At 59.8% G+C, this 57,671-nt stretch carries 50 protein-coding genes and 3 pseudogenes (1 of these 53 running past the window's edge); 25 read left to right on the forward strand and 28 right to left on the reverse strand.

The features are described from left to right. Positions 1–680 precede the first annotated feature (680 nt). From AC3WWR_RS05300 to AC3WWR_RS05330, 7 genes are all read left to right on the forward strand, one after another. A complete protein-coding gene (locus AC3WWR_RS05300) occupies positions 681–2,384 on the forward strand; it encodes an AMP-binding protein (protein ID WP_033044907.1) in 1,704 nt (567 codons plus the stop codon). 102 nt (positions 2,385–2,486) lie between these two features. After that, entirely contained in the window at positions 2,487–3,995 is a 1,509-nt protein-coding gene (locus tag AC3WWR_RS05305) for a CoA-acylating methylmalonate-semialdehyde dehydrogenase (protein ID WP_033044906.1), read from the forward strand. Positions 3,996–4,155: 160 nt separating this feature from the next. Then, positions 4,156–5,052, forward strand: coding sequence for a 3-hydroxyisobutyrate dehydrogenase (gene mmsB / locus AC3WWR_RS05310; RefSeq protein ID WP_020800498.1), 897 nt, complete (start codon positions 4,156–4,158; stop codon positions 5,050–5,052). Next, positions 5,049–6,137, forward strand: a complete 1,089-nt coding sequence (locus AC3WWR_RS05315) for an enoyl-CoA hydratase/isomerase family protein (RefSeq protein WP_033044905.1) — start codon at positions 5,049–5,051, stop codon at positions 6,135–6,137. The genes mmsB and AC3WWR_RS05315 overlap by 4 nt, the downstream gene beginning before the upstream one ends. 17 nt (positions 6,138–6,154) lie before the next feature. Continuing rightward, a complete protein-coding gene (locus AC3WWR_RS05320; RefSeq protein WP_033044904.1) occupies positions 6,155–7,306 on the forward strand; it encodes an acyl-CoA dehydrogenase family protein in 1,152 nt (383 codons plus the stop codon). A 63-nt stretch (positions 7,307–7,369) separates the two neighbouring features. Then, positions 7,370–8,998, forward strand: coding sequence for a methyl-accepting chemotaxis protein (locus AC3WWR_RS05325; protein WP_033044903.1), 1,629 nt, complete (start codon positions 7,370–7,372; stop codon positions 8,996–8,998). A 32-nt stretch (positions 8,999–9,030) separates the two neighbouring features. Beyond that, on the forward strand, positions 9,031–9,684 hold the full coding sequence (locus tag AC3WWR_RS05330; RefSeq protein ID WP_050511649.1) for a TetR/AcrR family transcriptional regulator: 654 nt from the start codon (positions 9,031–9,033) through the stop codon (positions 9,682–9,684). Positions 9,685–9,800: 116 nt separating this feature from the next. Here AC3WWR_RS05330 and AC3WWR_RS05335 read toward each other — a convergent pair whose 3' ends face one another. From AC3WWR_RS05335 to AC3WWR_RS05365, 7 genes are all read right to left on the reverse strand, one after another. Beyond that, positions 9,801–10,808 carry an Ldh family oxidoreductase gene (locus tag AC3WWR_RS05335; RefSeq protein ID WP_033044901.1) on the reverse strand — a complete coding sequence of 336 codons (1,008 nt, stop codon included), beginning with the start codon at positions 10,806–10,808 and terminating at the stop codon, positions 9,801–9,803. Positions 10,809–10,901: 93 nt separating this feature from the next. Beyond that, positions 10,902–11,735 carry a substrate-binding periplasmic protein gene (locus AC3WWR_RS05340; protein WP_020800492.1) on the reverse strand — a complete coding sequence of 278 codons (834 nt, stop codon included), beginning with the start codon at positions 11,733–11,735 and terminating at the stop codon, positions 10,902–10,904. A gap of 58 nt (positions 11,736–11,793) precedes the next feature. After that, the gene (locus AC3WWR_RS05345) at positions 11,794–12,453 is read right to left on the reverse strand and encodes an amino acid ABC transporter permease (protein WP_008059832.1); all 660 of its coding nucleotides are present in this window, start codon (positions 12,451–12,453) and stop codon (positions 11,794–11,796) included. Further along, positions 12,450–13,091, reverse strand: a complete 642-nt coding sequence (locus AC3WWR_RS05350; RefSeq protein WP_020800490.1) for an amino acid ABC transporter permease — start codon at positions 13,089–13,091, stop codon at positions 12,450–12,452. The genes AC3WWR_RS05345 and AC3WWR_RS05350 overlap by 4 nt, the downstream gene beginning before the upstream one ends. Next, positions 13,091–13,900, reverse strand: a complete 810-nt coding sequence (locus AC3WWR_RS05355; protein ID WP_020800489.1) for an amino acid ABC transporter ATP-binding protein — start codon at positions 13,898–13,900, stop codon at positions 13,091–13,093. Before AC3WWR_RS05355 ends, AC3WWR_RS05350 begins: the two co-directional genes overlap by 1 nt. Positions 13,901–13,913: 13 nt before the next feature. Beyond that, complete coding sequence (locus tag AC3WWR_RS05360; protein WP_033044900.1) at positions 13,914–15,221, reverse strand: M24 family metallopeptidase; 1,308 nt, start codon at positions 15,219–15,221, stop codon at positions 13,914–13,916. Between the two features lie 126 nt (positions 15,222–15,347). Then, positions 15,348–17,384: an oxidoreductase gene (locus AC3WWR_RS05365; RefSeq protein ID WP_492598542.1), complete on the reverse strand. Its 2,037-nt coding sequence runs from the start codon at positions 17,382–17,384 to the stop codon at positions 15,348–15,350. Between the two features lie 125 nt (positions 17,385–17,509). Here AC3WWR_RS05365 and AC3WWR_RS05370 point away from each other — a divergent pair, with 125 nt between their 5' ends. Both AC3WWR_RS05370 and AC3WWR_RS05375 read left to right on the forward strand, forming a co-directional pair. Beyond that, positions 17,510–18,157: a TetR/AcrR family transcriptional regulator gene (locus AC3WWR_RS05370; RefSeq protein ID WP_033044897.1), complete on the forward strand. Its 648-nt coding sequence runs from the start codon at positions 17,510–17,512 to the stop codon at positions 18,155–18,157. Positions 18,158–18,578: 421 nt separating this feature from the next. Continuing rightward, complete coding sequence (locus AC3WWR_RS05375) at positions 18,579–19,592, forward strand: cation:proton antiporter (RefSeq protein WP_020800485.1); 1,014 nt, start codon at positions 18,579–18,581, stop codon at positions 19,590–19,592. 284 nt (positions 19,593–19,876) lie between these two features. Here the strand turns inward: AC3WWR_RS05375 and AC3WWR_RS05380 are convergent, their stop codons facing one another. After that, positions 19,877–20,758 (reverse strand): LysR family transcriptional regulator, encoded by an 882-nt coding sequence (locus tag AC3WWR_RS05380; protein WP_033044895.1) that lies wholly within the window; start codon positions 20,756–20,758, stop codon positions 19,877–19,879. A 109-nt stretch (positions 20,759–20,867) separates the two neighbouring features. On the opposite strand from AC3WWR_RS05380, the gene AC3WWR_RS05385 reads away from it, so the two are divergent. Both AC3WWR_RS05385 and AC3WWR_RS05390 read left to right on the forward strand, forming a co-directional pair. After that, positions 20,868–21,869, forward strand: coding sequence for a zinc-dependent alcohol dehydrogenase family protein (locus AC3WWR_RS05385; protein WP_033044893.1), 1,002 nt, complete (start codon positions 20,868–20,870; stop codon positions 21,867–21,869). Between the two features lie 112 nt (positions 21,870–21,981). Then, positions 21,982–22,437 (forward strand): GNAT family N-acetyltransferase, encoded by a 456-nt coding sequence (locus tag AC3WWR_RS05390; protein ID WP_033044892.1) that lies wholly within the window; start codon positions 21,982–21,984, stop codon positions 22,435–22,437. A 195-nt stretch (positions 22,438–22,632) separates the two neighbouring features. Here AC3WWR_RS05390 and AC3WWR_RS05395 read toward each other — a convergent pair whose 3' ends face one another. Next, positions 22,633–23,943, reverse strand: coding sequence for a DUF1214 domain-containing protein (locus AC3WWR_RS05395; protein WP_225441895.1), 1,311 nt, complete (start codon positions 23,941–23,943; stop codon positions 22,633–22,635). Between the two features lie 231 nt (positions 23,944–24,174). Further along, entirely contained in the window at positions 24,175–24,948 is a 774-nt protein-coding gene (locus AC3WWR_RS05400) for an IclR family transcriptional regulator domain-containing protein (RefSeq protein WP_020800480.1), read from the reverse strand. Between the two features lie 145 nt (positions 24,949–25,093). Between AC3WWR_RS05400 and AC3WWR_RS05405 the strand changes: the two genes are divergently transcribed. Genes AC3WWR_RS05405 through AC3WWR_RS05420 form a run of 4 tightly spaced genes read left to right on the forward strand, consistent with a single transcriptional unit; the run spans position 25,094 to position 29,793 of the window. Continuing rightward, positions 25,094–25,912: a shikimate dehydrogenase family protein gene (locus tag AC3WWR_RS05405; RefSeq protein ID WP_020800479.1), complete on the forward strand. Its 819-nt coding sequence runs from the start codon at positions 25,094–25,096 to the stop codon at positions 25,910–25,912. Positions 25,913–25,944: 32 nt separating this feature from the next. Beyond that, positions 25,945–27,723 carry an FAD-dependent oxidoreductase gene (locus AC3WWR_RS05410; RefSeq protein ID WP_454866532.1) on the forward strand — a complete coding sequence of 593 codons (1,779 nt, stop codon included), beginning with the start codon at positions 25,945–25,947 and terminating at the stop codon, positions 27,721–27,723. Next, on the forward strand, positions 27,692–28,012 hold the full coding sequence (locus AC3WWR_RS05415; protein ID WP_033044888.1) for an NIPSNAP family protein: 321 nt from the start codon (positions 27,692–27,694) through the stop codon (positions 28,010–28,012). The genes AC3WWR_RS05410 and AC3WWR_RS05415 overlap by 32 nt, the downstream gene beginning before the upstream one ends. Before the next feature lie 59 nt (positions 28,013–28,071). Beyond that, entirely contained in the window at positions 28,072–29,793 is a 1,722-nt protein-coding gene (locus tag AC3WWR_RS05420; RefSeq protein WP_225441894.1) for an FAD-dependent oxidoreductase, read from the forward strand. Between the two features lie 36 nt (positions 29,794–29,829). On the opposite strand, the gene AC3WWR_RS05425 is transcribed toward AC3WWR_RS05420, so the two are convergent. Together AC3WWR_RS05425 and AC3WWR_RS05430 are read right to left on the reverse strand one after the other, a co-directional pair. Further along, positions 29,830–30,465: a response regulator transcription factor gene (locus tag AC3WWR_RS05425; RefSeq protein ID WP_020800475.1), complete on the reverse strand. Its 636-nt coding sequence runs from the start codon at positions 30,463–30,465 to the stop codon at positions 29,830–29,832. 10 nt (positions 30,466–30,475) lie between these two features. Continuing rightward, positions 30,476–32,746, reverse strand: coding sequence for a PAS domain-containing sensor histidine kinase (locus AC3WWR_RS05430; RefSeq protein WP_492598543.1), 2,271 nt, complete (start codon positions 32,744–32,746; stop codon positions 30,476–30,478). 229 nt (positions 32,747–32,975) lie between these two features. Here AC3WWR_RS05430 and AC3WWR_RS05435 point away from each other — a divergent pair, with 229 nt between their 5' ends. The 4 genes from AC3WWR_RS05435 (at position 32,976) to AC3WWR_RS05450 (ending at position 37,536) form a co-directional block, all read left to right on the forward strand. Next, positions 32,976–34,598, forward strand: a complete 1,623-nt coding sequence (locus AC3WWR_RS05435; RefSeq protein WP_168757648.1) for an acyl-CoA synthetase — start codon at positions 32,976–32,978, stop codon at positions 34,596–34,598. 111 nt (positions 34,599–34,709) lie between these two features. Further along, positions 34,710–36,482: an acyl-CoA dehydrogenase C-terminal domain-containing protein gene (locus AC3WWR_RS05440; RefSeq protein ID WP_489327961.1), complete on the forward strand. Its 1,773-nt coding sequence runs from the start codon at positions 34,710–34,712 to the stop codon at positions 36,480–36,482. A 177-nt stretch (positions 36,483–36,659) separates the two neighbouring features. Then, positions 36,660–37,058, forward strand: a complete 399-nt coding sequence (locus tag AC3WWR_RS05445; protein ID WP_080725400.1) for a hypothetical protein — start codon at positions 36,660–36,662, stop codon at positions 37,056–37,058. A 43-nt stretch (positions 37,059–37,101) separates the two neighbouring features. Next, positions 37,102–37,536: a VOC family protein gene (locus AC3WWR_RS05450; protein WP_492598544.1), complete on the forward strand. Its 435-nt coding sequence runs from the start codon at positions 37,102–37,104 to the stop codon at positions 37,534–37,536. A 335-nt stretch (positions 37,537–37,871) separates the two neighbouring features. Here AC3WWR_RS05450 and AC3WWR_RS05455 read toward each other — a convergent pair whose 3' ends face one another. The 6 genes from AC3WWR_RS05455 to AC3WWR_RS05480 all read right to left on the reverse strand — a co-directional run bounded on the left by AC3WWR_RS05455 (position 37,872) and on the right by AC3WWR_RS05480 (position 43,803). After that, positions 37,872–39,203: an LLM class flavin-dependent oxidoreductase gene (locus tag AC3WWR_RS05455; RefSeq protein ID WP_151141458.1), complete on the reverse strand. Its 1,332-nt coding sequence runs from the start codon at positions 39,201–39,203 to the stop codon at positions 37,872–37,874. Between the two features lie 63 nt (positions 39,204–39,266). Further along, complete coding sequence (locus AC3WWR_RS05460) at positions 39,267–40,028, reverse strand: ABC transporter ATP-binding protein (protein ID WP_492598545.1); 762 nt, start codon at positions 40,026–40,028, stop codon at positions 39,267–39,269. Between the two features lie 25 nt (positions 40,029–40,053). Beyond that, the gene (locus tag AC3WWR_RS05465; RefSeq protein ID WP_020799240.1) at positions 40,054–40,839 is read right to left on the reverse strand and encodes an ABC transporter permease; all 786 of its coding nucleotides are present in this window, start codon (positions 40,837–40,839) and stop codon (positions 40,054–40,056) included. Further along, on the reverse strand, positions 40,836–41,741 hold the full coding sequence (locus tag AC3WWR_RS05470) for an ABC transporter permease (protein WP_454866527.1): 906 nt from the start codon (positions 41,739–41,741) through the stop codon (positions 40,836–40,838). The genes AC3WWR_RS05465 and AC3WWR_RS05470 overlap by 4 nt, the downstream gene beginning before the upstream one ends. A gap of 4 nt (positions 41,742–41,745) precedes the next feature. Continuing rightward, complete coding sequence (locus AC3WWR_RS05475) at positions 41,746–42,858, reverse strand: ABC transporter substrate-binding protein (protein WP_492598546.1); 1,113 nt, start codon at positions 42,856–42,858, stop codon at positions 41,746–41,748. Positions 42,859–42,891: 33 nt separating this feature from the next. Next, positions 42,892–43,803 carry a TauD/TfdA dioxygenase family protein gene (locus AC3WWR_RS05480; protein WP_492598547.1) on the reverse strand — a complete coding sequence of 304 codons (912 nt, stop codon included), beginning with the start codon at positions 43,801–43,803 and terminating at the stop codon, positions 42,892–42,894. A 386-nt stretch (positions 43,804–44,189) separates the two neighbouring features. Between AC3WWR_RS05480 and AC3WWR_RS05485 the strand changes: the two genes are divergently transcribed. Together AC3WWR_RS05485 and AC3WWR_RS05490 are read left to right on the forward strand one after the other, a co-directional pair. Further along, positions 44,190–44,996: a lytic transglycosylase domain-containing protein gene (locus AC3WWR_RS05485; protein WP_151141450.1), complete on the forward strand. Its 807-nt coding sequence runs from the start codon at positions 44,190–44,192 to the stop codon at positions 44,994–44,996. 75 nt (positions 44,997–45,071) lie between these two features. Continuing rightward, the gene (locus AC3WWR_RS05490; RefSeq protein WP_231989906.1) at positions 45,072–45,932 is read left to right on the forward strand and encodes a low temperature requirement protein A; all 861 of its coding nucleotides are present in this window, start codon (positions 45,072–45,074) and stop codon (positions 45,930–45,932) included. A 580-nt stretch (positions 45,933–46,512) separates the two neighbouring features. Here AC3WWR_RS05490 and AC3WWR_RS05495 read toward each other — a convergent pair. Then, positions 46,513–47,970, reverse strand: coding sequence for a TrkH family potassium uptake protein (locus AC3WWR_RS05495; protein WP_492598548.1), 1,458 nt, complete (start codon positions 47,968–47,970; stop codon positions 46,513–46,515). Positions 47,971–48,162: 192 nt separating this feature from the next. Here AC3WWR_RS05495 and AC3WWR_RS05500 point away from each other — a divergent pair. Then, a pseudogene (locus tag AC3WWR_RS05500) lies at positions 48,163–48,315 on the forward strand (N-acetyltransferase); the annotation flags it as partial. Between the two features lie 132 nt (positions 48,316–48,447). Then, the gene (locus AC3WWR_RS05505) at positions 48,448–48,756 is read left to right on the forward strand and encodes an NMCC_0638 family (lipo)protein (RefSeq protein WP_492598549.1); all 309 of its coding nucleotides are present in this window, start codon (positions 48,448–48,450) and stop codon (positions 48,754–48,756) included. Positions 48,757–48,910: 154 nt separating this feature from the next. Here AC3WWR_RS05505 and AC3WWR_RS05510 read toward each other — a convergent pair whose 3' ends face one another. Then, positions 48,911–49,459 (reverse strand): cytochrome b, encoded by a 549-nt coding sequence (locus AC3WWR_RS05510; RefSeq protein WP_020799263.1) that lies wholly within the window; start codon positions 49,457–49,459, stop codon positions 48,911–48,913. 490 nt (positions 49,460–49,949) lie between these two features. On the opposite strand from AC3WWR_RS05510, the pseudogene AC3WWR_RS05515 reads away from it, so the two are divergent. After that, positions 49,950–50,297 (forward strand): annotated as a pseudogene (locus AC3WWR_RS05515) (FAD-dependent oxidoreductase); the annotation flags it as partial. 332 nt (positions 50,298–50,629) lie between these two features. On the opposite strand, the gene arsJ reads toward AC3WWR_RS05515, so the two are convergent. From arsJ to AC3WWR_RS05555, 8 genes are all read right to left on the reverse strand, one after another. After that, a complete protein-coding gene (gene arsJ, locus AC3WWR_RS05520; protein ID WP_454866525.1) occupies positions 50,630–51,850 on the reverse strand; it encodes an organoarsenical effux MFS transporter ArsJ in 1,221 nt (406 codons plus the stop codon). A gap of 9 nt (positions 51,851–51,859) precedes the next feature. Beyond that, complete coding sequence (locus tag AC3WWR_RS05525) at positions 51,860–52,864, reverse strand: ArsJ-associated glyceraldehyde-3-phosphate dehydrogenase (protein WP_454866524.1); 1,005 nt, start codon at positions 52,862–52,864, stop codon at positions 51,860–51,862. Positions 52,865–52,887: 23 nt separating this feature from the next. Next, complete coding sequence (locus tag AC3WWR_RS05530; RefSeq protein ID WP_020799267.1) at positions 52,888–53,400, reverse strand: phosphatase domain-containing putative toxin; 513 nt, start codon at positions 53,398–53,400, stop codon at positions 52,888–52,890. A 12-nt stretch (positions 53,401–53,412) separates the two neighbouring features. Next, positions 53,413–54,129, reverse strand: a complete 717-nt coding sequence (gene arsH / locus AC3WWR_RS05535) for an arsenical resistance protein ArsH (RefSeq protein ID WP_020799268.1) — start codon at positions 54,127–54,129, stop codon at positions 53,413–53,415. Then, the gene (gene arsB / locus AC3WWR_RS05540; protein WP_432669314.1) at positions 54,122–55,195 is read right to left on the reverse strand and encodes an ACR3 family arsenite efflux transporter; all 1,074 of its coding nucleotides are present in this window, start codon (positions 55,193–55,195) and stop codon (positions 54,122–54,124) included. The genes arsH and arsB overlap by 8 nt, the downstream gene beginning before the upstream one ends. 172 nt (positions 55,196–55,367) lie before the next feature. Next, positions 55,368–55,739: a metalloregulator ArsR/SmtB family transcription factor gene (locus AC3WWR_RS05545; RefSeq protein WP_010455862.1), complete on the reverse strand. Its 372-nt coding sequence runs from the start codon at positions 55,737–55,739 to the stop codon at positions 55,368–55,370. An 8-nt stretch (positions 55,740–55,747) separates the two neighbouring features. Continuing rightward, positions 55,748–56,161: an arsenate reductase ArsC gene (locus AC3WWR_RS05550; RefSeq protein ID WP_168757616.1), complete on the reverse strand. Its 414-nt coding sequence runs from the start codon at positions 56,159–56,161 to the stop codon at positions 55,748–55,750. 321 nt (positions 56,162–56,482) lie between these two features. After that, positions 56,483–57,094, reverse strand: a complete 612-nt coding sequence (locus AC3WWR_RS05555) for an NAD(P)/FAD-dependent oxidoreductase (RefSeq protein ID WP_432669313.1) — start codon at positions 57,092–57,094, stop codon at positions 56,483–56,485. 241 nt (positions 57,095–57,335) lie between these two features. On the opposite strand from AC3WWR_RS05555, the pseudogene AC3WWR_RS05560 reads away from it, so the two are divergent. Next, positions 57,336–57,671 (forward strand): annotated as a pseudogene (locus tag AC3WWR_RS05560) (oxidoreductase) (its annotated part continues 36 nt past the right edge of the window); the annotation flags it as partial.

A 57,671-nucleotide genomic window follows, 5' to 3' on the forward strand; every position in this document is an offset into this window, starting at 1 on the left:
CGCGGCGACCCACGGAGCAGGACCGGAGCGAGGGCATGCCGAGCCTTAGCGAGGCACCGAACGCCAGGGGCAAGAGCGTTTGGTTACTTTGCGCCGGGCGGCGTTCCGCTTCTCAAAGTGACTCGCTGTAAAAGCGAAACCATAAGTGGCCGTTACCGCAGCAACGGATATGTACGCCTGAAAGACAACTATCGTCTGCCAGGACGCCTTCGCCGGCAAGCCTGGCTCCTACAGTAAAAGCGAAACCCTAAGTGGCCGTTACCGCAGCAATGGATATGTACTCAGTCACAAAATCTCCATTGGCCGCCTGGACGCCTTCGCCGGCAAGCCTGACTCCTACAGTAAGGGCGACCCGCATTACCTGACAGTGCGATTGGCCTGCCATCCAACGCACCACAGCTATGACTTTTCTGCACAACGCACCGGCTTTTATGAGCATTTTTAATTCATTTTTGCATGCATATACTGGACTCAAGCACCGGTCATGATCCGGGCCAGACCCAACAAAAACAAACAAGGGCATACACCGTGAAGACATCCATGCTTGCCATCGTCTCCCCGCTCTCAGGTACCCGCACGCGTCACGTACGCATCGCCGCCCGCAGCGAAGCGCCCCTCGCCGCCTGACCATCCCGTACCCGTTACCGCGCCGATCGCCCCCGCGATCGATGGAGACTCCAATGAACAGCAACTGCCAACCCTTCATCAAAGCTCGTGATTTCCTGCTGGCCCACCGTACCGACTACGCCACTGCCACACGGGACTTCCAGTGGCCGCAACTGAGTGAATTCAACTGGGCGCTGGATTACTTCGATGCCATGGCCGAAGGTAACCAGGCCAACGCCCTGTGGATCGTCGAAGAAGACGGCAGCGAGCAGCGCTACAGCTTCCAGCAACTGGCCGCGCGCTCCAACCAGGTGGCCAACCACCTGCGTGCCCTTGGCGTGCGCCGTGGCGAGCGCATCCTGCTGATGCTCGGCAACGACGTAGCCCTGTGGGAAACCATGTTGGCCGCCTTCAAGCTGGGCGCCGTGGTCATCCCTGCCACCGCACTGCTGACTTGCGATGACCTGGCCGATCGTATCGAACGTGGCCAGGTTCGCCATCTGGTGGTCGGTGCCGCCCATGTCGACAAGTTCGACGGCCTGGGTGAAGGCTGCAGCCGCGTCTGCGTCGGCCCGGCCCCCGCCGGCTGGACACCCCACAGCGCCGCCAGCGAATACTCCGAGCAGTTCGACAGCGAGGGTCGCACCCTGGCCACCGACCCGATGCTGCTGTACTTCACCTCCGGCACCACCTCCAAGCCAAAGATGGTGTTGCACAGCCACCAGAGCTATCCGGTCGGCCACTTGTCGACCATGTACTGGATCGGCCTGCAGCCGGGCGACCTGCACTTGAACATCTCGTCACCGGGCTGGGCCAAGCACGCCTGGAGTTGCCTCTTTGCCCCCTGGAACGCCGGCGCCTGCATCTTCATCCATAACGTGGCGCGCTTCAGCGCCCCTGCCCTGCTGGGTGCCCTGGAGCGCTATGGCGTCACCAGCCTGTGCGCCCCGCCCACGGTCTGGCGCATGATGATCCAGGAGGACCTGGCCAGTTACAAGGAGCGCCTGTGCCTGCGCGAACTGGTGGGCGCCGGTGAGCCGCTCAACCCGGAAATCATCGAGCAGATCCTGCATGCCTGGGACTTGCCATTGCGCGACGGTTTCGGCCAGTCGGAAACCACCGCCCTGGTCGGCAATACGCCCGGCCAATTGCTCAAGCCCGGTTCCATGGGTCGTCCGCTGCCGGGCTACCGAGTGACCATGCTCGACCCCGACGGGGCACCTGGCAATGAGGGCGAAGTCGCCTTGCCGCTGGACGTGCGCCCACTTGGCCTGATGCTGTGCTATGAGGACAGTCCGGAAAAAACCGCCGAGGTGATGCGCGACGGTTACTACCGCACCGGCGACACCGCGCAGATTGACGATGATGGCTACGTCACCTTTGTCGGTCGCGCCGACGACGTGTTCAAGGCCTCCGACTACCGCATCAGCCCCTTTGAACTGGAGAGCGCTCTGATCGAGCACCCGGCGGTGATGGAATGCGCCGTGGTCCCCAGCCCCGACCCGCTGCGCCTGGCCGTGCCCAAGGCGTTCCTGATCCTGGCCCATGACGAACCCGGCAGCGCCGAGCTCGCCGGCAATATCCTCGCCTTTGCCCGCGAGCACCTGGCGCCGTACAAGCGAGTGCGACGCATCGAGTTCGTCACCGAGCTGCCCAAGACCATCTCCGGGAAAATCCGTCGGGTGGAGCTGCGCCAGATGGAAGTGCAGCGTCGGCAGAGTGACGCGCGCGGCGCACAAGAGTACTTCGAAGAAGACTTCCCTCAGCTCAAGGGCTGAATCCGGGCCGGTGCGCCGGCCCTCCTGAACTCACCTCCGACCACTCGGCCAACCAGGCCGAGGGGCCACTCTCGACTCAAAGAAAGCAGACAGGACCCGAAAATGACCTCATCCAGCGTTCCAAGCGTCAAGCTCCTCATCAACGGCGAGTTCGTCGAATCGCGCAGTACCGAGTGGCGTAACGTGGTCAACCCGGCCACCCAGGAAGTCCTCGCTCGTGTGCCATTCGCCACCGCCGAGGAAATGGATGCCGCCGTGGCCAGCGCCAAGGAAGCCTTCAAGACCTGGCGCAAGACCCCGATCGGCGCCCGCTCGCGGATCTTCTTCAAATACCAGCAGCTGATCCGCGAGAACATCAAGGAACTCGCCGCCCTGCTCACCGCCGAACAGGGCAAGACCCTGCCGGATGCCGAAGGTGATGTGTTCCGCGGCCTGGAAGTGGTCGAGCACGCCACCTCCATAGGTAACCTGCAGATGGGCGAGTTGGCCAACAACGTCGCCAACGGCGTCGACACCTACACCTTGATGCAGCCGCTGGGCGTGTGCGCCGGCATCACCCCGTTCAACTTCCCGGCGATGATCCCATTGTGGATGTTCCCGATGGCCATCGCCACCGGCAACACCTTCGTCCTCAAGCCGTCCGAGCAAGACCCACTGGTGACCATGCGCCTCGTCGAACTGGCGCTGGAGGCCGGTGTACCCAAGGGCGTACTCAACGTCATCCACGGCGGCGTCGATGCGGTGAACCTGATTTGTGATCATCCGGACATCAAGGCCGTGTCTTTCGTGGGTTCGACCAAGGTCGGCACTCACGTCTACAACCGCGCCACGCAAAACGGCAAACGCGCACAGTGCATGATGGGCGCGAAGAACCACGCCATCGTCCTGCCCGATGCCAACAAGCAGCAGACCTTGAACAACCTGCTGGGCGCTTCCTTCGGCGCCGCTGGCCAGCGCTGCATGGCCCTGCCGGTAGTGATTCTGGTAGGTGAAGCGCAGACCTGGTTGCCGGACCTGATCGAGCGGACCAAAACCCTCAAGATCAATGGCGGCACCGAACCTGGCACCGACATCGGCCCGGTCATTTCCTGCGCTGCCCTGGATCGCGTCAACAGCCTGATCGCCAGTGGCATCGAAGAAGGCGCCAAACTCGAACTGGATGGCCGCAACCCGAGCGTGCCTGGCTACCAGGACGGCAACTTCGTCGGCCCGACCATCTTCTCCAACGTCACTGCGCAAATGTCCGTGTACCGCGAAGAAATCTTCGGCCCGGTGCTGTGCGTCATGCAGGCCGCCAGCCTGAGCGAGGCGATCGAGATCATCAACGCCAACCCGAATGGCAACGGTACCGCCCTGTTCACCCGCTCCGGCGCGGCGGCCCGTCACTTCCAGGAGGAAATCGACGTTGGCCAGGTGGGCATCAACGTGCCGATCCCGGTACCGGTCCCGCTGTTCTCCTTCTCCGGTTCGCGCGCCTCCAAGCTCGGCGACCTGGGCCCTTACGGCAAGCAAGTGGTGACCTTCTACACCCAGACCAAGACGATCACCCAACGCTGGTTCGACGAGGACGACGACGTTGGCGCGGTGAACACCACTATCACCCTCAAATGATCTGTGGCGAGGGGATTCATCCCCGCTGGGGCTGCGAAGCAGCCCCAGCGACCGTTCAAACAGACCGAGTTGTCTGGATTGGGGCCGCTTCGCGACCCAACGGGGCGGTGCAACGTTTCGGTAGATCCCCTCGCCACCACACACGCAAAAGGTAGCCATCATGCATATCGGATTTCTCGGCCTCGGCAACATGGGCGGCCCAATGGCCCGCAACCTGCTCAAGGCGGGCCACAGCCTGACCGTCTTCGATCCCTTCGCGCAGGCAGTCGCCGCGTTGGTGGAGGCCGGCGCCAGCGCCGCCGACTCACCCGCAGGCGTGGCCAAGGCCGGGGTGGAAGTGATCATCACCATGCTGCCAACCGCACACCACGTGAAACAGGTCTATTGCGCCAAGGACGGCCTGTTGGCCAACATCGGCCCAGGTGTGCTGTTGATAGACAGTTCGACCATCGACCCGCTGAGTGCGCGCGAAGTTTCCAGACTCGCCCTCGCCCAAGGCAACTCGATGCTCGACGCGCCGGTCTCCGGCGGCACCGGCGGTGCGACGGCAGGCACCCTGACGTTCATGGTCGGCGGCCCCGTCAGCGTATTCGACCAGGCCTTGCCGATCCTCTCGGCCATGGGCAGGAACATCGTGCGCTGCGGCGAAGCCGGTAACGGCCAAGTGGCCAAGATCGCCAACAACATGCTGCTCGGCATCTCCATGGTCGGCGTCGCCGAGGCCATGGCCCTGGGTGTGGCCCTGGGCATGGACGCCAAGGTGCTGGCCGGTGTCATCGGCACCTCCACCGGTCGCTGCTGGAGTTCGGAGATCAATAATCCGTTCCCGGGCGTGCTGGAAAATGCTCCGGCCTCCCGTGGCTACAGTGGCGGCTTCGGCACCGACCTGATGCTCAAGGATCTCAGCCTCGCTACCGAAGCAGCCAAACACGCGCGTCAGCCGGTGGTGCTCGGTGCTGCCGCCCAGCAGCTGTACCAGACCTTCAGCCTGCAAGGTCATGGCGGCCTGGACTTCTCCGCCATCATCAAACTGTTCCAAGGGGAAGCCCAGGCATGAGCGAGCAGCAAGCCCCGGTGCTGGCCTGTGTGCGCAACCGCATCGGCCACCTGACACTGAACCGGCCCAGCGCGCTGAACACCCTCGACCTGCCGACGGTGAAGCTGCTTTGCCAGTACCTGTGGATCTGGGAACAAGACCCGGACATCGTCGCCGTCACCCTGCGTGGTGCCGGGGAAAAAGCCTTCTGCGCCGGTGGCGACATCCGCATGCTGTACGACAGTCACAAGGCCGGTAGCAACCTGCACGAGCTGTTTCTCGAAGAGGAATACGCCCTGGACGAATACCTGCACGGCTACGCCAAACCGGTGCTGGCGCTGCTGGACGGTTTCGTCCTGGGCGGCGGCATGGGCCTGGCGCAGGCGGCTTCGCTGCGGGTGATCACCGAGCGCACGCGCATGGGCATGCCGGAAGTCGGCATCGGCTTTTTCCCCGATGTCGGTGGCAGCTATTTCCTGCCGCGGCTTCCCGGCGAGTTGGGTATCTACCTGGGCGTCACCGGCTGCCAGGTACGGGCTGCCGATGCGCTCTATGCCGACCTCGCCGACTACTACCTGCCCAGCGAGCGCCTGGTCGAACTGGATGCCGCCCTGGATCACTTGAACTGGACCCGTGCGCCCGCAGAAGACTTGCAAGACCTGCTGGCGGGGCTGGCCGCCGAGCGTATTGCCGGATCGGAACTCAAGGCTTACCGCCAGGTGATCGATGACTATTTCTCCCTGCCTGATGTGTCGGCGATTCGCAATGCGCTGCAGCGCGAGCAACGTCCCGAGCTGCGCGACTGGGCCGAACAGACGGTTGCGCTGCTCGACAGCCGCTCGCCACTGGCAATGGCTACGACCCTGGAACTGTTGCGCCGCGGTCGATACTTGAGCCTGGCCGACTGCTTTGCCCTGGAGCTGCACCTGGACTACCAGTGGTTCGACAAAGGCGACCTGATGGAGGGTGTGCGCGCACTGATCATCGACAAGGACAAGACCCCACGCTGGAACCCGCCAACCCTGACGGAACTGGTGCCAGCGCGGGTGCAGGCTTTCTTCAGCGACTTTCGCCCGGCCTCTGGCAAACCCCTTCGTACCGCCTGAACGGCAGGAGACTCGCAATGCACGATATCGAATTGACCGAAGAACAACGCATGATCCGCGACATGGCACGCGACTTCGCCCGCAGCGAAGTCGGCCCGCAGGCACAGGCCTGGGAAAAGGCCGGCTGGATCGATGATGCCGTGGTGGCGCAGATGGGTGAACTGGGCCTGCTGGGCATGGTGGTGCCGGACACCTGGGGTGGCAGTTACACCGACTATGTGGCCTACGCCCTGGCCGTGGAGGAAATCTCGGCCGGCGACGGCGCCCTCGGCGCCTTGATGAGCATCCACAACTCAGTGGGCTGCGGCCCGCTGCTCAAATATGGCAGCCCTTCCCAGCAAGACACCTGGCTGCCACTCCTGGCCAGCGGCCAGGCCATTGGCTGCTTCTGCCTGACCGAGCCACAGGCGGGCACCGAAGCGCACAACTTGCGCACGCGCGCCGAACTGCGCGACGGTCAGTGGGTACTCAATGGTGCCAAGCAATTCGTCAGCAACGGCAAGCGTGCCAAGCTGGCCATTGTCTTTGCCGTCACCGATCCGGAACTGGGCAAGAAGGGCCTGTCGGCGTTCCTGGTGTCCACCGACAATCCCGGCTTCGTGGTCGATCGCAGCGAACACAAGATGGGGATCAAGGCCTCCGATACCTGCGCGGTGACGTTGGATAACTGCACGATCCCCCAGGACCATTTGCTCGGCGAGCGCGGCAAGGGCCTGGCCATTGCCCTGTCGAACCTTGAAGGCGGTCGCATCGGCATCGCCGCCCAGTCCCTGGGCATCGCCCGCGCCGCCTTCGAGGCTGCGCTGGGGTATGCCCGCGAACGCATCCAGTTCGCCAAGCCGATCATCGAACACCAGAGCGTGTCCAACCTGCTCGCCGATATGCACACCCGGCTCAATGCTGCCCGCCTGCTGGTGCTGCATGCCGCGCGCCTGAAAAGCGCCGGGCAACCGTGCTTGTCAGAAGCGTCCCAGGCCAAGCTGTTCGCCTCGGAAATGGCTGAGCGCGTGTGCTCCAGCGCCCTGCAGATCCATGGTGGTTATGGCTACCTGGAGGATTACCCCGTGGAGCGCTACTACCGCGATGCGCGCATCACCCAGATCTACGAAGGCACCAGCGAGGTGCAGCGCCTGCTGATCGCACGCGAGCTGGCCCACTACGCGCTCTGAGCCCTTGGCCGGCCGCGCCCTGCGCGCCGGCTGCCCCCTTGCCTGCCCCTTCTGGAGTTGCCCATGCTCGGCCTGCGTAATTTTTCCATCAGCCGCCGCCTGTGGTTGATCTTGCTGACGTCCATCCTGATGCTGCTGATTCTCGCCGGCCTGATGCTCAAGCAGAACCATGACGATCTCTATGCGGCCAAGGCCCTGAAAACCCGTCACGTGGTCGAGACCGTCAGCGGCATCCTGCGTCATTTCCAGGCCCTGGAAGGCCAGGGTCTCGAGCGTGGGCAAGCGCAACAACAGGCCAGCGCGGTCATACGCAACCTGCGCTACGGCCACGACGACTACTTCTGGATCGAAGATCTCGACACTCGCATGGTCATGCACCCCAATGCCAAGCTCGAGGGCAAGCGCATGGCGGGCACCCGCGACCCTGACGGCAAGGCACTGTTCGACGAAATGGTCGCCGTGGCAAACCGCGATGGCTCCGGCCTGGTGCACTACCGATGGCCAAAGCCGGGCTCCGACGCGCCGGTGGAGAAGGTTTCCTACGTCGAACTGTTCAAGCCCTGGGGCTGGATCGTCGGCTCGGGCATCTACATCGACGACGTACAAGTGGAGTTCCGCCGCCAGCTGATACAGGCTTTCGTCATCGTACTGACCATCGCCCTGCTGCTCAGCGCGCTGATCCTGCTGATTGCCCGCAGCATCGCCTTGCCCCTGGCGCAGGTGGTCAATGCCATGGAGAACATCGCCAGCGGCGAAGCCGACCTGACCCACAACCTGGACAGTCGCTGGCGCGATGAACTGACCGCTCTGAGCAGCCACTTCAACGCGTTCACCCACAAGCTGCGCGCTGTGATCGGCCAGTCCATGCAGACCGCTGGCAACCTGGACCAGGCCTCGCAATCGCTGGGCGAGATTGCCAGCAACAGCCAGCGCCACAGCCAACAGCAATCCCAGCAAATGGAACTGGTGGCCGCCGCCATCCACGAAGTGTCCTATGCCGTGCAGGACGTGGCGAAGAACGCCGAACACGCTGCCAATGAAGTACGCCAGGCCGATGAGCAGGCACGCCAGGGCCAGCACAACATCGACAGCAGCCTGCGCCAGATCGACCAGTTGTCCGAGACCATCGGCCAGGCTGTCGAAGTGATCCAGAGCCTGGCGCAGGAAAGCACGCAGATCGGCAGCGTGCTGGAGGTGATCCGCGCCATCGCCGAACAGACCAACCTGCTCGCGCTGAACGCCGCCATCGAGGCCGCGCGCGCGGGTGAACAGGGTCGTGGCTTCGCCGTGGTGGCAGACGAAGTGCGCCTGCTGGCGCAGCGCACCCAGCAGTCCACCGCGCAGATCCAGGGCATGATCGAACGCCTGCAGGGCAACTCCGAAGCGGCGGTCGATGTCATCAATGCCAGCAGCCAGGCCGCTCGCCAAACCGTGGTACAGGCCCGCGAAACCGGTGAAAGCCTGCACCTGGTCATCACCGCGCTGCGCAATCTCACGGAACTGAACGCCTCGATTGCCAGTGCCACCCTGGAGCAATCCCACGTGGTCGAGGACATCAACCAGAATGTCACCCACGCCGCCTCGCTGGCCCACGAGAATGCCCTGGCGGCGGATCAGTCCAACGAGGCCAGCCAGAACCTGGGGCAGCTGGCGGGCCAGCTCAATCGACTATTGGGGCAGTTCCGCCTTTGAAATGGATCAGCAACGATGGAGGTATCGACTAGATGACAGCCTCGCAACCCATTGCATCCCGCCCCGGCTCTTCGTTTGCGGGGGCCATCGACCAGGTGCACCACTCCCGCTACCTGGAAACCCGGCAAAAAGCCCTCGAGCTGTTTGCCCGATGTGGTTTCAGCCGGGTCAGCATGCGCGACCTGGCCGCTTACCTGGGGATCAAGGTCGGCTCCATCTACAACCACATCGACAGCAAGGAAGCACTGCTATTCGAATTGATCGAGGAGCTCTACGAACAGTTGCTGCAGGGTGCCCGCCTGGTGAACCGGCGCAAATCCAGCCCCGCGGCACGACTGCAGGCTTTGCTTGAGGCGCACCTGCTGCTGCACGAGCACATGGCGGCGCATTTTCGCCTGGCCGAGCATGACCTCCATTGCCTGGACAGCGAACAGCTTGGCTCGATCCTGGCGTTGCGCAGGCGCTACGAGGAACACCTGGTGACCACGATTGAACAGCTCACCGGTGAACCGGCGAGCGTCCCCCTGCGCTCTACCTTGAGCGGCATCGTGTCCCTGCTCAACCAACTGCCGGCCTGGATTGCAGAGTCGCCGGCCGGCAAGGGAACACGGCGCAAGCTGCTGCATGACATGGTCATGGGCGCCCTGCAGGGGGCGTTGCAGGCTCCCGGGCTTAAAGCCTCATGATCGGCCGTGGCAATGCCTGGCCGGTAGCGCAGTGACAGCAGCTGGGCAAGCACGGCCCAGCGTGACCGCTGCGCTTGAAAGTTTTCTGCCGCGGCCGGCGGTGGCGAAGGGTTTGACTATTCCACCTGCGCCTTGAACGCGTCGTACGCCGATAACGGCAGGCTGATGCCCTCGCGGACCGCACGGGCATAGGCTTGCTCTTTGGCCTTGCCCGGCAGGTAAACGCCCAAGGTTTCAAGCCGCGTCATCTGCTCGCCCAGACGTGAGGCAAAGCACTCGTCCAGCAACCTGGGAGCAATGCCAATCACCAGCATGCCAGCCCCTGGGGATTCGCTGCCGGAACGGAAATCGGCTGCATCCAACGACCAATTGGCCCCCGTCAAACCCGCCGCGAGCACCTCGACCATCAACGCGATGTTGGCGCCGCGCCCGCCCCCGAACGCCAGCAACGTCCCGCGCAGTGCCTCCCGCGCGCTGCGCGTTTCATTGCCTTGTGCATCAACCGCCCAGCCTGGCGGTATCGCCTCCCCCGCTTCAGCGGCCCGAAGCAGGTTTACGTAGGCCGTGGCGCTGCTGGCTTGGTCGATCGCCAGTAAACGACCTGCAGCACTGGCGGCGGCAAATGCGATGGGGTTGGTGGAGTACAGCGGCCGGCTCTGGCCCGCCACGGTGAGCAGCGGTGAGCCATTGGTGAACGCCAACGCGACCAGCCCCTCGCGCGCCAGGCGACGGGTGTAATAGCCCAACTCGCCACAGGTGAAAGCGTTGAACTGCGCAAACAGGGCAATACCCAGTTGATGCGCATTGCTACACAGCACTGGGAAAGCGCGATCGAAGCCCAGTTGCGCGATGCCTTGGTCCGCATCGCAGCGGATCATGGCCGGCGCGACCTGGGACACGAAGGGCTCGGCAGCCCTGGCGATTCGGCCGGTGGCAAAGCCGCTGAGGTAGTCAGGCAAATGCCCGAAACCGACCTCGTGTTGGCCATGGGCCTGGGCTGATACCGTGGCGTTGGCAAGCGCCGAGGCCACGGCCTGGCTGGTTCCGTGGGCCAGGCAGAGTTGTTGTGCGAAGGTGGTGGCCTCGGCCAGAGACAGGCGCTTGTGGGGTTTATCGTCGTCCATGGTGGCTTCAATATTCTCGGATTGTAGGTGTGCCGCAGCTTGAGAACCTGCAGGAGCGGCGCTGGCCGCTCCTGCTCGCCCAGTTGATTATCTTTACTGAATCATCCTCGGCTCACCCACCTTCGCAGCCTCGCGGTCCAGGCCAAACGAGGCGAGGATTTCAGCGATTTCGCCCGAGGCATGCAAGGCCTGGATGTTCTTGCCCAGCGCCTCGCCCAAGGCTGCGTTGGACTTGGTGTACGGGAAGGCACTTTGCCCAGGCTCAAGCGTGGCCTTGACCCGTTGATCGGGCTCAGACACCTTGATGCTCTTGCCGGGGTACGCGCCCTTCTGCTGCGAAGAAACCCCCACCGCGAAGCTGTCCGCACCGACCTGGATGCGCTTGGACGCCAGGTCCTGCGCCATGGCCACCGGGTTCGGGTAGAGCACCAGATTGTCGCCAAAGGTCTTCTTCAAATCGTCCACCCACAGGTAGCCCTGCACGGTGCCGATGCGCTTGCCGTCCAGTTCGGAAATCTTCGTGTAGCCCTCATCCGAAATAATGCCCATCACGTCCAGGTACAACGGTGCCGACAACCCCAACGCCTTGCTGCGCTCTGCCGTGCGGTACCAGTCACCGATGCCGACATCGGCGCGCTTTGCCACCACCGCCTGCACCACCGCTGCGGTGTCCACCACCATGGTCTTGACCTTCAGGCATTCGCGCTCGGCGATGCGCTTGATGATCTCGCCATCCACGCCGCTCAACTGGTTGTTCGGTCCCGGTATCGAGTAAGGCGGGAAGACGTACGCCGCCACGGTCAGCACACCCGGCGTAATGGTTTCAAACTGGTTCGCCGGGGTGCATTCGGCCAGGGCGTATGGCGCGCCAGCCAGGGTCGAACACAAGAACATCCAACGGGTAAAATGTTTGAATGAGCGAGTCATGACGTCACCTTTGCAATAAGAGAGCAGCAGCCGAAAACGGCGTGAGTGGCATTTGTTGTTATGGCTGGCTGGGTGCCAGTCTTTTTTCCAGCGCCGCCACGCCCAGGGTTGCCGGAGCACAGACAGCGGCATACATCAAACCGGCCAGGATCAGCACCGGCATGTACTCAAACGTGGAGGAACCTATGGAGGACGCCCGGCTGACAATTTCTGGCAGGGCGATGGTGAAACACAGCGACGAGGCCTGGAACATCATGATCGAGAACCCCAGCAGCGACGGCAGCGCTACCCGCAAGGCCTGAGGCAGGATCACAAAGCGCAGGGCGTCGAACCGGTTGAGGCCGATCACCTCAGCGGCCTCGGTTTGCCCTGGGGCCACGGCCTCGATGCCACCGCGAATGATTTCACTGGTGTAGGCCGCCGTGCAGTACGCCATGGCCAGCGCGGCAGCCCAGAACGAGGTCAAGGTCAGGTTGACGCTGGGCAGGCCAAAGTAAAAATACTGCAGCAGGATCAACGCCGGCGCACCGCGCCCCAACTCCACGATGACCAGAGACGGGTAACGCAACCAGCGGCTCGGGGCCGAGACACCGAGTGCCAGCACCAGCCCCAGTACAATGCCCAGGCCCAGGCTCACCGCCGTGACCTGCATCGACAACACAAAGCCCTTCCACAACTCCGGCAGCCATTGGGCCCACATCGTCAGCAGTTCGCTCATCGGGCAATCCTCTGTTTCAACGTCGCCGAGAGCCAACGGGAGAACAAGGCCACCGGCACGCTGAGCACCAGGTAAACCACCGCCGCCGCGCTGTAGACGCTCAGGCCCTGAAAGGTTTGTTGTGAAACTTGATAGGCCTGGAAGCTGATATCGCCGACGCCAATGGTCGAGGCCACGGCCGAATCCTTGAGCAGGCCAATGGCGTAGGTGGCCGAGGTGGGAATGGCGATGCGCACCAACTGCGGTAACACCACATCGAAAAACCGTTGCGATGCCGACAGGTTAAGCACATAGGCGGCTTCGAATTGCCCGGTGGGAATCGCCGCGAAAGCACCGCGGTATACCTCGGACATGTGCGCCGCCGTAATCAGCCCCAGGCCGACCACTGCCGCGGTAAACGGCGACAGGCTGATATAGCCGCCACCGATGCCAAAGAAGATGAAAAACAGCCAGACAATCGGCGGAATGGAGCGCAGGGTCAGCACCAGCATGGCCGCCAGAAAACGCAGGGGCTTGACCCTGGACAGGCGCAGGGCACAGATCGGAAACCCCAGCACCACGCCGACGCAGAAGGCGAGCACGGTGACAGCAATGGTCCACGGCACACCGTTCAACAGCATCATCAGGATGTCTTGCATCAGCGATTCCTCACGGCCTGGAGGAACTGGATCACCCGTTCATGCTCGGGCTGACGCATCACTTGCTGGCTCGGCCCCTGCTCGATGATTCGCCCCTCGGCCATCACCACCACGCGGTCGGACACGGTTTCGGCGAAGTGCATTTCGTGGGTCACGACGATCATCGACATGCCTTCGCAGGCGAGCTCTTTCATCACCGCCAGCACCTCCAGGCCCAGCTCGGGGTCCAGCGCCGAGGTCGGCTCATCGAACAGCATCAATTCAGGGTCCAGTGCCAGGGCACGGGCGATGGCGATCCGTTGTTGCTGGCCACCGGAGCAGCGCGCCGGATAGTGCTGGGCCTTGTCGGCCAACCCCACGCGTTCGAGCAGTTGCATGGAGCGGGCGTCGGCCTCTTTGGCGCTGCGGCCCAAGGTACGGATTTGCGCCAGGCTGACATTGCGCAGTACCGTCAGGTGCGGAAAAAGATTAAACGACTGGAACACCATGCCAATGCGCCGGCGTAGCTTGAGCAGCTCTGTACGGGGTAGCGCCTTGCCAGCTTCGATGTGCACGCCATCCATACTGACCCGGCCCTGGGTCGGCGGCTCCAACTGATTGATACAGCGCAGCAAGGTACTCTTGCCCGAACCACTGGGCCCGATAATGGCCACCACCTCGCCCTTGCTCATTTCAAAACACACGTCGTGCAGGACGGGATAGGGGCCAAACTGCTTATGAATTCCCTCCAGGCGCAAGAACGGTTCGGCGCTGGCCACTGGGCGCGGTGCCAAGGAGGGCGCGGATTCGATCACGGTCATACTGCTCATGTTTTTGCTCCAGCTATCGATCGCCGTCGACTAAGGGCGTGCGCGAAAGTTTTATCGGCCCGTTGGCGCTGATCAGCACCTGTTCTTCGAGCTTCACCCCTTCCCCACCGCCTTGTTCTCCGATGTAACTTTCCACCGACACCACCATGTTTTCCTCGAACAGGCCGTCGTAACCCCACTCGGCGAAATCCACGGCGTAGGCGACGCTGGGGTACTCGTCCACCAGGCCGACGCCGTGCAGCATCATCATGTAGCGGTTGTGCTCAAAGCGCTTGGGCACAGGCCAACAGTGTTCGGCAAACTCGCGAAAGGACAGGCCCGGGCGCAGCAGTTCGACGTTGTGATTGATCTGCTGCGAGGCGATTTCCAGCAAGTCGCGCTGGGCCGTTGTCGGCGCCTTGCCGGGGCAGACGAAGCTGCGAGAGATGTCCGAAAGGTAACCACCGGGCCCGACCATGTCGGTGTCAAAACAGACCATCTCGCCTGCCTTGATGACCTTGTCGGTGGCGTCCTGGAACCACGGGTTGGTGCGCGGCCCGGAGCTGAGCAAGCGGCTTTCGGCCCATTCCCCGCCGTGCGCGACATTAGTCCCGTGCATGATGCTCCACAGCTGGTTTTCAGTAACCCCCGGCACCAGGCTTGTGCGCATCCGGGCAATGGCCAGGTCGCACACGCCCATGGAGACCCGGTGGCTGGCCACCTCTTCCGCCGATTTGATCAAGCGTGCCTGCTCCATCAACGGCTGCGCATCGAACAGCTCAATGCCCTTATGCGTCAGGCGCTGCGCGCCCCAAGGGTCACAACGGTCCACTGCCAAGCGGCGATTGCCGCCACCGTGGCGGGCCATCAGGTCCGCCACTTCCTGGGCCCAGCGCTCGGCTTTTTCCTGCACACGGGGGCCGGCAAGAAAATACAGCCAGGGAATCGCCGGACGAATTTCATCGATGGTTTCCACGTGCTCGCTGTTGTGCCGGCTGCTGGTGAACTCGAACAGCACCACCGGGCCGTCGGTGGCCACGAACACATAGCGGCTGGGCGAGTGCATCACCCACAAACCGAGGTTATTGGTGTCGGTGGCATAGCGAATATTGATCGGATCGGCCAACAGAATGCCGGCGTAATCCTGGGCACGCAGTTGCTCGCGAATGCGCTCCAGGCGGTAATGACGCAGGGCTTTGCGGTCGATGGCGCAATACGCATCGAGTAACGCCGTGTCGACCGGCGCCAGGGCATGTTCAGTGACCTTGGCATCGCTGCGAAAGCGCAGGTCGCGTTCGGTTAACGCCGTGAGCAGCTCAATGGAATCAGAACCCGTATGCATGCAACAACCTCCGCTGGGAAGAGTTTGATGTTCATCAAATTCAATCAGTCCAACTGTTGGGGCAGTAACTAAAGGCTTCTAAATCAGGTGACGGCTGTCTTTATTGTTGTGGGCGACACACGGCAGCTAGAGGTCCTTGACCAGCCGCAGGGCATCGTAGATGGCCGCATGGGTATTGCGCGACGCCACGGCATCACCAATGCGGAACAACTGGAAGCGCCCTTCGGGGTTGCTCGAAACGGTTTGCGGCTTGCCGACAATCAGGTCCATGTACTCCACGGCGCCTTCGTTGCTGGCCAAGGGCTTGAGTTCGAAATACAGCTCATCCAGCGGCCGGGTGCCGTGGTTGACCACCACCTGATCCACCCGGCGTGTTTTGGTCAGGTCGCTGTAATCGGTGCCGATCGTAGCCAGCAATTGGTCGCCTTGTTTCTCCACAGCCTTGAGCCGGTAGGTGACGGTAAAGGTGGTGTCCAGTTGCTGCAACGAGCGCATGTAGGGAACCAGGTTCATGCCCATGACTTCCGGCGCGAACGAGCGGTCGGGGGTCATGATTTCAGTCTTGGCGCCACTGCGGGCGATGAATTCGGCGGATTGCAGGCCGGCATGGTCACCCGCATCGTCGTACACCAGCACATTGCGCCCAGGCTTCACGTCGCCGGAAATAATGTCCCAGCTTGAAACCAGGAATTGATTGCCGCGTTCCAGCACTTCGGTGTGCGGCAGGCCCCCGGTCGCCACGATCACCACGTCGGCATTTTCATCGAGAACAATCGCGGTGTCTGCCCAGGTGTTGAAGTGAAACGTCACGCCAAGGCGCTCGCATTGCGCCATGCGCCAATCGATGATGCTGATCATTTCCTTGCGCCGCTCGGACTGCGCGGTCAGGCGAATCTGTCCGCCGGGTTTGTCCGCCAGCTCATACACCACCACCTCGTGGCCGCGCTCTCCTGCCACCCGTGCCGCTTCCAGGCCACCAGGGCCGGCACCGACAATCACCACTTTGCGCTTGTGCGCAGCCTTGGGTATTTCATGGGGCATGGTGGTTTCACGCCCGGTCGCGGCGTTGTGGATGCAGTAGGCAGCGCCAGCGTTGTAAATGCGGTCCAGGCAATAGTTGGCGCCCACGCAAGGGCGGATATCGTCTTCACGGCCTTCGATGATCTTGCGCACGATGTGCGGGTCGGTCATGTGCGCGCGGGTCATGCCGACCATGTCCACCAGCCCCGAGGCAATGGCATGACGCGCCGTGGCCACGTCGGGAATTTTCGCTGCATGGAAGGTCGGGAAGCCGGTCAGCGCCTTGATTTCGCCGGCAAAATCCAGGTGCGGCGCATTGCGCATGCCCTGGATCGGGATGATGTCGGTCAGCCCGGCGTCGGTGGCGATGTTGCCGCGAATCACATTGAGGAAGTCGATCATGCCACTGTCTTTCAACAGTTGGGAGATCTGCAACCCCTCCTCTTTTTGCAGGCCGCCGGCAAGGACTTCGTCCCCGGTGTAGCGAATGCCTACGATAAATTCCGGGCCCACGCGTTTACGAATGGCCGTGAGCACATCGAAGGTAAAGCGCAGGCGGTTTTGCAGCGAGCCGCCGTACGGCCCTTCCAGTTCGTTGGTCAGCGGCGACCAGAACTGATCCATCAAGTGACCGTAGGCTTGCAGCTCGATGCCGTCCAGGCCGGCGGCTTTCATGCGTTCGGCGGCATCGGCGTAGTCGCGAATGATGCGGTCGATGTCCCACTGTTCGAGCTGCTTGGGGAAGGCGCGGTGTGCGGGTTCCTGATTATGGGAGGGCGACACCACCGGTAGCCAGTCGCCTTTGTCCCAGCGGGTACGCCGGCCCAGGTGAGTGAGCTGGATCATCACCGCCGCACCATGTTCATGGCACTCGTCGGTCAGGTCTTTCATCCAGCCGACCACTTCGTCCTTGTAGGCCAGAATGTTGTTGAACACGGGCGGGCTGTCACGGGAGATCGCGGCGGAGCCCGCGGTCATGGTCATGGCTACACCGGCTTTGGCACGTTCAACGTGGTAGGCCCGGTAGAGCTTTTTCGGCATCCCGTCTTCCGGGTATGCCGGTTCATGGGAGGTGGTCATGATGCGGTTGCGCAGGGTCAAATGCTTGAGGCGATAAGGCTGAAGTAGCGGATCGTTTTTCATATCGGTCTCGCAAACAGGTCATCAGGCACGCCGACAATATGCCCCTGTGTACACAGGTGTCAATAGGCTTGACACTGGTGTACAGTTGACCACGAAAAGCAAATTTCAGCAGGGAAGAAATGCCCATGAAAGCAACCATCTCAACGGCGGAACCGGCAGGCCGAGGCTCCCTGGAAGCCTGGCTCAATGCGGCCTACGAAAGTCTGACCGAGTCAGGCGTCGATGCCGTGCGAGTGATGCCGCTGGCGAAAAAACTGAATTTGTCGCGCACCAGCTTCTACTGGTTTTTCGAAGACCGCGATGCCCTGCTCGTCGCCTTGATCGAGCAATGGAAAAACAAGAACACCTTCAACCTGGTGACCAAATCCCAGGCCTATGCCGAGTCCATCACCGAGGCGATCCTCAACGTCTTCGACTGCTGGCTGAACAGCGATTTGTTCGACTCGCAGTTCGAGTTCGCCATGCGCAGTTGGGCGTTGCAATCACCGGAAGTGGCGCAGGAAATCGGCGAGGCTGACGAGCAGCGCGTCGAGGCATTGCGGCAGATGTTCGACCGTTTCGGCTTTGAACACGATGCGGCGATAACCCGCGCCCGTTCGATCTACCTCACGCAAATCGGCTACATCAGCATGAAAACCCGGGAGCCCCTGGCCCAGCGGATGCGCTACATCCCCGAGTACCTGAAGATTTTCACCGGCAGGGAGCCGGAAGCCCGTGAGCTGGAGCGCTTTTATCAGCGCAACGGTTTTAGCCGTGCCGATTTGAACGTCTGAAAACATCGACTTTAAGTCAGTTTCTTTGTAGAGCGTCCCGGTAGGCGCTCCCTTTGGCGCACCGCTGCCAGGCATTCCTTCAATCGGTGCCTGGCCCGAATAGCCGATAGCCCCGTCCGGGGTCGGTACCTGAACCATTGCGATTGTTCCGGTGTTCTCCACGAAACTGCAAATGGGGCTACCCTGAAGGTGTTTACTTCAAGGTCGCGTGCTACATCTGCCCACCCTTAACAGGCAGGTCGTCGATGTATCAGAACTTGGCGCTGCTTGCCGCCTTCCTTCTTACCTACAGCCTATTTGCGGGGCGCTTCGAGTCACGCCTGCTTAATGGCCCGCTTATGTTCATGCTTGCCGGCCTGCTTCTCGGCCCGGCATTCCTGGGCGTTCTGCAACTCCGGATTGACAGGGAGGGCCTAAGTTCTTGGCTGAGCTGACGCTGGCGATTGTTCTGTTCAGCGATGCGGCCAACGCTGATCTGAAGGTCCTTCGGGCCAATGAAGGGCTTCCACTGCGCTTGTTGATGATAGGGCTACCGCTGACCATAGCGGGTGGTTGGCTAGTCGGCGTCTGGCTGTTCCCACAGGTCCCACCGTTGGAACTGGCAATACTGGCAACCCTTCTGGCGCCCACCGATGCTGCGCTCGGTAAGGCGGTTGTGAGCAACCCTCAGGTTCCAGCGTCCGTGCGTGAAGGGTTAAACGTTGAGAGCGGGTTGAATGATGGAATCTGCGTTCCAGTGTTGCTTATGTTTTTGGCATTGCTGGTCGAAGAACAGACACGGTCCCCTATCTCACTGGCATTAGAGTTAGTGATCGAGGAACTGGGCATCGGTGCACTCATCGGTATTACCCTGACGCTCATCGCCTGGCGGTTGCAGCGCTACTCCGTAAAACACCAGTGGCAAACGCCAGTGTGGTCACAGTTGACCCTGCCCGGGCTCGCCATCCTGTGCTTTGCCACAGCGCAAACACTAGGCGGTAGCGGGTTTATCGCCGCGTTCGTCGGTGGGTTGCTTGCAAGTTTTCTGTTTACCGAGCAAAAGCACCAGATGCTCAAGGCCAGCGAAGAGTTCGCCAGTCTGTTATCGGTCATTACCTGGGTCGTATTTGGCGCACTGGTGATCCCTTGGGCCTGGAGCAGTCTCACCCTGAACATCTGGCTTTACTCGGTGCTCAGCCTGACCATGATTCGCATACTGCCCGTGCTGATCAGCCTGGTCGGAACCCGCTTCGATTTCGAAACTCGCCTCTTCATCGGTTGGTTCGGCCCGCGAGGCCTGGCCAGTATTGTCTTCGCCGTCATGATATTGGCCTACCCCCTGCAAGCAAGTCGTACCTTGGTGGCTACTGCTGTCTGTACCGTTTTACTCAGTGTGCTATTACATGGTCTGAGTGCCAATCCATGGGTTGCACGGCTGGCCAGTCGTGATCATTGATGACCGTGTTTGTTCAGTAATCTCGAACTGCACTGGCCGCTGCGTTTTCTGCTGCATCACCCTGCGATCGACCCGACTCTCACGCTCATCACCCGCGAGAAAATCATCGACGACAACCTTTCTCCTTGCCTTGGCCCATGCCGACCCGAACGATTCTTTCAACATTCGTGACTATCAGCCTGCGTTTGATGCTGCCCTCTACGGACTGAATCTTGCGGCCTGTCTCCGGCCGCTTTGGGTCGAACTGCGACCACCAAGAGCGGACGGTGGATGACGAGGCGGTTTTACATTAAGCGCTCGCGGAGAAAATCGATGAAGGCCATCGTCCGCGCTGAACGTCGCCGCTCCCGACTGAGCACAGCGCTGACAGGAAGCGCGGTGGTCTGATAATCGTCGAGCACGATACGAACGCTGCCCTGTTCGACGTCAGCTGCGAAGAGCCATTCTGGAGAAAGGGAAATACCCACGCCGCAGAGGACCATTTCGCGAATGGCCTCGCTGCTGTTGCTGGTGACGTTGCCTTTGATGGCCACATCGAGCTCTTTCGCACCGTTAGTGAAGTGCCAACTGTCGTAATGCTCCAGCAATGTGAAACCGATGCAGTTGTGGCCTGTCAGTTCATGGGGCTCGCACGGCAGGCCGTGTCGATCCAGATAGGTGGGCGCGGCATAGACCCGCCGCGTGCTGGTACCCAGTGGCACTGCCACCAATCCCTCGCTCTTCACCACGCCAATCCGGATAGCCAGGTCTATATTTTCCTTGAGCAGGTCTTCGTTGTGATCGCTCAGGCGCAGATCAATCCGGACCTCTGGATGGCGTTGCAAGAAAGGCCCTATCAGCGGTGCTATGCACAACCTCCCATAGCTGACCGGTGCGGCGACTCGCAGAGGGCCGGCGATCTGCTCCTGACCGCTGGTAAAGCTGCGCGTGGCGGCTTCGAGGTGGCCGAGAATTTCCTGGCAGTGGCTGTAGAAGCGTTGCCCTTGGTCGGTCAGGGCCAGGTACCGGGTGCTGCGGGCGAACAATGGCCCGCCCAGATACTGCTCCAAAGCGCGAACCTGCTTGCTCACTGCCGGCTGCCCCATGTTCAGCTCGCGAGCAACCGCAGAAAACGACCCGCGCTCCACGACGCGTACAAAGATGTGCATGCTGTCGAACAAGTCCATCTGCGATTAGACCTCTTTGTGGAATAAGTTATATGCAAATTTAGTTTCTTATCGGAATGATGAAAGCGCGGCAATCTGTAAGCGTCCACTCAATCAAAGGTTCCCCGCCATGAATCACTTCATGCTCGCCGCTATCGCCGAGTCCGCCCAGGCCCCTCTGGCTGTCCGCCAAATCGATCGCCCCGTTCCCGGCAAGGGACAGGTGCTGGTCAGGGTTCACGCCGCAGGGGTAAACCCTCTCGATACCAAGATCGCCGCCGGCGCAGGGGCTCACGCCCGCCAGGCGCTGCCGGCAGTGCTCGGCCTTGATCTCGCCGGCACGGTCATCGAACTGGGCGAGGCGGTTGAGAGTTTCACCCAAGGCCAGGAAGTCTTCGGTATGCCCGGCGGGATCGGCGGTGCTCAGGGTACTATGGCCGAATACATTGCCGTGGATGTCCGGCTCATCGCGCCAAAGCCGCACACTCTCGACATGCGTGAGGCAGCTGCATTGCCTTTGGTATTCATTACCGCATGGGAAGGTTTGGTAGATCGTGCCAATGTCCGTGCCGGTCAGCGTGTGCTGATTCATGGCGGCGCGGGTGGGGTCGGCCAAGTGGCTGTGCAACTGGCCAAGGCTCGCGGTGCCGATGTCTACGCCACCGGTTCGGCGGCGAGTCTCGACTTCATTCGCTCGCTGGGGGCTACGGCCATCGACTATCAGGCACAGAGCGTAGAGGACTATGTCGAGCATTATACGGCTGGTGAAGGTTTCGACATCGTCTACGACACCGTAGGCGGCAGCACGTTGGATGCGTCATTCAAGGCCGTGAAGCCTTATACCGGGCACGTGCTGAGCTGCCTGGGTTGGGGGCAGCACAGCCTGGCACCGCTGTCGTTTAAAAGTGCAACCTATTCCGGCGTATTCACCCTAGCGCCATTGCTCACCGGCAAGGGGCGCGAACACCACGGCGCTATCCTTCGCGAGGCCGCCGCGCTGGCCAACGCTGGTCAACTGACTATCCGCGTGGATCAACGGCACTTTGAGCTGCCAGACGTCAACGAAGCGTTTCGCCAGGTCGCGGAAGGTCGCGGCAAGGGCAAGACGGTAATCCAGTTGGTGAATGAATAGATCTAGGTGTTCTCAAGCTCATTCAGTACAAACGGCCAGTTGCGGCCCTTCATGGAGCGGACAAGGCTGCATCTCATTACGCTCGAGTAATCACATGGAAGGAAAATTTTAAATGGATTACCTAATTCGCAATGCAATGGATGCGGATGCCCCAGCTATCAGTCGGGTCATCATTGGCACCCTGCGAGGGTCTAATGCTCAGGACTATTCATCCGAAGTTATCAATCAAGTGGAGCAAAGCTTTTCACCACAGGCGATCCTTCGTTTGTTGATGCAACGTCAGGTGTTCGTAGCAACATTCGGAAATCATGTCGTTGCAACGGCCAGTCTTGAACAGGACGTTGTGCGAAGTGTGTTTGTCGAACCTGCCTATCAAGGAAGGGGCATCGGACGTCAGCTGATGACAAGAATTCAATCAATCGCCATAGCCGGAGGAATCAACGAGCTGCGCATTCCCTCTTCCATCACTGCTGAAGGCTTTTATGCTTCGCTTTGCTTTAAAAAAGTCCGAGACGTATTTCACGAGTCCGAGCGTACGATCATCATGTCGAAGACATTGGCTCAGTAGCTTTATTGTCGTATTCAGATGGCCGCTTCGGGTCAACTACTGCCTCTCACGATGGGCAGCAGTTGACCGTTTTCCGCCTGTCGTGACCGGCTCAAAACGACCCATTGCAGACATTTGCCAATGACTACATTGGGTCGATTGCTGCCCAAAGCACACGCAGCAATCGATTGCAGTCAACGGCCGCGTTGGCACAGATCAGGAATGCTTGATTGCCGGTGGGAAGTATTCGCCATGAATCACCTCACCCTTAGCCCCGTAGAAACGGAAGATCAAACGATAGTTCTGGCCCGGAGAGGTGGGCAGCCAGTTTCCATCTGCGACGTCTTGCGGTTTTGTGGGAGCGAAGTGCAGGGTCAGGGAACCGTCCTTGTTGTACGTCAGCGGCGAGTGGCTATTGATCGCAAAGCGGTTCTGCGGATTGGGAAGAACGCGGAAATTCTTGGAATCCGTGGCAGTGATCGACCAGTAGTAATTCACCATCGATGCTGGCAGTTGGTCGGCGGGGAAAGTCACCGAATAGCTCTGCGTGCTCTCCAGCGGTTTGCTGTTCTCGTCCAGCCAGCCCCGGTAGTAGACCACTTCCTTCTGGGTGTTGGCCCAAATTCCACCATAGTTCACCAAGGTACGGGTCAGGTAGTCACTGCCATAGGTGCCGGAGGTAGAGGGGCGGCCCCAACCATTCTTGACAGTGCCGTGGCCCATTAATGGCGAAGCCTTGGCGAGGTCGGCGAAGGTATGGGAGTGGATCGACTTGTCGATGCGTGCCCGCTCATCAGGATCGGCGACAGCCGCGGCGATGGCGCGGACTTTGACTTGCAACGGCTCCATCCCAGGATTCAGATCAGGCTCTTGCAACGCGACGGTGGCTGAATCGAAAACCTCCACGCCTGGCAATTGCTGCCCCTGAAACATCAGGGTCTGCGCAATCTCTGGCGGTCGCGGAGAGCCGGTCGAGCGCATCTTGAATTCGAGCTGCAGGCGTTCGGCCTCGCTCCAGTCGCTGCCCAACTCGACGCGAGTCAGCACCCGCGCGGTACGCGTCGGGAGGTCGACCCGCTGGGTTTTGGCAGGCAGATTGACCTTGGCGCCTTGCAAACAGGCCGCGAACTCGCCGTTCGGATGTTTGGGGTACATACGCTCGTTGATGTTCGCCAGCGTCTCGCCCCAGCCGTTAAGAAACTGCACTGTGTAGTAACGGCCATTGATCTTCGGCACCGTAACCAGCGTACAACTATGCTCATCTATTGCTACCCAGGTCTCGGAATAAGCCACATCCACATTGGGATTGGGCCAATCCACCGCGCCGGGTTTGTGATGGCTCAAGGTGTTCCACTGCATACCATCCTTGAAGTCCAACTGTTGCTGACGAGCCACCAGCAAGCGGCTGTACAGGTAGATATACGCATCGCTGATATCCTGGTCAGTGATAACAGGCGTTTGAGATGTGGAGTCGGTTTGCGCAAGTGTGATCGGTGTCTGTAAACAGGCCGTCACCAGCCAGCTCACGGCGGTCGCGCGAAGTATGAAAGGTAAACGCGAGGGCATGGAAATCTCCGTCGAATGCAGTGGAAAATGACCGCCATGGTCATATCCTGTTATGCCAGTATCCGACTTACGTTTGCCCCCTCTTTTGGGGTGGTTTGGACAACCCTAATGGCTGCTGTTGGCCGATAGCTGCCCTTATCAACCGACCAAGTCGGATCAATCGCAACCCTCCCCACAGGCAACACCATCGCCCTACAACGTCATGATCGGCCGCAGCAACGCCTGACCCTCATACAATGCAGACAAATAACGTTCGCGCATTTGCTCCACGGTCATTCGCGATGCATGGGTGGTGAGCGTCAAGGTGGCCTGCAACTGCCCTTCGCGATCAATCAATGGCACGCTCAGCACCCGCATGCCCACTTCGTATTCCTGATCCACCAGGACGTAGCCACGCTGCGCCGCCAAGGCGATTTCGGCGCGGATCTGTTTTTCATCGGTGAGCGTGTAGGGGGTAATCGCCTGGGGCGGGTTGCGTGCGAAATACCCGTCCAGCGCTTCGCCAGACAAGCTCGCCAGCCAGAGCCGGCCACTGCCGGTGCAATACATGGGCACCCGTGAGCCAGGCCGGATCGACATCGAGGTGATGTGGCTGTAGCGGCTGCGCACCACATGCACGATGTCATCCCCGTCGCGAATGCCCACCGACACATGCTCCTGGGTGGTACGCGCCACCTGTTCGACGATCGGCCGCAGCATGCGCGGCAGCACGGCCGAATCGACATAGGCCTGGCCAATGCGCAGGGTCTTGGCGGTCAGCCAGTAGAAACGACCATCGGTCTGCGCGAAGTCGTCATGCACCAGCGTCAGCAAAAAACGCCGGGCAGCGCTCTGCGTCATGTCGGCCATGCGCGCCACCTCCGGCACGCTCAGGCGCGGATGTTCCTGGGAAAACAGTTGCAACAACGCCAGGCCCTTTTGCAGGCCGACGATCAGGTCCCGTTGATGGATGGTGGGCTGCTTCATCGCGACGACTCTAATTCAGGCAAGTAATGCGATTATCGCACTGCTGATGCGATTATCAACTTAAACGCCTGGCAGCCTGATTGTCCGCTCCCCTCCCCACTCGCACTATCGGCCCCACAACACAGCCAATAAGCGGGTACATCAAATGATCCAGGGTTCGACTGAACTGGTCGCCATCGTCGGCTCGCCTGTGACACAGGTCAAATCGCCGGAAAACTTCAACCACTGGTTCGCTGGACACCGGCAAAACGTTGCCATGCTGGCCATCGACCTTGCGCCGAGCGCCCTGCAGAACTTCGTCGAGACCTTGCGTGGCTGGCAGAACCTGCGCGGCTGCGTGGTCACCGTCCCCTACAAACAGCTACTGGCCGGCCGCCTGGACAGTGTCAGTGCGCGCTCGGCGGCGCTGGGTTCGGTCAACGTGATCCGGCGCGAGGCCGACGGCCGGCTGGTGGGCGATATCGTCGACGGCGAAGGTTTTCTCAGTGCGGCGCGCCAGCAGGGTTTCAATCCGCAAGACAAACAGGCGCTGGTGATCGGCACCGGCGGTGTCGGCAGTGCGATTGCTTATTCACTGTGCCAGGCCGGGATCCGTCATCTGGTCATCAGCGACTTGAGCGCGGAGCGCGTCGAGATGCTCGGCGAACTGTTGCGCGACACGTTTCCCGAGACAGTGATCAGCGCCAATCCCACCTCGCTTGAGCAGTTCGATCTGGTGGTCAACGCCTCGCCGGTCGGCATGGGCGCCACCAGCGAGGAAGGTCCGCTGCCATTGCCGCAAGGCCTGATGCAAAGCTTGCAAGCGTCGACGCTGGTTGCCGATGTCGTGACTTCGCCAGCGCTGACGCCGTTTCTCGTCTTCGCCCAAGGGCGTGGCTGTGCGATCCAGACCGGCCCGCAAATGGCCCTGGCGCAACTGGGCAACCTCGGCCACTTCATGGGCGTAACACCGCTGCAGATCTGATCTGCGGCCGTGTCCTTAACAGGCGATAGACGATGAACATGACGACTACCCAGCTCCCTGCCGGTGCCGACCGGGTCTACGACGTGATTGTCCTGGGCAGCGGCGCCGCCGGTTTCGCCGCGGCGGTGACCGCCAGTTGCCGCGGCCTCCAGGTCTTGCTGGTCGAAAAGACCGAAACCTTTGGCGGCACCTCGGCGATCTCCGGTGGCGCGATCTGGCTGCACGACACTGATCAGGCCCGGGCCGCCGGGTATCACCTGGGCGCCGACGAAATGCGCCGCTACCTCAAGGAGGTGATCGGGGCTGGCTACAACCCGGCGCTGATCGACGCCTTCATCGACAATGGCCGCGAAGCCTTGAGTTTTCTGCAGGCCCACAGCGAACTCAAATACAGCCTGCGGCCACTGTCGCCCGACTATTACCCGGACTTGCCCGGTGGCACGCAAACCGGTCGCGCCCTGGAAATCGACGAGTACGACGGGCGCAAGCTCGGTGAGCACTTCAAAGACTTGAAGCGGCCACCGGACGGCATGCTGCTGTTCGGCGGCATGATGGTCAATCGTGTCGACATCCAGCACTTCCTCAGCTTCAAGCGCTCGCCGCAATCGCTCTGGCACTGCCTGAAACTGATGGGCCGATATGCTATCGATCGCCTCAGCCATCCACGCGGTACGCGCCTGACCGTGGGCAATGCCTTGATCGCCCGGCTGGCGACCACCGCCTTCGCCAATGGCGTCGACTTGTGGCTCGAGGCGACGCCCGACGCGTTGCTGATCGAACAGGGACGCGTAGACGGCGTGCAGATCACCTGGCGCGGACAAACCCGCAAGGTATTGGCCAAGGGCGGTGTGGTATTGGCCATGGGCGGATTTGCCGCCGGCGCCCAAGCCGCGGCGCAGCGGCCAGCGACCGACTCGGAACACTGGAGCATGTCCCCGGCGGCCAATGTGGGGGACGGACAACGACTGGCCGCTGCGGTCAACGCAGCGATTGGCGACAACCTGTCGGCAAACTTCTTCTGGGCGCCGGTTTCGGTCCTGCGCAAGGCCGACGGCAGCCTCGAGCGTTTTCCGCACCTGGTGACCGATCGGGCCAAACCCGGTGTGATCGCGGTCAACCGCGCCGGACGACGTTTCGTCAACGAGTCGGACTCCTATCACTGCTTCGTCCAAGGCATGTTCGCCAACGGCGGCGCGAATGCGCCCTGCTGGCTGATCTGTGACAGCGAAGCCTTGAACCGATACGGCATGGGCCTGGCCCGTCCGCGGCCGGTCGACAACAGCGCATTGATCGAAGCCGGTTACCTGCTGCGCGCAGACAGCCTCGCCGAACTGGCCCTTATCGCGGGCATCGATGCCACGGCCCTGGAGCAGACCCTGACGCAGTTCAACGCCGATGCAGTGCTTGGCGTCGACCGGCAGTTCGGCAAAGGCAGCAGCGCCTACAACCGCTACATGGGTGACCCGCTCCATGGACCCAACCCGTGCCTGAAGCCGTTGCACAAGGCGCCGTTCTACGCCATTCGCCTGTTTACCGGCGACCTCGGCTCTGCCCGCGGACTGGTCACCAACGGCCAGGCCAACGTGCTCGACCGCAGCGGTGCACCGATCCCCGGCCTGTACGCCGCCGGCAATGAAATGAATTCGATCATGGACGGCACCTACCCAGGCCCCGGCATCACCCTCGGCCCGGGCATCACCTTCGGCTACCTCGCCGCCAGTGATATCGCCGCCCGTCTTGAGCACAACACACACCCACACGCCCAAACTGGAGCTCCGCATGTACTACGAACTGCGCACCTACACGATTAAACCGACCCGCCTTGGCGACTGGCTGGCCCTGTACAAAACCGCGGCACTGGCCGTGCAACAAGAGCACCTGGGCAACCTGGTCGGTTTCTTCACCACCGAAATCGGCGATGTCAACCAGGTGGTGCACATCTGGGCCTATACCAGCCTCGACGATCGCATGAACCGCCGCAACGCCATGGCCGCCGATCCGCGCTGGCAGGACTTCGCCAGGCAGAACAAGGCGCTCGACGCCGTGGTGACGCTGGAGTCGCGCCTGCTGCGCCCGACCGACTTTTCACCGTTGCAATAACCGTCCCCTGTAGGAGCGAGCATGCTCCTACAGTGAAAAGCCCAAATATGGAGGTCGCCATGAGCGTCTTGCCGTCGATGAATGTCGACGACCTTATCTGTGATGTCCTGGTCATCGGTTCCGGCGCCTCGGGCCTGGCGACTGCCGTCACCTGTGCCGAGCTCGGCCTCGACGTCATCGTGGTGGAAAAAGAGCCGGTGCTCGGCGGCACGAGTGCCTGGTCGGGCGGCTGGCTGTGGGTCCCACGCAACCCGTTGGCAGTCGCCGAAGGCGTCGTGGAGGAGCTCGAACAGGCGCGAATCTATTTGCGCAACGAGCTGCACAGCGATGTGCTCGACCCGCGCATGGAGATGTTCCTCGAGCAGGGCCCGAAGATGGTCGAGTTTTTTCAGCGCCATACCGAAGTGCAATTTTTCTCCGGCAGCAAGATGCCTGACTTTCATGCCAGCGAAGGTTATGCCCGAGGCGGCCGCTCGCTCTGCGCCCTGCCATTCGATGGTCGTCGACTGGGTCCGTGGATCGACAAGCTTCGGCGCCCGCTGGACCTCATCAGCCTCGCCGGAATGGGCATTGCCGGCGGCGCCGATCTCAACCACTTCCTCAATGCGACCCGCTCGGCAAGCTCACTGCTGTATGTCGGCAAACGCCTGTTGCGCCATGCCCGGGACCTGATGTGCCACGGCCGGGGCATGCACCTGGTGAACGGCAATGCCCTGGTCGCCCGGCTGTTGAAAAGCGCCCTGGATCGCAACGTCCGCCTGCTGACCGATACACAGGTAGGTGAGCTGCTGCGCGAGGACCAACGTGTGGTCGGCGCGCGTATCGACCGCGGCGCTGGCCTGCTCGAGATTCGTGCACGACGGGGTGTGGTGATGGCCTGCGGCGGCTTCCCCCACGACCGGCAACGTATTGCCCAGCAGTTCGCCCACGCCCCTGATGGCAGCGCACACTTGAGCGCTGCGCCCAAGGGCAATACCGGCGATGGCTTGCGCCTGGCTGAAAGCGTCGGCGCTCGCGTCGCCTGCGACCTGGCGCAGGCCGCTGCGTGGGCACCGGTGTCTCGCGTGCCGCGCGAAGACGGCGGCTTCAGTGGCTTTCCCCATTTGATGGATCGGGCGAAACCGGGTTTTCTCGCCGTGCGCCGGGATGGTCGACGCTTCGTCAACGAAGCAGACTCCTACCATGACTACATGTGCGCACTGTTCGATGCCTGCGGACCGGGAGAAACCCCGGTGTCCTGGTTGATTTGCGACCATCGCGCCCAGCGGCGCTATGGCCTGGGCTGGTCCAGGCCCTTTCCCTTCCCGACAGCGTCCTATGTGCGCATGGGCTACCTGTTCAAGGACTCGACCCTGGCAGGACTGGCACGCCAGTGTGGGATCGATGCGCAGCAACTGCAGGCCACGGTCGATACGTTCAATCAGTTTGCCGAGAAAGGCTGCGATCCGCAGTTTCGTCGCGGTGAGTCGCTGTACAACAAAAACCAGGGGGAAATCCTCCACGGTCCCAACCCGTCCCTTGGCAGCCTGCGCCAAGCCCCCTTCTACGCCGTGAAGCTGGTGCCTGGCAGCCTCGGCACCTTCGCCGGGCTGCACACCGACGCCTGTGCCCGGGTGCTGGACGACAATCAAGCGCCGATTCCAGGACTGTTCGCCGTGGGCAATGACATGAACAGCATCATGAACGGCCGTTACCCCAGCGGCGGCATTACCCTCGGGCCGGGCATGACGTTCGGCTACATTGCAGGAAGAACACTGGCAGGCTCAGCGGCGGGTCAATGAGTGCAACATCAAGCAGATGCCGGCCAGGGCGAGGGCTCAACGCAACTTCAGCGGATCGACCATCTGCGCCGCGATGGCCATGCCCACCAAGTCCGGCAACGTATTGGCCTGCATGCGTTTCATGACGCGCGCGCGATACAGGTCGACGGTTTTTGCACTCACGCCCAGTTGCTCGGCGATTTCGCGGGTGGTGTAACCCTGCACCAGCGGCAACAGGATATCGCGCTCGCGCGGGGTCAAGGTCAGCAAGCGCGCCTGCAAGGCTTCGTGGCCCTGGTTACCCGAACGGTGGGTGGCACAGTTGCTGAGTGCCTGTTGCACGCTGTCCAGCAACAGCTGTTCGTTGTAAGGCTTCTCGATAAAGTCATGGGCGCCGGCCTTGAACGCGCGCACCACGATCGGCACATCCGCGTGCCCGCTGACAAAGATGATCGGCAGGTTCAGTTGGCGCACGCGCATTTCTTCCTGCACGTTCAAGCCGCCCATACCGGGCATGCGCACATCCAGCAGCACGCAGGCGTCGAGGCTCGCATCGCAGGCGTCGAGGAATGCGACACCACTGGTGAACGGCAGGGCCTTGAGCCCGACCGACTCCAGGAGCCAGACCGTCGACTCGAGCATGCCCTGGTCATCATCAACCACGTATACCACCTGCTCCGTTACACCTGCCATTACCTGATTCCTATTGTTGTTTTGTTAGGCCGGCCAGCGGCAAGCGGCAACACATCAGCAGCCCGACAGGCTGGCGCCAGGCATTCAATTCGCCACCGAAACCTTCGATGATGCTGCGGCTCATGGACAGACCGAGCCCCAGGCCATCGGCCTTGCTGGTGTAGAAGGGGGTAAAGATCTGCTGAAGTTGCGGTTCGCTGACGCCCGGCCCCTGATCTTGCACATGGATCTCCACGCACGTGCCACTGCCCTGCCCCACGGTCATCACGATCACCGAAGGCTGCCCGGGATGTTGCTCACGGTTGGCATCGATGGCGTTACGCAACAGGTTGAGCAGCACCTGTTCCAGCAACACGCGGTCGGCATAAACGGGCGGCAGATTATCCGGCAGTCGATCCTCGATTGTCACTTGGCAATTGCTCGCCTCCCAGGCACATAAACGCACAGCTTCGCGGGCCACGTCAGTCAGGTTCAGCGCCTGCATGCGACGTTGTCCCTTGCGTAAAAAGGCGCGTAGCCGCCGAATCACTTCGGAGGCGTGGGTGGCGTGATGGGTAATGCGCTCCAGGCCCTGGGTCACTCTTGCTGCCGCTTGAGGATTGGAGTCCAGTGTCTGCAGGTAGCGCAGGCTCGCGTTCGCATAATTGACCACGGCCGCCAGCGGCTGGTTGATTTCGTGGGCGATTCCCGACGCCAGTTCACCCAGGGTGACCAGGCGTGCGGTGTGCGCCAGTTCGTCCTGATGACGCCGCTGTTGCGCTTCGCGCAGTTCGCGCTCGGTCATGTCACGCGCGACCAACGAGTAATAGCGCTCGCCGCTGGCGGAACGGTGCGCCAGCAACACCAGCGACACCGGCACCGATGTGCCGCCGTCCGGTGGTTGCAGGCGCGCATCGGTGCTCCATACACCGTCGCGCTCGGCGCTGTGCCAACCGTCGCGCTGCAGGCGCGCAAGGTCTGCGCTGGCGAACAACGTAGCCAGGGCCGGCATGGGTTGTTGCTCATCAATCCCGAGGATGCGGCGTGCGGCTGGATTGAGGTAAGTGACCAGGCCCCCGGGAGCGATGAACAACACCGGATCGATGTTGGCCTCGACCACTTCGGCCAGGCGTCGCTTGTTCTCCTCGGCCTGCACGCGGGCCGTAACGTCCCGGGACACGCAGACGATTTCAACCACCGCGCCGGTGTAGGTTTCCCGGATTGCCCGGCTGGCCGTTTCGAACCACAGGTAATGGCCGTCGCGATGGCGGATGCGGTACGTCATGGTGTGATAACCATCCTGCTCCAGCGCATCGCGTGCACGCTGCACGAGGCCGGCCAGGTCCTGGCCATGGAACAGGCCCTGGGCCATTTGCCCGCGCAGTGCTTCGGGCCAATAGCCGAGCAAGGTCCAGGAGGCCGGTGACGCATCGATCACACGCCCATCCGGTGTGTGGCGGGAAATCAGGTCGGTGGTGTTTTCGATGATCAGCCGGTAAAGCCGTCGTGCAGTGGCCGCTTCACGCTCTGCCAGCACCTGCGCCGTGGCGTCGCGGCAACGGGCGAGCACCCGGTTTTCCTGGGGGTCGGGGATAAACGTCCAGATCAGGACCTGTGCCTCAAACTGAGCCTCGACGCCTTCGACAGCCCGTTGCTGGGTCAGGCAGGCACGCACCAGCTCCCGGTGATTGACCGGTAAAAAGCCCAGCACATCGCCCAGCGGTTTTTCGGCGAGCAGCGCTATCAGTGCCGCGTTGAACTCCAGCGGTCGACCTTGCGCGTCGAGCAACAGGCTCGGTTGCGGGTCGAGACCCAGCAGAGGCGAACCGCGCAGCATGCCGTTGACACTGTTCAGCAGCGTCGTCAGCAAATCCCGGACCCAGCCCAGCCAATCGAGACTCACGCCCTCGCACACTTGCACCAGCAACAAGCCCGGCTGCCCGGGCGTCAAGGCCAGATCGAACACCTGGCCATGGCTGATCGCGGCCCGGCGCAACCGGCCGGACAACCAGCAATCGAGTTGACGCACTTCAGCCAGGGCCAGGCGCCCTGTGTCTGCCAGAAGATCGAAGAGCACCTGGTCGCTGGCCAGCGCAGGGTCGCCAAGTCCCGGTGGAAAATGCTGGGCGGTGCCCTCATGGCGATAGATTCGCGAAGGGGGCTGCCAACTCAGGTACACCGCCCGCTGTACTTCGGGACAGTCCTGCAGCGCCAGACACAACGCATCAGCCCGGGCGGCCAGGGACACACTCTCGCGCTGCAGGCGCAACCAACTGTGCAAACGAACGGGAGTCAGGGTCATTACGCGCCCACTTTGTCAGGAAAACCAAGCCTATACCAACTTGGAAGGTCGGTGGCGTCGACTCAGAATCAGAAGAATCACATATAGTACATATACTATAGTGCTTAGGTTGTACTTCCATATAACGGACAAAATATTATATAACGTCATCCGGACTTAGAAGGTGACCTCGGCGACTACGCCGCCAGGTCAGCCATAGAGCTAACAATCAGCCAACGAGTATCCGTACATGTCTATCTATGACCAGGGCCTGGGCCCTTCGGCTGTCAATCACATTGCCCTCTCGCCGCTCAGTTTCATCGAGCGCACCGCCAGTACCTACCCGAACCACCCCGCCGTTATCCACGGTTCGATTCGCCGTACCTGGGCCCAGACCTACACCCGTTGCCGCCGCCTGGCCTCGGCGCTGGCCGGTCGAGGCATCGGCAAGGACGACACGGTGGCGGTGATGCTGCCCAACATTCCCGAGATGCTGGAAGTGCATTTCGGCGTGCCGATGATCGGTGCCGTGCTCAACCCGCTCAACGTCCGGCTGGATGCCGAAGCGATCGCATTCATGCTCCAGCATGGCGAAGCCAAAGTGCTGATCACCGACCGCGAGTTCCATGACGTGATCAAGGCGGCGCTTGGCATGCTCGATCACCCACCCCTGGTGATCGACGTCAATGACCCGGAATACGGCGAAGGCCAGGCCGCGAGCGACCTGGACTACGAAGCGCTGTTGGCCGAAGGCGACCCGGCGTTTGACTGGAAATGGCCGCTCGACGAGTGGCAGGCCATTTCGCTGAACTACACGTCAGGCACCACCGGCAATCCCAAGGGGGTGGTCTACCACCATCGCGGCGCTTACCTGAGTGCTCTGGGCAACCAGATGACCTGGGCCATCGGCAATCATCCGGTGTACCTCTGGACGTTGCCGATGTTCCATTGCAACGGCTGGTGCTACCCGTGGACCATCACGGCCCTGGCAGGCGTGCACGTGTTCCTGCGCCGGGTCGACCCGCAGAGAATCCTCACGTTGATCCGCGAGCATCAGGTCACTCACCTGTGCGGTGCGCCGATCGTGCTCAATGCATTGGTCAATATGCCGGAGTCGGCGAAAGCGGCCATCGATCACCCGGTCAATGCCTTGGTCGCGGGCGCTGCGCCACCGGCCAAAGTGATCGGTGCCGTCGAAGAGATGGGCATCAAGGTCACGCACGTATTTGGCCTGACCGAAACCTATGGCCCGGTGACGGTCTGCGCCTGGCACGCCGAATGGGATGAGTTACCCCTGGAGCAGCGGGCGCAAATCAAGTCGCGACAGGGTGTGCGCTTCCCGACACTGGAAGGCGTGATGGTCGGCGACTGCACAACGCTGGAGCCAACCCCGCGCGATGGCCAGACGATCGGTGAGATTTTCCTGCGCGGCAACACGGTGATGAAGGGCTACCTGAAGAACCCGACCGCCACTGCCGAAGCGTTCGAAGGTGGCTGGTTCCACACCGGTGACCTGGCGGTCTGGCATCCCGACGGGTACGTCGAAATCAAGGACCGACTCAAGGACATCATCATCTCCGGTGGCGAGAACATCTCCACCATTGAGCTCGAAGGCGTGCTCTATCGCCATCCCGCTGTGATGGAAGCCGCCGTGGTCGCCCGTCCCGATGAGAAATGGGGCGAAACGCCCTGCGCCTTCATCACCTTGAAGGCGGATCACCAGGACGTTCGAGAGGCTGACATCATCGCTTTCTGCCGTGAGCATCTGGCCGGGTTCAAGGTCCCGCGCACCGTGATCTTCACGCTCTTGCCCAAGACGTCCACTGGCAAGATCCAGAAATACGTGCTGCGCGACCGGGCCAAGGCGCTCTAATCCCTTCTACCATGCTTGCATCAAGCAGCAGGTCTGCACCTGCTGCTTGGGGGTCGTGCAGGCCACATTCGGCTGTGCCCGTGACACAACCGTCCCAACGAGGTTTACGTTATGCCAGAATTCAAAGCCCCCCTGCGTGACTTGCGCTTTGTGCTGCACGAAGTGTTCGAGGCCCCGGCCCTGTGGGCGCGCCTGCCCGCCTTGGCCGACAGCATCGACGCGGACACCGCGGATGCCATTCTTGAGGAGGCGGCAAAAGTCACCGAGCACCTGATTGCGCCCCTCAATCGTAGCGGCGACGAAGAAGGCGCACAGTGGCATGAGGGGCGAGTCAGCACCCCCAGCGGTTTCAAACAGGCTTACGCAACCTACATCAAAGGCGGCTGGGTAGGACTGTCCGGCAACGCCGAGTTCGGTGGCATGGGCATGCCAAAAATGCTGGCCGTGCAATTCGAGGAGATGCTCTATGGCGCCAACTCAAGTTTTGCGCTGTATTCGGCCTTGAGCGCTGGCGCCTGCCTGGCATTGGATGCCCACGCCAGCGACACCCTGAAAAATCTCTATCTGCCACCGATGTATGAAGGCCGCTGGGCCGGCTCCATGTGCCTGACCGAAGCCCATGCGGGCACCGACCTAGGGCTGATCCGCACCCGCGCCGAACCTGAGGCTGACGGCAGCTACAAGATCACCGGCAGCAAGATCTTCATCACCGGGGGCGACCAGGACCTGACCGAAAACATCGTTCATCTGGTACTGGCCAAACTGCCGAATGCACCGGCGGGTCCGAAAGGCATTTCGCTGTTCGTCGTGCCTAAAGTGCTGGTCAATGCCGACGGCTCGCTTGGCGCTGCCAACGCCGTGAGTTGCGGTTCGATCGAACACAAGATGGGCATCAAGGCCTCAGCCACCTGCGTGATGAACTTCGACGGTGCCAGTGGCTGGTTGATCGGTGAAGAGAACAAAGGCCTGGCGGCGATGTTCACCATGATGAATTACGAACGCCTGTCCATCGGCATTCAGGGCATCGGCTGCGCCGAGGCGTCCTACCAGAGTGCCGTCGCCTACGCGCGTGAACGCCTTCAGAGTCGGGCCCCCACGGGCGCCGTGGCGGCGGACAAACCGGCCGACCCGATCATCGTTCACCCGGATGTGCGGCGCATGCTGCTGGGCATGAAAGCCATGACCGAAGGCGGCCGCGCGTTCGCCAGCTATGTCGGGCAACAACTGGACCTGGCGAAGTTTTCCGCTGATGCCGGCGAGCGCGACAGTGCGCAGGTCCTGGTGGCGCTGCTGACGCCCGTGGCCAAGGCATTTTTTACCGACAGCGGCCTGGAGAGCTGCATCAATGGCCAGCAGGTTTTCGGCGGCCACGGCTACATTCGCGAATGGGGCCAGGAACAATTGGTCCGTGATGTGCGCATTGCGCAAATCTACGAAGGCACCAATGGCATCCAGGCACTGGATTTGCTCGGGCGCAAAGTGCTCGCCGACAAAGGCCACGCACTGCGCCAGTTCACCGGCGAGATCCGCCGCTTCGCGGCACAGCCTGACGCCCCCTATGCCCCGCAACTGCTGGATGTCGTGCAGCGGCTGGAGGACATCAGCGACTGGCTCCACGACAGAGCGGCAAGCAACCGCAACGAAGTCGGCGCGGCGTCGGTGGAGTATTTGCACCTGTTCGGTTACGTCGCCTACGCCTGGCTCTGGTCGCGCATGGCTCAGGTTGCGCGGCAAAAACGCAGCGAAGACGAAGATTTCTACGACGCGAAAATCGCCACCGCCGACTTTTACTTCCAGCGCTTGCTTCCACGCACCTTGAGCCTTGAGCAATCCATTCGGGCAGGTAGCGACTCGTTGTATGGCCTGCGCGCTGAACAATTCTGATTGAGCGACGCCATGGCGCTCTGGCGGGCGTTGCACTAATTGCAACGCCTGCCTAGAACTTTTCCTTGATTGTCGGTCTATTTGGATAGGCTCATCCGCTCGGTAGGCGCGAACCCGCAGGCTTCGCGCAGCCAGATGGCCACACGTCCAATTGCCAATCAGAGGTTGTCTTCGCTCATGAAATTCCATGTCCCACGGATGGTGCTCCTCGGCCTGTTCGCGTTCGCGGCAATGGGCTCGGCATCAGCAACACAGATGAAGACTTCAACCCCTGTTTCCGCCCCCCCAGTCACAGCCGTCCAGGCGCCCGTGCGGGCCGCCGACACCCCCTGGCCGACCTTGGCCAGCACGGCCGACAAGCAGCCAGGAGCGTTGCTTGCCCATGACGATCGATACTGGCACGACGGTCGTTGGCACGATCGCCGGGACGAATGGCGTCGAGACGAATGGCGCAGGGCCCAGTGGCGCAGAGAGCAAGCCCGCCGGGAAGCCGAACGCCACCGCTATTGGGAGCGCCACCGCGACCGGGACACGCGCTACCGCTACGACGACGATCGCCGCTACTATCGTCGCTAGCGCCAGGCTACGCGACTTCGTTTAAAAACAGGGAGCGAAGGACATGACCATCAAGCGCATGGACAACGTCCTGATCGTTGTCGACGATCTCGAAGCGGTGAAGGCATTCTTTATCGCGTTGGGTCTCACGCTCGAAGGCCAAACCACCGTTGAAGGGGCTGCTGTCGGCAGCCTCATTGGGCTGGGCAACGTGCGAGCCACCCTCGCGATGCTGCGCACCGCCGACGGACAGGGCATTGAACTGGACAAGTTCCACACCCCGGAGGCCGTTCGGTTTGGCCCCGTGGACACACCAATGAACGCCCTGGGTCTTCGTCGCATCATGTTTGCCGTCGATGACATCGATGCGCTCGTGACACAGATGCAAGCCCATGACGCCGAATTGATTGGCCAGATGCAGTACGAAACATCGTACCGGCTCGCCTATGTTCGTGGGCCTGAGGGCATCATCGTCGGGCTTGCGGAGCAACTCGGCTAATGCGTGTGCGGTTTTATTAGACCACTGGCAATCGTGGTTAACGGGGCGCTCGCGATCAGCGAGGCGGCCTTAAAGCCGACCTGACTTGTGATCGTTCCCATGCTCTGCGTGGGAATGCAGCCTGTGACGCTCCGCGTCACCGTTGCGCAAGGCTCACGTCGTGCGTCGTCAGCGGAACGCGGAGCGTCCCTGGTGGCATTCCCACGCAGAGCATGGGAACGATCACACAGGTACAGCCGTAAAAGTCAGGTCGGCTCTAAGGCCGCCTCGTTTTGGCTTTTGCCCCCTCAGAGGCAACGCGTACATCCAGACAATCCCCCGATCGCTGCGCGCCCTCAGGCAGACTTCAACGCAAACCGCGAAACCGGGCGACTCAGACCGTAATGCTCGCGTAGTGTGGTGCCCGTATAGTCCTCGCGAAACAGCCTGCGCTTGCGCAGGATCGGCAACACTTCATCGAGAAACACTTCAAAGCCCTCGGGAAATGCCGGCGGCATCACGTTGAAACCATCGGCGGCGCCGCTGCGGAACCACTGTTCGATCAGGTCGGCGATTTGCACCGGTGTGCCCACCGGCACCCAATGCCCGCGAGCACCGGCCAGGCGGTTGATCAGTTGGCGCAAGGTCGGTTGCTCGCGGTCGACTATATCGATGACCAGCTTGAAGCGACTCGCCTGGCTCTCACTGCCTTCAAAGTTGACCAAATGACGAGGGAAAGGCGCATCCAGATCCTGACCGGACAGGTCGACACCCAGCAGTCGGCGCAATTGGCCCAGTGCAACGTGCGGCAGTACCAGGTCGTTGAGTTCATCGAACTTGCGCTGGGCTTCCGCTTCGGTGCTGCCGATGTAGGGGCTGATACCCGGGAGAACTTTCAGCTGGCGCGGGTCGCGCCCCACTGCCCTCGCCCGCGCGCGGATATCGTTGGCGAATTCGGTCGCGCTTTGCAGGGTCTGGTGCGCGGTGAAGATCGCTTCGGCATGCCTTGATGCGAAATCACGGCCGTCCTCGGACGAGCCGGCCTGCACTTGCACGGGCCGTCCTTGCGGAGAGCGTGGTGAGTTAAATGGGCCCTTGACCTGGTAGTGCGTCCCCACGTGGTTGATCGAGTGCACTTTCGCACCGTTGGCGAACACCCCGGTGGCCTTGTCCAGCACCAGCGCATCGTCCTCCCAGCTGTCCCACAGGTCACCCACCACCTGCACGAACTCTTCGGCCTTGGCATAGCGGTCATGGGCCGACGGATGCTGGTCCAGGCCGAAGTTGGCGGCGGCGGCCGCCAGGGACGTGGTGACGATGTTCCAGCCGGCGCGGCCCTTGCTCAGGTGGTCCAGCGCACTGAACGAACGCGCCAGGTTGTAAGGCTCGCTGTAGGTGGTGCTGGCCGTGGCGATCAGGCCGATGCGTTGGGTCACCGCCGCGATGGCCGCCAGCCAGGTCACTGGTTCGAAACGTATGCGCACACCTTCGCGATCGCTTTCGGCCAGGGATGGCGAATCGGCAAAGAAGATCGCATCGAGCTTTTCCCGTTCCGCTCTCAGTGCAAGCTGTTGGTAGTGAGCGATGTCCATGGACGCTTCCGGCACCGACTGCGGGTGACGCCAGGCGGCTTCGTGATGACCATTGGGGTAGATGAAGAGGTTGAGGCTGAGCTGACGTTCGGACATTTCCTTTTTCCTACTATGAAAAGCCTGAGTAGATGAATCTGAAAAAACAGGACAGCACGCGACTCAATGCAGCTCTGCAAAGTCGCTCAGCACGTCATCGCGCAGGGCGATGAAACAGCTGTCACTGCGATTGCGTGGACGCGGCAGATCGACGTCGACGATGCGCCGGATGCGCCCTGGGTTGGGTTGCATCACGACCACCCGGTCGCCGAGGAATACCGCCTCGTCCACATCGTGGGTGACCAGGATCATGGTGATTTTTTCCTTGGCCCAGATGTTCTGCAGCTCGCCCTGCAGCCGCGCGCGGGTCAAGGCGTCGAGGGCGCCCAGTGGTTCATCCAGCAGCAGCACGCTCGGACGATTGACCAAGCCGCGGGCGATGGCCACGCGTTGGGCCATGCCGCCGGAAATCTGATGCGGGTAGGACTCGATGAAGTCTTGCAGGCCGACCAGTTCAATGTGCTCGCGCACGGTGTCGCGCTTCTGCCCGGCGCTCAGCGGTGAATTCTTGAGGCCCACGGCGACGTTCTGCTCGACGTTGAGCCAGGGGAACAATCGGTGGTCCTGAAACACGATGCCGCGCTCCAGGCCCGTGCCCTTGATGGGTGTGCCATCGAGCAGGATGCGCCCGTCGAATTCCTCGTCCAGGCCGAGGATCAGCCGCAGCAGCGTGGATTTGCCGCAACCGCTGGCGCCGACGATGCTGATGAACTCGCCAGGGGCGATGTCGAGGTGGATGTTGTCGAGTACCTGCAATTGCGTCGAACTGCCAGGTTTGGAGATGAACCGCTTGCTGATGTGTTCCAGGGTCAGGCCGTTGCTCATGTTGCGATCCTTTTCAATGTGGCAATCAGTTAGTCGTGATGCCATACAGGCGCTGCATCCGCCGCTCAAGTGTCCGGGCCAGGGCGTTGAGGCCCCATCCCACCAGGCCGATAACCACCATTCCAAACAGCACTAGGTCCATCATGAAATGCTCGCTGCCATCGATCAGCGTGTTGCCGATCCCCTCCCCCGATACCAGCAGGTATTCGGCGCCGATGGTTGCCAGCCAGCTGTAGACCAGCGCCAGGTAGAGCCCGGTGAAAATCGACGGCAAGGCAGCAGGCAGCATCACCCCGATAATGGTTTGCCAACGGGTGAAGCCGTACACCCGCGCCACTTCCAACAAGTTGGGTGGGACGTTGCGCAGCCCATCGCAAGTGTTGACCACCACCGGTACCAGTGCGGCCAGTGACAGGAACACCACCTTGGCCACATCGCCCAGGCCGAACCACACCGAGATCAGCGGGATCCAGGCGAACAGGGAGATTTGCTTGAAGGTGTTGAAGCTTGGCCCCACCAAGCGCTCGAAATGCCGCGAAAGACCCAGCAGGCAACCCAGTACCAAGCCCAGCGCGGTGCCGATGAAAAAGCCACTGAGGTTGCGCGCAAGGCTCGCCGAAATCGCCCGCCAGAATTTGTCCGAGGTGATTTGATCCCAGGCTGTCGCCGCGACTTTTTCCGGCGAAACGAACAGCCCCGATTCACTCCAGCCCTGGTTCGAAGCCAACCACCACAGGGCAATCACTGAGATTGGCAAGACCCAACCGCGATACCGGTGGCTACTGCTACCTGATGACAAAGCCGCACTCATGACTGACGCCCTCCAACCGTTGGCCGTCCGCGATCGAGGCGTTTCTGCGCGTAATCGAAACTGCGGTCGATCAGCAGGCCGAGCGCACCCACTATCACGACGGCCGCCATCACCAGGTCCAGTTGAAACAGCTGGCGCCCATAGACGATCAGGTAGCCCAGCCCTTCACTCGACGCCACCAATTCGACCACCACCAGCGACAGCCAGGCTTTGGTGAAGCCCAGGCGGAACCCGGTAAACAGTGTCGGGATTGCCGCCGGCAGGACGATGGAGGTGACGCTTTGCCGACGGCTGAAGCCGTAGGTCCGGCCGACTTCCAACAATCCTTTGGGCGCCTGGCGGAACGCCTGCAAGGTACACAGGGTGATTGGTACCAGGGCGGCCTTGGCTATCAGCACATACTTGAGCGTCTCGCCGATGCCGAACAGCAGCAAGGCGAACGGCAGCCAGCCCAATACTGGTATTTGCACCAGTGCGTTGAAGGTCGGCAGCAGATAATCCTCCAGCGTCCGGGACAGTCCCATGGCCAGGCCCAGCGCCACACCGAGCAAGGCGCCGAGACTGAACCCGACGACAACCCGCTGCAGGCTGGCCAATGCGTTGAGCCACAGATCCCCGCTGACAACCAGGTCCGACAGCGCCTGGTAAACGTAGGCTGGCGGTGGCAGCACCTGCTCCGAAAGCCAGCCGCGTTCCACCCCCAGGTACCACAAACCCAGCAACAGCAACGGCAACAGCCAGGGCAAGGCCTTGTCACCCAGGTTCACGGACCAGGCTGAAGTGCGCGGTACCTCGACCTTGCGGACCGGGCGAGCGGGCGACGGTGGAAGACGTTTGACGTTGTCGCTCGGCAATGCCGGCGCCCCATACTTCTCAAGTCTTGCGGTCTGTGCCCTGGCCATTTTCCTAGCTCCCTTGCTTGCTGGTCGTCGTGGCCGCTACCGCGTTACCCGCCGGTTGCTTGCCATCCGGGCCGTAGGGCGTCCAGTAGTTTTCCAGTCCCTTGGCCTTGAGGGATTTCTGCAGATAACTGCTTTCGAACCAGCCATCGATACTGACCGGGCGACGGATGAGTTTTTCTTCCTTGGCCTGATCCGCCACGGCCTGATAGCGGCTGATCAGAAAGTTGTCGATCAGAGGCGAGGCCCGGTCCCTGAGAGGAACCCCGGTGAAGTCGGCACGCAGTGAATCGGCGGGGTCATTGCTCTTGGCCCATTCAGCGAAGACGTCATCGCGATGGCTCTCGTCCGATGTCCACTTCGCCGCGTCCACCAGCGTGTCGACGACCTTTTGCACCTTGTCCGGATGCTCTTTTTCATATTCACCGCGAACCACCAGCGCCGTCTGCCGGGTGTAGCGCACGTCCTGCTGAGGATTGTCGTAAACGATGTCGATCAGACCCTTGTCACGCAGCTTGAACAACTCACGCCCACCGAATGCGGCATCTACGCCATTGGAAATCAATGCGGCCTGAGAGCTGCCGGTATCGAGGTTGATGGCCTTGATATCGCGCTCGGTCAGCCCGTGCTCCGCCAGCAGATTGATCATCACCAGATGACCGTTGGTGCCACGGAAGATCGCGACCTTTTTGCCTTTGAGGTCCTCGATGGTTTTGAGGGGGGAGCCCTTGGGCACTGCCAGGTAGAGGTTGGCGCGCACACCCAACGCCGCCAGCAACTTGGTGTCCAGTCCGTTGGAGCGCCCGACGACTGCAGGCAGATCGCCCTGGTAGGCGAAGTCCAGTTGCTGGTTGGAGAAGGCTTCGTTGACCGCAGGTCCTGCCCCCTTGAAGAAGAACCACTGCACTTCGGTCCCGGTTCCGGCGAAGGCTTTTTCCAGCAATTGTTGATTGCGCACGATGCCCAGAGGCGAGCCGCTGAAGGTCACCGGGTCACCGCCACCGGCCGTGGCGACACCGATGCGCAAGACATCGGCCTCGGCCCCGGAAACCGCAAGAACCGCAGCCAGCGCTGCAGCGATGCTGCCTTTTTTAAACAGGCGAATGCCATTGAGCTTCATGTCAGCCTTCCTTGTACCAATGAGAGTCGCTCGTCAGGCGGCGAGGTGTTTTTTGTCGGCTTCGGTTTTCGGCGAACGCGCCTCGGGGCTCGGCTTGAGCGCCTGGCTCAAGCGACCATCCACCCCGACCGGCACATCACCGTCGATGGTGGTGCGGCGCACGATGCGCGGGGCGTCGCCGTAATCGTTGATCGCGATGTGCTGGGTGGCGCGGTTGTCCCAGATCACCACATCGCCCTCCTGCCAGCGCCAGCGAACGGTGTTGTCGACATGGGTGATACGGTCGTGAAACAGGCGAATCAGTTGTTTGGAATCGTTGCTACTGACACCTTGAATTTGTTTAACAAAGTGCCCCAACAACAAACTTCTTTCACCCGACTCCGGATGGACTCGCACTAATGGATGTTCGGTTTCGTAGACTTCAGCAGTGAACTGTTCACGATAACGCTTGAGTCCCGACTCGTCGGTATTACGCGGCGCCGCGTAGTCATACACGTTGGTGTGCAATGCGCGAAGATTATCGGCCAATTGTTTTAACGGGTCGGGTAAATCAGCATAGGCTGCTGCAGTATTGGCCCATACCGTATCACCGCCAAAGGGCGGAATTACGACACCACGCAAGATGGAAATCTTCGGGTAGTTGGCCACGAAGGTCACATCGGTGTGCCAGGAATTGGCGCGGGTTTCCTTGGCGTGCAAATGCAGGATCGCAGCGCCTTGTTCAGCGGAACGCACGGTCGGGTGCGGGACCTGATCGCCGAAGCGGCGGGAAAAAGCCTCGTGCTCGGCGTCATCCAGATGTTGGTCGCGAAAGAACAGCACTTTATATTTCAACAGTGTCTGATTAATGAATTCGAATGCCTCGGCGCTGATGCCGCCCCCCAACTTCACCCCTTCCAGTTGTGCCCCAATTCGACCGGCGACCGGTTTGATTTGAATAGTCATCGAGCTACCTCCTGTCTCACGAGTTGTTGTGGAACAGATCATAAAGTCATAAAAGCAGCGATGACTAATCACAAATTATTCTAAAGATAGATTAAGTCCGATAGACCTTTCCCGTTATTAAATCCCGATAAAAGCTATAAGCCCCTTGTTATTAGCTAATAACTTTTTAGTAGCAACATAAAACATACGTGCCAAGTTGATGGTGTGTTTGGGGCTTACGTTGATGGGCTTGCCGGTGCTGGTTCCAGCCCGTACGTCAACGTAAGTCCCAACGTCGGCTACAAGGGGTATAACTGTCAGGACAGCAGGCGGGTCACCCCAGGCCCTCCAAAGGCAACGTTCGGGTCAGGCGCCCCTGATCGGCGCCGGCGGCGCGGAGCGATGTGATGTATTCCAGGGCATGGCGATGGGCTCGCAAGAGCCTTATTGGCGGCATCGAGCTGGCCTTGCTGGTCACGCCACTGTGCGCCAGCGCCATGTTCAAGTGCCAAGCCGGGGACGGAGTCATCAGCTACACCAGTCAAGCCATCGCCAGCGCCCGCTGCACTCGCGTCGATGGCATGGCTGGCGCCGGTGTCGGCGCCAAGCCCAAGGCCTTGCCACGGCTTGTGCAAGACGACGACTCCGGCGCGATGCGGATGCGGGTGTTCACTTTCATCCACAAGGGTGTTCGTCAATATGTGAGCCGGCGCCCGGTAGGCATTTCCGCGCGGGTCGATGTCCTTGAAGTCTATTACATCAAGGGTTGCTATCTGTGCAGGGCGCCGAAGGATTTCAAGGTCGCCTCACTGCGCCTGGACACCCGTTCCTATCGGCGGGAAATCGAAGCCGCTTCGGGTCAATATGGGGTCGACAGAGCGCTGGTCCGCGCGGTGATACATGCCGAATCGGCGTTTCGCCCCAACGCCATTTCCGAAGCGGGCGCCCAGGGGCTGATGCAATTGATGCCCGCCACCGCCGAGCGCTTCGCCGTGGACGATCCATTCGACGCCCGGCAGAACATTCGTGGCGGCGTGCGCTACCTGGCCTGGCTGCTCAAGCGTTTCAACGGCAACCAGATGCTGGCGTTGGCCGGTTACAACGCTGGCGAAGCGTCCGTGGTCGAGCACAACGGGGTGCCTCCCTACGCCGAGACGCAATCCTACGTCACCCTCGTGCAGTCCTTGACCGAACGCTATCGTAACAATCGCTAGCTATTCCCGGCCACCCGTTCGCTTATCCGTTAGTTTCCTTCTACATTAAAGAGGTGCACACGGAGCCAGCAGCGAATGAAGTCCTTGAAGTACTATGACAAAAATCGACACGCCACATGGTTAGAGTTGTTTTTTGACCTGATTTTTGTTGTGGCAATTGGCAAGGTTACGCACATTCTCGGTCATGTTCATCACGGGCACTTTGAGCCTGAGCAAGTATGGACGTTTTTACTGCTTTTTGTTCCATTTTGGTGGATCTGGTCTAGTCACACGATTTACGCCAACAGGTTTGATACAGACAGTAACCCTCACCGCCTGGCAACATTGTTTATGATGTTGCTGCTCATTGTGCTCTCTGCACTGATTGAGAAAATACCAGAAGTAAACTATCCGCTTGTTATGGCCTGTTATTTTGGTATACGTGTGATCATCAGCATTTTGTACATATCGTCCAGAAGAAAACACGATGACCGTGGCAAATTCTCCGCCAGGCTTGGCTTCGCCCTGTTAGTCAGCGCAGTTATTAGTCTTTCATCCATTCTTTTTGACCCACCCATGCGTTACCTTGTTGCTTACCTTGGAATTTTTCTTGACATTCTCTTGCCTGTAATTGTCGGGAGCAACCTAAAGCCATTGCCAGCACATACAGAACACTTGGTTGAACGACTGGGCTTGCTCACCCTCATCTTATTGGGCGAGTCAGTCATTAGCCTTTCTGCAGGGTTATCCAACATTGAATGGGATCGTTATACCGTAATGACGGCAATCACCGGATTTATCATGGTTTGCAGTATCTGGTGGATCTATTTTGAAAGATTTTACCTGCTGAGCAACAAAGAAAGCAGTATGAGTGGGCACTCCCTGATCTACTCGCACCTTTTTCTGTTTATGGGGCTCACTCCTCGCCAATTTGATCAGGCATGCGATCCTGAATGACATTGCGATACGCGATTTCCAGATTATGTCAATCATCGGCATGGCCTTGTTTTTCCTAGGCAAGCAATATGGCTATTTCGTAGCCGTGCCCAAAATAAGGAAATACATAATACAAAACACCTTGATCGTGTTGTCTTTGGGTGGGCTGGTTATATTCCTGCCCCGCGTCCAGTACATATTGGTCGGCCTGACAGCCACCATGATCTGTTATGTTTTCCTGAATTTCAGATATCGTGGAATGTTTATCAGGCCATAGGTAGGCCGGTACCTTCGGCAATCTGAGCGAACGACAGGTCTTTGGCTGGCTGGAGCTATCACGACAGGTGGTGGCAAACCCATAATGAGCATCGTGCCTTCATGGCCTGAGGAGTCTATGGCCAGGCACTGTATGTTGATCCGAAGGCCGAGGTCGTGATAGCGCGGTTCGCCAGCCATCCCGCCGCCGCCAACGTGGCTAACGATGCGACTTCCTTGCCGGCCCATGATGCTGTTGCCAAGTAGTTGATGAGCCAGTAACGCCAAGTTGATGGCTCTGATTTGATTCTGAACCCGGGCTGCCAGGCCGTCGCTATCGACTCGATTAGTACCTCCAAAAGACTGGTGTGAGCAGCACCAGCACCGTCAGAATCTCCAGCCTTCCCAAGAGCATGCCGACCGTCAGCAGCCATTTTGCCGCATCCGGCAAGGTCGAGAAGTTGCCTGCTGGACCAATGATCGTCCCCAGGCCGGGACCCACGTTGCAAACTGCGGTGGCAGCACCGCTTAAGGCTGTCGTCCAGTCAAGACCGATCAGCGCCAACCCCAGGGCAATGCCACCGATGGTGATGGTGAAAAAGAATGAAAAGGTCAGCAGCGAACGTGCGATGTCTTCGTCAATGGGATGGCCGTTGTATTTTTTTCGAATCACCGCACGAGGATGAATCAGTTGTTTCAGGCTGCCCATCAGCAAGGAGGAGGCGACCTGAAAGCGGAATATTTTAAGCCCTCCCGCCGTAGACCCCGAGCATCCGCCGACGAAGGTCAAATAGAAAAACAGCAGAACAGAAAAGCTGCCCCATAAGGTGTAGTCCCCGAGGGCTAACCCCGTGGTCGTGACCACCGAGGTTACATTGACGGCCACGATACGAAACGCTTCCCACCAGCTGTAGTCGCTGTTAATGCACAACCACGTACCAAATAGCAGCCAGGTAATCACTAGAAATCCAATGAACCCTCGCACCTGATGGTCTTTTAATAATGCACTTTTGTTGCCCCGCAGTGTGGCGACATACAAGGTGAAAGGCAGGCTGCCCACTATCATGACGACCACGGATACCCAATGAATAGCCGGTTGAGGCCAGTGCGCCAGGGAGGCATCCGAGGTTGAAAAGCCGCCCGTTGAAATAAATGACATTGCATGATTGATCGCTTCGAAAGGTGTCATTCCCGCGACCCATAGCGCCAGAGCGGACACCCCGGTCAGCCCGAGGTAGAGCAACAGGATATATTTCGCCGCGACGTGAGAGCGTGGTGTGACTTTCTCTGACCAGTCTGAAGATTCTGTCTGGAACAAACGCATGCCGCCGACTCGCAACAAAGGCAAAATCGCCACGGCCATGCCGATAAAACCAATTCCGCCGAGCCAGTGCAGCATCGAGCGCCAAATCAGCAATCCTGGTGAGGCGGTATCCAGCCCCGTCAAAATCGTCGAGCCGGTGGTGGTGATGCCGGACATCGTTTCAAAAAATGCATCGGTATAGCTGATGTGATGGATGAGCACCATCGGCAAAGCCGCAAAGGTGGTGCAGACGACAACCCAACTGGCCGTGGTCAACAGGTACATGTCTCGTGGACGAAGTTGGGCAACCTCTGGACGCCCGCGAATAATCAGCGCCAGCCCACAGACGAACGTGATCAGGCTCGACCAGAGAAACGCCGACAGATCATCACTGCGGTCATAAACCACCAGTGTAAACATGGGAATCACCATGCTCACGGCCAGCGTGATCAAAAAAATACCCAGGATAAATCCGATAAGACGCAGTACTGCAATGGACATAAAAAACGCCTGGCTGATGAGCGCCGCACAGTATCAATTGAGTCAACAGGGCTAGCCGTAAAGTTTACGTAAAATTCCCCGGCGGAGCTGAGTCTAGCTGATCGGCATCAGCCATTTGCGCCAACGCTGGGCAATTCAATGCCCCTCGGAAATGACTGTATAGGCCGACACGATCGCTGATATGTTTGCCGCGCGCAGAAAAAGCACTGCATAGGTATCTGGCTGGAGACATTCAGTTTTCAGGCACCGGGATTTTATCAAAAGCTGGGCTACTGCGAATTTGGGCGCCTGACGGATTATCCGCCGGGACATACCCGAATGTTCTACCACAAGCTGTTGTGCTGACGGCACATTGAACCTTGAGCCGATTGCTGCACTTGATACCGGGTAGCTATCAATTATGGGGCGCTCGTATTCGATGACCGCCCTTCGGCCCTTCGTGGCAGGCAGCAATCGGCCAGGAGCGAACTCTATGATTTGAGTCTCGAACCTTTCTGGTCTCTGCATGTTTATGGAGGCTGCCTTGCCAGCGAAGGTGATGAGCAGGCCAACTCGTTCGCCAAAATGCTGTTCACTGGACTGGTCGCAAATCCACCCTCTCCGTTTACCTCAACGCTGGTAAAAAACGAGCAAACACACTCACCCTCAAATGGGCAAACTCAAACTCTTTCCTACGAATGGTCAGCTCCAAGCACGACACGAAAAATGTTGTTTACCATCACTACTGCCACATCTGAATCCGCACAATTTCAAGTGCTGGGTTCAGCAACAATCATCAGCCAATAGAAGCAACCACTGCGGTCAAAAGATTGCACAGCAACGACAAGCAGCAGTTATCCATTTTAGCCACTGCTGACCGGCGCAATCGACCAGAAGTAGTCGTTTGAGTGGTGATAAAAATCTGGCCCCTAACCCCTGTGACTCTATTCCTTGGACTCGCTTACGAATTACGACCAGGCAGCATGCCTTTCAACACCTCGTCTTTTTCAACGAAGTGATGCTTGAGCGCCACGATGACGTGCCCTCCCACCAAGGCTCCGCATAGCCAAGCAACATAGGTATGAATCGATTTTGCCAAGCCATAAAGCGATTGGTCAGGATCGACCATAGGCGGTAACTGAAAAAGTCCGGCCACGAGGATGGGTTTATCTGCCACAGAGCTCCAATACCAGCCAGAGAGTGGTAGGCCGATTAGCGCAATTGCGTAAAGCATAAAGTGACCAAAGAAAGCCCCACGCTTCATTAGCGGGCTCATCGCCGCGGGCAATGCCGGCGCGGGGTGAGTGATCCTCCATGCGATACGCACAACAATCAAAAACAGCAACGTACTCGCCATCGCTTTGTGCAGGAATGTCAGCTCATGATGCGTATTAAACTCATCACGCCAGTGAGTGGCCAGGATTCCAATGAACCAGGCACCGATCCAGAGCAACGCCATCCCCCAATGCAGCCACTTCGCAGTACTGGTGTAACTCTCTGCTTTTGCCATCCTGTGTGCCTTTTCAGTTCAATCGTGAATGAATTATTACCTCGATAAGTTATCGAAAAAAAATGACAATTACTGCTTATAAGAATCGAATAGCTCGATACATTCCAATCAGAACCTCCCCGGCTACCAAGCTTTCCCACTCCAAAAGAGAAGGTCAGCAATGGGTCGCTTTCAGCCCCTAGTGACAGGCAGAAATCGCCAATAGCAGCCACTCGCAGTAGGAATACCATGTCTATCATGCCCGCATCTCGGGTGAGCACATGACCAAGCTAACTGCCGAACTTCACTTCGTGATTATCGGAGACCGCATATCTGCAATACCTGTCCTTTTTCGTGCGTCGTACCAATCGCTCATCTTGAAAAAAACCAAACTGACTTGCAGAAACTTCACCGCGCCAACAAGTAGATACCTCTGCAAACCGCCAGTCGGAAATGTTGGCGAAATTAAGCGGATAACGCGTGATGAGAGCCATTTGAGCCAAAAAAACGGCCTGTCTACGAAGCCCGAGAGCGCAATGTTCTCAAGTCTGTACGACCTTTCGACAGTTTCACTCGCAACGGGGTTATTTGGAGCGATGGTTCCGAATCTGAGGTGGACGCGGTAATTTGGTGCACCGGTTTCAGGTCAGCCCTACAGCATCTTGAATCACTGGGGCTGGTTAACGCCGAGGGCCGCGTTGAGGTCGAAGGCACCCACTCGACCGAAGAGCCAAGGTTGTGGTTGGTTGGTTACGGTGAGTGGACAGGTTCGGCGTCCGCCACACTGATCGGTGTGACACGAACAGCACGAAGCACTGTCAATGAGATCGTAGCCTTTCTCGCCGGTCAGTCCGCCTGAGGCGGACTGCAATCGGCCTTGGTGTATACCGCTGACTGTTGCGGAGAGCCTTGCCTGACATCTTCCGCAGAAGCGTAAAGTTGGACACTGACCATGCAGTCGTTTATGCGCTGAAGCAGGATATCCTTCAGCAGTCCTTGGTTTTTGGCTGGACAGTTGCTGCCCTCTTTCACCATCCAGGATGCTCGCTTCTCATCGCGGCTAATCAGGCTGCCAAACTCCACCGTGCAATCCCCCCAGAAAGTCGAAGTGACGGTAGCGCTGAAGCATCTCCCTGGTTACTGCGCCACTCTCCTATAAACCATGTCCCCACCGCATCCTGTTTGACGGTTTCATATCGCCTCGGCATGCTTCGGCAGCCCGATAGAAATCAATGCAGCGAGCAGAACGAATGCGCTCGATATCCACAAGCATGCTTCCAGCCCATACACCTGATAAACCCAGCCGGACAGCACCGTGCCTATCAGCCGCCCCATGGCGTTGGACATGTAATAAAACCCCACGTCCAGCGACACGCCGTCTTCCTTGGCGTAAGAGACAATCAGGTAGCTGTGCAGCGACGAATTCACCGCGAACAGCGCGCCAAAGACCATTAATCCGCCGAGTAATACCTCCTGCTGTGACACCCCGGTGTTTAGCCCGAGAGCAATGGCCGCAGGCATTCCCGCCAATGCAAGTGCCCACAGGAACGCCGCACGACCATCCGGTACGTGCCCTCGTTTCTTGCCGGTGATGTTGGGCGCGAAGGATTGCACAATGCCGTAGCCAATCACCCAGGCCGCGAGGAATCCGCCAACCTCCCAGAAGTCCCAGCCGAAAACGCTGCTCAGGTAAACCGGCAAGGCCACCACGAACCAAACGTCGCGGGCGCCAAACAGAAACATCCGTGCTGCCGAAAGAATATTGATCGCCCGGCTCTTGGACAGGATGTCGCGAAACTTAGGCTTGGCTTTCGCTTTGCCCAGGTCCTTCTTCAACAGGATCAAGCTGCTGATCCAAATCAGCGCCAAGACACCCGCCATGGCCAGCAAGGCACCTTTGAAGCCGATGAGTGCCAACAAGGCTCCGCCCAGAAAGAAACCCACACCCTTGAGTGCGTTCTTCGAGCCGGTGAGAATCGCCACCCACTTGTAGAGCTTGCCCTGCTGCCCATCAGGAACCAGAAGCTTGATGGAGCTTTTGGCACTCATCTTATTCAGGTCTTTGGCGATCCCCGACAACGCCTGAGCGCCCATCACCCAGGGGATGGTTAGGCAGGCCGAGGGCACTGTCAGCATCAGCAGCGCCGCGACCTGTATGCCCAGCCCGATGTTCATGGTTCGGTTCAGACCCAGCCGAGCACCGAGATAGCCGCCCACAAGATTGGTGATTACGCCAAAGAGTTCGTAGAACAGGAACAACGCCGCGATTTGCAGTGGGCTGTAGCCCAACGCGTGAAAGTGCAGCACCACCAACATGCGCAAAGCGCCGTCGGTGAGGGTGAAGGCCCAGTAGTTGCCCGTCACGAGCAGATACTGCCGCACTTCCGGAGCGAGGGCTGACAACGCTTTCATGATCGCTCCTCAGACTGCCAGGCCGACCATTTTGGCCAGTTCGACGGTACGGTTGGCATAGCCCCATTCGTTGTCGTACCAGGCGTAAAGTTTGACCTGAGTGCCGTTGATGACCATGGTCGAGAGCGCATCAATGATCGATGAACGCGGGTCGGTACGGTAGTCAATGGACACCAATGGACGCTCCTCGAAACCGAGGATGCCTTTCAGCTCTTTCTCGGAAGCGTCCTTGAGAAGTTGGTTCACCTCTTCGACCGTGGTGGCTTGCTCTACTTCAAAGACACAGTCAGTCAGCGAGGCGTTGGCCAGCGGTACGCGTACAGCGTGACCATTCAGGCGTCCGCGCAGCTCCGGGAAGATTTCGGCGATGGCAGTGGCCGAGCCGGTACTGGTTGGGATCAGGCTCATGCCGGAAGCACGCGCACGGCGCAGATCCTTGTGCGGCTGATCGAGAATGCTCTGGGTGTTGGTCAGGTCGTGGATGGTGGTGATCGAACCGTGGCGAATGCCCAGCTTCTCGTGGATCACTTTCACCACTGGCGCCAGACAGTTGGTGGTGCACGAAGCGGCGGTGACGATGCGATGCTCAGCCGGGTTGAACAGCTGATGGTTGACGCCCATGACGATGTTCAATGCGCCTTTTTCCTTCACCGGAGCGCAGACCACCACACGTTTAACGCCCTGATCCAGGTAGGCCTGCAACAACTCCACAGTTTTCATCTTGCCGCTGGCCTCGATCACCAGATCGCAACCCGACCAGTCGGTGTCGCCAATCGCTTTGTTCGCGGTCACCTTGATGCGCTTGCCGCCGATCACTACCTGATCGCCCTCTGCGCTGGCTTCGCTGTGCCAACGACCGTGCACAGAGTCGAAGTTGATCAGGTGCGCATGGGTTACTGCATCGCCTGCCGGATCGTTGATCTGCACGAATTCAAACTCCGGCCAGCTCCAGGCGGCTCGCAGCGCGAGGCGACCGATCCGACCAAAACCATTGATGCCAACTTTGATAGTCATGTTTTTGTGCTCTGTATCTGTTGTCAGAGGGAGTTCGACTGGGTGTCGAACTGACCGATGTATTCAATGTGGGCAGGATGCTGAATGGCGCGTGGACGCAACGACTGGACATCGCGGATGGCATCACTAAATGGCACACCGCTCTCGATCAATAACTGAGCGGCGACCAAGCCCGTACGACCCGAGCCGCCCTTGCAATGGATAGCAATCGTGTTCCCTTCGGTCAGCAGCTGCTGGAGTCGCGGATGATGCTGTTCCCATGCGGCTTTGAATGCTTCGCCAGGCGCTTGATCGTCTTCTATTGGCAGGTGAAACCACTCGATGCCGAGCATTTGGCACTCTTCGGGCAGCAGGTCGATCTCGTTCTGGAGCAACTCCTCGGTCGGCATCAGCGTCAGCAACGCCGATGTGCCTGCGTCCTTGAGGGTTTGCAACGCCTCGAAAGGCTTGGTGCCCTTTGTGCCGGGGCACGGGGTGAAGATCAATTGGCCATTGAACTGTGCCAGAGGCAGTACGGAATAAGGGTGTTGTGACAAGGTGAAAAATCCTCAGATGGAGCGCTGATTAACACGTTTCATGAGTGCTTCCGCTGACTCTTTGCGCTCGGAATAACGATCAACCAGATAGTCCTGGCGGTCACGAAGCAGCAGCGTGAATTTCACCAACTCTTCCATCACATCGACGACACGGTCGTAGAACGGAGAAGGTTTCATCCGGCCGTGATCATCGAACTCCATATAGGCCTTCGGCACAGAGGATTGGTTGGGGATGGTGAACATGCGCATCCAACGTCCCAGCACTCTCAGCTGATTGACCACGTTGAACGACTGCGAGCCACCGCATACCTGCATGACCGCAAGGGTTTTGCCCTGGGTCGGGCGTACCGCGCCCATGGCCAGTGGCACCCAGTCGATCTGTGCCTTGAACACTGCGCTCATGGAGCCGTGACGTTCAGGAGAGCACCAGACCTGCCCCTCGGACCACAGCATCAGCTCGCGCAGTTCTTTCACACGGGGGTGATCGTCAGGGGCGTCATCTGGCAGCGGCAAACCTGACGGATTGAAGATTCGCGTCTCCGCGCCGAAGTGCTCCAGCAGTCGAGCGGCTTCCTCCACCAACAGACGGCTGAAGGAGCGCTCACGGGTCGACCCGTACAGCAGCAAAATGCGCGGCTTATGGATGGAGGTCTTTTCGATGCCGAGCTTGTCTGTCGAGGGGAGATCAACCAGTTCGGTTTCGAGTTGGGGGATAGGGTCATCAAACATAGTCTTTGTCCTGCGCAATGGTGCTCTTGGAGTCATCGAACCAGCGGCGTTTCAACCAGAGGGCCACACCGACCAGGGAAATCAGCACTGGCACTTCCACCAACGGGCCAATCACCGTGGCGAAGGCGACCGGGGAAGCCAAGCCGAAGGTGGCAATAGCCACGGCAATCGCCAGTTCGAAGTTGTTGCTCGCGGCTGTAAACGCCAGTGCGGTGGTACGTGGGTAATCAGCCTTGAGCAGCCTGCCCATCCAGAAGCTGATGAAAAACATCACCACGAAGTAAATCGTCAGAGGGACCGCGATACGCAATACATCCAGCGGCAATTGCAGCACCACATCACCCTTGAGGCTGAACATGGCCACGATGGTCAACAACAGTGCCACCAGTGTCAGCGGGCTGATCTTTGGAATGAAGCGCTCCTGAAACCAAGCTTCACCTTTACGGGCAATGAGGATCCTGCGGGTCAGGAAGCCTGCCAGGAACGGCACACCCAGGTAGATCAGGACCGACTCGGCAATGCTGACAAAGCTGGTCTCAATCACACTGCCTTCCAACCCAAACAGCGGCGGCAGAAGACCAAGGAAGACCCAGGCATACACACTGAAAAACAGGATCTGGAAGATGCTGTTGAACGCTACCAGCCCGGCGACGTACTGGTTGTTGCCTCCCGCGATCTGATTCCAGACCAGCACCATCGCGATGCAACGAGCCAACCCGATCAGGATCAGGCCCGTCATATATTCCGGTTGGTCTCGAAGGAAAATGATCGCCAGCGCGAACATCAACACCGGGCCGATGACCCAGTTCTGGACCAAAGACAAAACGAGGATGCGCTTGTCCTTGAAGACTTCCGGCAGTTCCTCATAACGAACCTTTGCCAGAGGCGGATACATCATCACCATCAAGCCGATAGCGATGGGGATGTTGGTTGAGCCCACAGAAAGACTGTTAAGCCACTGCGGCCAGCCTTCGAACAGGCTCCCCAAACCGATGCCCAAGGCCATGGCGAGAAAAATCCACAGGGTCAGGTATCGGTCCAGGAAGGAAAGGCGGCTTTTACTCATGATCATTGCTCCTGTGGTTACAACGTGCCAATCAGGGCCAGCTCTGCCTTGAGCTGTTCGGCACTCAGTTGGGAAAGCGGTAATGCCAGGAAGGCTTCAATACGGGTTTTAGGCTATTGGCAGTGCAGAGGAACAGGATTTTCATCGAGTGATCTCGTGGTCGAAGGCGGAATCAGGCGATTTTGCTTTCACAGCACACGGCTGCCCGTTCAGGACGGTCACCCATTTCATCAAGGCGTTTGGCATCAGGGCTCAACCAGTGCTTGTTGCTTTCCAGCACGGTGGTCAGTACTTGATGAACCCAATCAGGGAGATTCGGGTGCAGTCGGTAATACACCCATTGGCCTTGCCGACGGTCCGACAACAGGCCGCAAGTACGCAGCTGCGCCAGGTGCCTGGAGATTTTTGGCTGACTCTCGTTCAACGCGCAGGTCAGCTCGCAAACACATAGCTCTCCTTCACGGGTGATGAGCATCATCGTGCGGACCCGAGTGTCGTCGGCCAGGCATTTGAAAACAGTGGTCGGTGTCAGATGGTCAGCCATATCGTTTCTCAGTGTTTGTTTTTGACCAAGACGAACATCTTGATGCGCTCATGAATTTCGTGAAGGGTGTGACGGAAGGCATCGGGCTTGGTGCTGGTGACCGGGTCTTCAAAACTCCAGGCCAATGACTCCCCCGCTCCAGGTAAAGACAGGCATTGCGCTGCGGCTTTATCACACAAGGTGATGACGTAATCGAAACGCTCACCACCGAACTCGTCTATCGACTTGCTACGTAATCCTTCGGTGCTCACGCCGATGTGTGAAAGCGCCTCGAAGGTGCGCGGATCTACCTGAGTTGGAGTTGTACCGGCGCTGAACGCCTCGAAATGCTCCGAATCGGTATGCCTCAGCAACGCTTGGGCCAACTGGGAGCGTGCAGCGTTGGCAGTACAGACGAACAGGACACGGGCTTTGCGGGTCATTGTGAAGTCTCAGCTCATATGCGGCTTAACGAATATATGTTTTCCCGTATACAAGGTAAAGAGCCAACGACCCATTAATCCATCAAAACGATAAGACTCCGCCATGCACCTTCAATGAAAGCTGCGTATTACGGCGCTAGCCAGCCTTCCGTGCCTCTACAAATATCTGCGGTGGTGTATATATGGTTTCTGCAATGAATCAGTCACTCACGCAGAAACAGGTCGCTCCTTGGTTCAAGGACTACCTGGACGTGCAAAAGAAAATAAGAAGGTCGCCCTTAACCCGCCCCGGTCATCGAGGGCGGGTTCAGTTGCTGCGCACTAGGCCTTGCAACACCCCGGCGAGGTACAAGGCGCGGCCTCAAGGATTGTCTCTCCGGTGCCACAACAAGACGTCTGACTTGCCGAGGCCTTCAAGCGATCATCGACTTCATCGAAATCCGAGTTGCAAATGCCCGTTTCCGGAAGGATCAGCTCAACCCTTTTGGCCGCATCCCAATCACCCGCCAGCGCCGCGACGACAGAGCGAACTTGCTCATACCCGGTCATCAACAAGAACGTAGGCGCCCGACCATAGCTCTTCATCCCAACGATGAACAAACCTTCCTCAGGATGGGCAAGTTCTATCGCGCCATGAGGCCTGACCGTACCGCAGCTGTGCGCGTTGGGATCGATCATTGGAGCGAGCAACACTGCGCTTTGAGTTGCGGGATCAAGTGCAATACGCAACTCGGCGAGCAGGCTCATGTCAGGTCGGAATCCAGTCGCCACAATGATTTGGTCCACAGGTGGAAGTATCTGGTCTCCGGCCCTCACAACCAACCCTTGACCACTGCCTACAACCTGATCGATAGCGACGTTTTTGAACAGCTCGATCACGCCGTCATTCAGCAATTGGCGAATCTTCAGGCCGAGCTTTCCGCGCTCTTCCAATTGATCATTCGCCCCCCCCCCCCCAGAATGCGCTCAAGAGAATTACCCCGGATCGCCCAGAGCACTCTGGTTTGCGGTGCCTCCTGAATCAGACGCACCAGATCCTGTAGGGCGTTAAACGCGGAGTGACTTCAGCTGATCATTGGGACTCTCTATAGAAAAACCACTCACTCTCCGGGCCGCCCAGAATCGTTCAAGGCAAAAGCATGGTCTGGAATCCATTGCTCGGGATCGATCACACGGTGTCGAACTGCACTGCGCGAACGGCTACCTCGTGAGCCCGTTCATTTGCGCCCACACCAATCGTCGTGACAACAAACATGGTGGTTCACTGCAAAACCGCCTACGCTTGTTAAATGATCCCCGAGCCTGTGCTCAGATGATGTATCGGGCTGGAGCGATCTGATTTCCTTCTACCGTCCGCTCTTCGCCAAATCCGGACCTGCCTCGCGTATCGCCAGCAACTGGCCCCTCAATCCGGTCGACCCGACCAGCATGTACGGCGCAACGGGAAGGCTACACGCACTACCCCACCTGTCGTTCTCAAGCGACCGATGCCGCAGCACCTCTGGAAATA

It is taken from the genome of Pseudomonas sp. EB271-G4-1, assembly GCF_058791355.1.

Coding starts and splice junctions, on each gene's coding strand:
- AC3WWR_RS05300 (WP_033044907.1), top strand. CDS start 681: ATGAACAGCAACTGCCAACCCTTCATCAAAGCTCGTGATTTCCTGCTG.
- AC3WWR_RS05305 (WP_033044906.1), top strand. CDS start 2,487: ATGACCTCATCCAGCGTTCCAAGCGTCAAGCTCCTCATCAACGGCGAG.
- mmsB (WP_020800498.1), top strand. CDS start 4,156: ATGCATATCGGATTTCTCGGCCTCGGCAACATGGGCGGCCCAATGGCC.
- AC3WWR_RS05315 (WP_033044905.1), top strand. CDS start 5,049: ATGAGCGAGCAGCAAGCCCCGGTGCTGGCCTGTGTGCGCAACCGCATC.
- AC3WWR_RS05320 (WP_033044904.1), top strand. CDS start 6,155: ATGCACGATATCGAATTGACCGAAGAACAACGCATGATCCGCGACATG.
- AC3WWR_RS05325 (WP_033044903.1), top strand. CDS start 7,370: ATGCTCGGCCTGCGTAATTTTTCCATCAGCCGCCGCCTGTGGTTGATC.
- AC3WWR_RS05330 (WP_050511649.1), top strand. CDS start 9,031: ATGACAGCCTCGCAACCCATTGCATCCCGCCCCGGCTCTTCGTTTGCG.
- AC3WWR_RS05335 (WP_033044901.1), bottom strand. CDS start 10,808: ATGGACGACGATAAACCCCACAAGCGCCTGTCTCTGGCCGAGGCCACC.
- AC3WWR_RS05340 (WP_020800492.1), bottom strand. CDS start 11,735: ATGACTCGCTCATTCAAACATTTTACCCGTTGGATGTTCTTGTGTTCG.
- AC3WWR_RS05345 (WP_008059832.1), bottom strand. CDS start 12,453: ATGAGCGAACTGCTGACGATGTGGGCCCAATGGCTGCCGGAGTTGTGG.
- AC3WWR_RS05350 (WP_020800490.1), bottom strand. CDS start 13,091: ATGCAAGACATCCTGATGATGCTGTTGAACGGTGTGCCGTGGACCATT.
- AC3WWR_RS05355 (WP_020800489.1), bottom strand. CDS start 13,900: ATGAGCAGTATGACCGTGATCGAATCCGCGCCCTCCTTGGCACCGCGC.
- AC3WWR_RS05360 (WP_033044900.1), bottom strand. CDS start 15,221: ATGCATACGGGTTCTGATTCCATTGAGCTGCTCACGGCGTTAACCGAA.
- AC3WWR_RS05365 (WP_492598542.1), bottom strand. CDS start 17,384: ATGAAAAACGATCCGCTACTTCAGCCTTATCGCCTCAAGCATTTGACC.
- AC3WWR_RS05370 (WP_033044897.1), top strand. CDS start 17,510: ATGAAAGCAACCATCTCAACGGCGGAACCGGCAGGCCGAGGCTCCCTG.
- AC3WWR_RS05380 (WP_033044895.1), bottom strand. CDS start 20,758: ATGGACTTGTTCGACAGCATGCACATCTTTGTACGCGTCGTGGAGCGC.
- AC3WWR_RS05385 (WP_033044893.1), top strand. CDS start 20,868: ATGAATCACTTCATGCTCGCCGCTATCGCCGAGTCCGCCCAGGCCCCT.
- AC3WWR_RS05390 (WP_033044892.1), top strand. CDS start 21,982: ATGGATTACCTAATTCGCAATGCAATGGATGCGGATGCCCCAGCTATC.
- AC3WWR_RS05400 (WP_020800480.1), bottom strand. CDS start 24,948: ATGAAGCAGCCCACCATCCATCAACGGGACCTGATCGTCGGCCTGCAA.
- AC3WWR_RS05405 (WP_020800479.1), top strand. CDS start 25,094: ATGATCCAGGGTTCGACTGAACTGGTCGCCATCGTCGGCTCGCCTGTG.
- AC3WWR_RS05410 (WP_454866532.1), top strand. CDS start 25,945: ATGAACATGACGACTACCCAGCTCCCTGCCGGTGCCGACCGGGTCTAC.
- AC3WWR_RS05415 (WP_033044888.1), top strand. CDS start 27,692: ATGTACTACGAACTGCGCACCTACACGATTAAACCGACCCGCCTTGGC.
- AC3WWR_RS05420 (WP_225441894.1), top strand. CDS start 28,072: ATGAGCGTCTTGCCGTCGATGAATGTCGACGACCTTATCTGTGATGTC.
- AC3WWR_RS05425 (WP_020800475.1), bottom strand. CDS start 30,465: ATGGCAGGTGTAACGGAGCAGGTGGTATACGTGGTTGATGATGACCAG.
- AC3WWR_RS05430 (WP_492598543.1), bottom strand. CDS start 32,746: ATGACCCTGACTCCCGTTCGTTTGCACAGTTGGTTGCGCCTGCAGCGC.
- AC3WWR_RS05435 (WP_168757648.1), top strand. CDS start 32,976: ATGTCTATCTATGACCAGGGCCTGGGCCCTTCGGCTGTCAATCACATT.
- AC3WWR_RS05440 (WP_489327961.1), top strand. CDS start 34,710: ATGCCAGAATTCAAAGCCCCCCTGCGTGACTTGCGCTTTGTGCTGCAC.
- AC3WWR_RS05445 (WP_080725400.1), top strand. CDS start 36,660: ATGAAATTCCATGTCCCACGGATGGTGCTCCTCGGCCTGTTCGCGTTC.
- AC3WWR_RS05450 (WP_492598544.1), top strand. CDS start 37,102: ATGACCATCAAGCGCATGGACAACGTCCTGATCGTTGTCGACGATCTC.
- AC3WWR_RS05455 (WP_151141458.1), bottom strand. CDS start 39,203: ATGTCCGAACGTCAGCTCAGCCTCAACCTCTTCATCTACCCCAATGGT.
- AC3WWR_RS05460 (WP_492598545.1), bottom strand. CDS start 40,028: ATGAGCAACGGCCTGACCCTGGAACACATCAGCAAGCGGTTCATCTCC.
- AC3WWR_RS05465 (WP_020799240.1), bottom strand. CDS start 40,839: ATGAGTGCGGCTTTGTCATCAGGTAGCAGTAGCCACCGGTATCGCGGT.
- AC3WWR_RS05470 (WP_454866527.1), bottom strand. CDS start 41,741: ATGGCCAGGGCACAGACCGCAAGACTTGAGAAGTATGGGGCGCCGGCA.
- AC3WWR_RS05475 (WP_492598546.1), bottom strand. CDS start 42,858: ATGAAGCTCAATGGCATTCGCCTGTTTAAAAAAGGCAGCATCGCTGCA.
- AC3WWR_RS05480 (WP_492598547.1), bottom strand. CDS start 43,803: ATGACTATTCAAATCAAACCGGTCGCCGGTCGAATTGGGGCACAACTG.
- AC3WWR_RS05485 (WP_151141450.1), top strand. CDS start 44,190: ATGTATTCCAGGGCATGGCGATGGGCTCGCAAGAGCCTTATTGGCGGC.
- AC3WWR_RS05490 (WP_231989906.1), top strand. CDS start 45,072: ATGAAGTCCTTGAAGTACTATGACAAAAATCGACACGCCACATGGTTA.
- AC3WWR_RS05495 (WP_492598548.1), bottom strand. CDS start 47,970: ATGTCCATTGCAGTACTGCGTCTTATCGGATTTATCCTGGGTATTTTT.
- AC3WWR_RS05510 (WP_020799263.1), bottom strand. CDS start 49,459: ATGGCAAAAGCAGAGAGTTACACCAGTACTGCGAAGTGGCTGCATTGG.
- arsJ (WP_454866525.1), bottom strand. CDS start 51,850: ATGAAAGCGTTGTCAGCCCTCGCTCCGGAAGTGCGGCAGTATCTGCTC.
- AC3WWR_RS05525 (WP_454866524.1), bottom strand. CDS start 52,864: ATGACTATCAAAGTTGGCATCAATGGTTTTGGTCGGATCGGTCGCCTC.
- arsH (WP_020799268.1), bottom strand. CDS start 54,129: ATGTTTGATGACCCTATCCCCCAACTCGAAACCGAACTGGTTGATCTC.
- arsB (WP_432669314.1), bottom strand. CDS start 55,195: ATGAGTAAAAGCCGCCTTTCCTTCCTGGACCGATACCTGACCCTGTGG.
- AC3WWR_RS05545 (WP_010455862.1), bottom strand. CDS start 55,739: ATGGCTGACCATCTGACACCGACCACTGTTTTCAAATGCCTGGCCGAC.
- AC3WWR_RS05550 (WP_168757616.1), bottom strand. CDS start 56,161: ATGACCCGCAAAGCCCGTGTCCTGTTCGTCTGTACTGCCAACGCTGCA.